The following is a 55,733-nucleotide window of genomic DNA, read 5'->3' on the forward strand; positions in this document are numbered from 1 at the left end:
GACCCGGGGCCGGGTCGCGGGAGTCGGGCACCAGCCACAGCATCAGGCCGATGCCGAGGACCACGATGGGGACGTTCACCAGGAAGACCGAGCCCCACCAGAAGTGCTCGAGCAGCAGTCCGCCGGTGATCGGCCCGACGGCGATGGCGAGGCCGACGCCGCCCGCCCAGATGCCGATGGCCTTGGGCTGCTCGTCCCGCTCGAAGACGTTCATCAGCACCGCGAGGGTGGCCGGCATGACGAACGCGGCACCCAGGCCCATCACCGCGCGGAAGCCGATCAGCTCGGCCGGGGTGCCGGAGAACGCGGCGAGCGCCGAGCCGATGCCGAACACCGCGAGCCCGCCGACCAGCACTTTCTTGCGGCCGAGCCGGTCGCCGAGGAGGCCCGCCGTGAACAGCAGGCCCGCGAAGACCAGGGTGTAGGAGTTGATCGCCCACTCCAGCTCGCTCTGCGTGGCGCCGAGACCGGTGGGGGCGGGCGTCGAGATCGTCTTGATGGCGACGTTCAGGATCGAGTTGTCCAGGACGACGATCAGCAGGCTCAGCATCAGCACACCGAGGATCGCCCAGCGGCGCCGGTGGACGGCTTCCGGGACCCGGCGGGCGGGGGCGGCAGGAGAAGTCATGCGGACCAGCCTAGAGACTTCCGATACGGAACCGTCTCGTATCGGAAAGGCTTTGCCGTAAACATGCCCCGACATTGCACCGCGTTGCGCCGTCCGGAGCAGCGCGCCACGGCGGGGCGGAGCTCACAGGGGGGCCTCTGGCCCTCTTCCGGCGGAGGTGCCACCATGGACGTGGTCCGGGGACGCCGTCAGGGCGCCTCGAGATGACGTGTTGGGAGACGGATCCATGACGCAGCTTTCGGCTGCCCAGACCGGGACGCCCGGTTCCTCCTCCGGCGGCAAGACGCTGTACGGGGGCAAGGGCACACGCCGCATCACTGTCCGCGACATCGCGCTCGCCAAGGAGCGGGGCGAGAAGTGGCCCATGCTCACCGCGTACGACGCGATGACCGCCTCCGTGTTCGACGAGGCCGGCATTCCCGTGATGCTCGTCGGCGACTCCGCGGGCAACTGCCACCTCGGGTACGAGACCACCGTGCCCGTCACCCTCGACGAGATGACGATGCTGGCCGGCGCCGTCGTCCGGGGCACCTCGCGCGCCCTGATCGTCGGCGACCTGCCGTTCGGCTCCTACCAGGAGGGTCCGGTGCAGGCGCTGCGCTCGGCGACCCGGCTGGTGAAGGAGGCCGGGGTGGGCGCCGTGAAGCTGGAGGGCGGCGAGCGCTCGCACCGGCAGATCGAGCTGCTGGTGGAGTCCGGCATCCCCGTGATGGCCCACATCGGGCTGACCCCGCAGTCGGTGAACGCCATGGGCTACCGGGTGCAGGGCCGCGGCGAGGAGGCCGCGCAGCAGCTGCTGCGGGACGCCAAGGCCGTCCAGGACGCGGGCGCCTTCGCGGTGGTGCTGGAGCTGGTGCCGGCCGAGCTGGCCGCCGAGGTCACCCGGACGCTGCACATCCCGACCGTCGGGATCGGCGCGGGACCGGAGACCGACGCCCAGGTGCTGGTGTGGACCGACATGCTCGGGCTGACCGGCGGGCGGGTGCCGAAGTTCGTCAAGCAGTACGCGAACCTGCGGGACGTGATGACCGGGGCGGCCAAGGCGTTCGCCGAGGACGTGGTGGCCGGGTCCTTCCCGCAGGAGGAGCACTCCGTGCACTGACCCCCGTGCCCGGTGCCGTGAGCCACTGCCGTACACCCCTGTGAGCCACTGCGGCACCACCACGACGGCCCGCCGATCTTCCCCCGTCGGCGGGCCGTCGCCTTGCCCGGACACCCCGCCGACACCCCCGCCGACGCGCGCGGACGCCTGTCGGCGGGGTGTCGGCGGTCTGTCGGGGCTTTGTCGACGGCCCCTGGGACCGTCGGGGACATGACGCGATACGACGAACGAACGGGGGGCGCGGGAAGCGCCGTGACCGTCCGGGGGCTGGTCAAGCACTACGGGGAGACCAAGGCTCTCGACGGTGTCGATCTGGACGTGGCCGAGGGAACCGTGATGGGGGTGCTCGGGCCGAACGGGGCCGGCAAGACCACGCTGGTGCGCGTCCTGTCCACGCTGCTCGCACCGACCGCGGGCCACGCCACCGTCGCCGGGTACGACGTGGTCCGCCAGCCCCGGCAGCTGCGCCGGGTGATCGGGCTGACCGGGCAGTACGCCTCGGTGGACGAGAAGCTCTCCGGCTGGGAGAACCTGTATCTGATCGGGCGGCTGCTGGACCTGCCCCGCAAGGAGGCGCGGTCCCGCGCCGACGGGCTGCTGGAGCGGTTCTCGCTCACCGAGGCCGCCCGGCGCCCGGCCGGCACCTACTCCGGCGGGATGCGCCGCCGGCTCGACCTGGCCGCCTCGATGATCGGCCGCCCGGCCGTGCTGTACCTGGACGAGCCCACCACCGGTCTCGACCCGCGCACCCGCAACGAGGTGTGGGACGAGGTCAAGCGGCTGGTCGGCGAGGGGGTGACGGTGCTGCTGACCACCCAGTACATGGAGGAGGCCGAGCAGCTCGCCTCCGAGCTGACCGTGGTGGACCGCGGCAAGGTCATCGCGAGCGGCGGCATCGAGGAACTGAAGGCCAAGGTCGGCGGCCGCACGCTGCGCGTCCGCCCGGCCGACCCGCTCCAGCTGCGCCCGCTCGCGGCCGCACTGGACGGGCTGGGCATCACCGGGCTCGCCGGCACCACCGTGGACGCCGAACGGGGCGCGGTCCTTGTGCCCGTGCTCAGCGACGAACAGCTCACCGCCGTGGTCGGCGCGGTCACCGCCCGCGGGATCACCCTCAACTCCCTCACCACCGAACTGCCCAGCCTGGACGAGGTGTTCCTGTCCCTCACCGGACACCGCGCCAGTTCCCCGCAGGACCCCCTGCCCGCCCCCACGTCCGAGGAGGTCGTCGCCGTATGAGTGCCGCCACCGCCGCTCCCGCCGCCGGCGTCCGCTCGGACGCGCGGATCTCGCCGCGGGCCCATCTGCGCCACACCGGCGCCCTCGTGCGCCGCAACCTGCTGTGGATCCGGCAGGACCCGGAGTCGATGTTCGACGCCGTGCTCTTCCCGGTCGTCTTCACCCTGCTGTTCGTCTACGTCTTCGGCGGCTCGATCGGGCAGTCGCTGGGCGGCGGCCAGGACGCCTACGTGCAGTACATCGTGCCCGGCCTGATGGCCATGATGGGCATGAACATGGCCCAGGGGGTGGGCACCGGGTTCAACCAGGACTTCAACACCGGCGTGATGGACCGCTTCCGGTCGCTGCCCATCGGGCGCGGCTCGGTGCTGTTCGCGAAGATCTCGGTCGAGCTGGTGCGCATGCTGATCGCCACCACGATCCTGCTGGTCGTCGGGGTGCTGGTCGGCTTCGACATCACCCACTGGCCGGGGCTGTTCGCCGCCGTGGGTCTGTCCACGGTGTTCGGGTCCGCCCTGATGTGGATCTTCCTCACACTGGGCGTGGTGATGAAGAACGCCCAGTCGGTGCAGGCGATGGGCTTCCTGGTGCTGATGCCACTGCAGTTCGGCTCGTCGATCTTCGCGCCGACGCAGTCCATGCCGGGCTGGCTGCAGAACTTCACCGAGTACAACCCGCTGTCCGCGCTGGCCGACTCCGCCCGCGGGCTGATGGTGGGCGGGCCGGTCGCCCACGACCTGTGGATGACGCTGGCCTGGTCGGTGGGGATCACGGCGGTGATGGCACCGGTCGCGATCCACAAGTTCCGTACGAAGACCTGATCACGACGGGTCCAGCAGGGCGCCGGCCTCCTCCTCGGAGAGGCCGGCGCCCTCGGCGTACGCGTCCTCGTATCCCGCGTCGCCGAGCGCCGCGCGGGCGCGTTCCTCCGCGCGTTCGCGCACCACCCGCTCCACGAGCCCGGCCCGGTGCCCGGGCGGCAGCCACGCGTCGGCGGCCCCGACGCACCGGGCCGCGTCCCGGGCGTGCCGCCCCCCGTCGAGGCCGGCGAGCGCGACGGCGCCGAGGGTGACGTACGCCGAGTGCATGTGGGGCGCCATGGCGGTGGCCAGCGGATCTCCGGCCCGCCTGACCGCCTCGCGGACGATCTCCAGGCCCCGCTCGTCGTGGCCCGCGGCCACCTCCAGCCAGCCCTCGGCGCCGAGGATGAACGCGTCGAAGACGACGTAGTGCGCGATGCGGAACTCCTCGCGCAGGGCCCGCAGATGCTCGCGGGCCTCCTCGGTGCGCCCGGTGGTGCTGAGCCAGCCGGTCAGGAAGAGCCGGGCGGCGGGCAGCGCCTCGGTGTGCCGGCCCTTCGTGCTGTCGATGACCTCGCGCAGCAGCCGTTCGCCGCGCTCCGCCTCGCCCGCCTCCAGCAGCGCGTTGGCCAGCCGGGCGGTGAGCACATCCGCGTGGGCGCGGGCGTCCAGGCGGTCGGCGTGTCCCCTGGCCGCCTCGAAGTCCGCGGCGGCCTCGTGGAACTCCCCGGCGCGCTCGCGGGCCTCGCCACGGGCGGACAGCGCCTCGGCGATCCCCCAGGTGTCACCCAGCCTCCGGTGGATCTCCAGCGCCTCGTCGGCGTCCCTGCGGGCGTCTCCGGCCCAGTCGCTGCGGTTGGCCAGGAAGTTGGCGCGCAGCTGAAGACCGGCGGCCAGCTCCCACTCGAACCCCGGGTTCTCCCGGCAGGTGCGGATCGCCGCGTCGACCACCTGGCGCAGCCGCTGCATGTCGCCGGTCAGCATCACGGCGAAGACCCAGAGCAGGCCGGGTGGCCGGCAGACCTGCGGCATGCCCGGCTCGTAGGTCGCCGCGATGAGCCGCAGCTTGTGCTGGGCCTGCGGGGTCTGCCAGTCGTCCAGTTCGGTGTCCATCTGGGCCAGGTGGGCCAGGTGCACCCCGCGGCGGGCCTCGGCGAGGAGTTCACCGGTCATCGGGGGCGGGGAGTCGGTGCAGCGCTCCCACAGCGGCGCGGCCGGACGAACCGGTTCGGCGAACGGGTCGGGGGCCAGGGCCATGACCTCGGAGCACCAGTTGCGGGCCTCGATCCGCAGGTCGCGCATCTGCCAGTACCAGACCAGGGACAGGGTGATGCAGAGCGCCTCCTGCTCGTCGCGCAGGGCGACGGCGTGACGCAGGGCCGTGCGGACGTTCTCGTACTCCCGCTCCAGGCGGGCGATGGCGGCCGCCTGGCCCGCCCCGCGCAGCATCGGCTCGGTGGTGCGGGCCAGTTCACGGTAGTACGTCAGGTGCGCCCGCTCGGTGTCGGCGCGCCACCCGGTCTCGTCGAGGCGTTCGGCCGCGTACTCGGCGACGGTCTCCAGGAGCCGGTAGCGCATCCCGCCGTCGCCCGACGGGGCGGCCACCACCAGCGACTTGTCGACGAGGGAGCCGAGCGCGTCCAGGGCGGCCGGTCCGCACACTGCCTCGGCGGCGGTGAGGTCGCAGCCGCCCGCGAAGACCGACAGACGGCACAGCACGTCGCGTTCGCCGGTGTCGAGCAGGTCCCAGGACCAGTCGACGACGGCCCGCAGGGTCTGCTGCCGGGGCAGGGCGGTGCGGCTGCCGGAGGTGAGGAGGCGGAAGCGGTCGTCGAGCCGGTCGGCGATCTGGCGCGGGGTGAGCATCCGCAGCCGGGCGGCGGCGAGTTCGATGGCGAGCGGGAGGCCGTCGAGGCGGTGGCAGATCTCGGCGCACGCCTCGGGGTCGTCGTCGGTACGGAAGCCGGGGCGGGCGGCGGCCCCGCGCTCGGCCAGCAGGCGCAGCGCGACCGGTTCGGGCAGCGGCTCCACCGGGCGCAGCAGCTCGCCCCGGACGTTCAGGGGTTCGCGGCTGGTGGCGAGCACGGTGAGGCCGGGGCAGCGTTCGAGGAGGGTCTCCACGAGCCGGGCGGCGGCCTCGACGACGTGTTCGCAGTTGTCGAGGATCAGCAGCATGCGGCGGGGCCCGCAGTGCTCGGCGAGCCGTTCCACGGGGGCGCTGTGCCGCTCGGTGACGGCCCGCATGCTCTCCGCGCCGGCGCCGTACAGCACGGTCTGGCGGGCGCCGACGGCGGTGAGGACCGCCTCGGGCACCGCGTCGGGGTCGTCCACGGGGGCGAGTTCCGCGAGCCACACGCCGTCGGGGTGGGCGGCCCGTACGGTCTCGCCGGCCTCCTGCGACAGCCGGGTCTTGCCCGCCCCGCCCGGTCCGAGGAGCGTGACCAGGCGGGCGGCCGAGAGGTCGGAGCGGATCGTCTCGATGTCCGCCTCGCGGCCGACGAACGAGGTCAGCCGGGCGCGCAGGTTGCCGAAAGCGCCGCCGCCCGGGCGCGCGGGCGGTCCGGGCGGCTCGGGGGTGAGCAGCTCGGCGTGCAGGGCGCGCAGTTCGGCGCCGGGGTCGGAGCCGAGCCGGTCGGCGAGCAGGCGGCGCACCTCCTCGTAGGCGTGGAGCGCCTCGGCGGTGCGGCCGGTGTCGCGCAGGGCGCGCAGCCGCAGCGCCTGGAGGGGTTCGTCGAGGGGGTGGCTGTCGCACAGGGCGGTCAGTTCGGGCAGGGACTGCTCGGCGTCGCCGAGGGCCAGGGCGGCGGTGTGCCGGGCGCGCAGCACGTCCAGGTGGCGGGTCTCGACGCGGGCCGCCTCGGCGGTGCGGTCGGGCAGTCCGGCCAGCGCGGGGCCGCCCCGCCACAGGGCGAGGGCGTCGTCGAGTACGGTGGCCGCCTTGGCGGGGTCGCCGTCGGACAGGGCGCGCAGGCCCTCGCCGGCCAGCCGTTCGAAACGGTGCAGGTCGACGTCGTCGGGTGCGGCGGTGAGCCGGTAGCCGCCGTCGACGGAGGCGACCGCGCCGGTGCCCAGCACCCGGCGCAGCCGGCCGACCAGGGCCTGCACCGCGCCGGTGGCGTCGGCGGGCGGGTCGCCGTCCCAGACCTCCTCGACCAGCAGGCCGACGGGCACGGTGCGGCCGGGCCGCAGGGCGAGCACGGTCAGCAGGGCACGCAGCCGTGCCCCGCCCACGGGGACGACGGTGCCGTCGGGGCGGACTGCCTGGGTGGTGCCGAGGATGCGGTAGCGCACGGGGTCCATTCTCTCCGGTGCCGTCCGCGGAGGTGAGGCGGCCCGGCGTCAGGGGCGCCCCCACCTTGCACGGAACCGGCTGCCCGTGCGAAACGTTTTCCCGGCGTGCCCGGTACGGTCGGGCAGACGCGCGGGCGCCCCCGCCCGGTCCCGCAAGCCCTGGGAGTTCCATGACCACCGCCGCCACCCGTTCCGGCGACCGCAGGGTCAGCCCCGTCTTCCTGGGCATCGTGGCCGTGGCGGCGGTCACCGGCTGGGCCACCTGGACCGGGTTCTCGGACGTGCCGGGCGTCGCGGTGTTCCTGTTCGTGACGTCCGCGTGGATCGTCTCCCTGTGCCTGCACGAGTACGCGCACGCGCGCACCGCCCTGCACAGCGGCGACGTCTCGGTCGGCGCGAAGGGCTATCTCACGCTGAACCCGATGAAGTACACGCACGCCCTGCTGAGCATCGTGCTCCCCGTGGTCTTCGTGATCATGGGCGGGATCGGTCTGCCGGGCGGCGCGGTGTTCATCGAGCGGGGCCGGATCCGGGGCCGCTGGCGGCACAGCCTGATCTCGGCGGCGGGCCCGCTGACCAACGTGCTGTTCGCGGTGGTGTGCACGGCGCCGTTCTGGCTGAGCGCGCTGGACGGCGTGCCGCCCGCCTTCCGGTACGCGCTGGGCTTCCTCGCGCTGCTCCAGGTGACGGCCGCGATCCTGAACTTCCTGCCGGTGCCGGGGCTGGACGGCTACGGCGTGATCGAGCCGTGGCTGTCGCGGGACGTCCGCCGGCAGGTGGAGCCGTTCGCCCCGTTCGGTCTGCTGTTCGTTTTCGCGCTGCTGTGGGTGCCGTCCGTGAACGGCGTCTTCTTCGACATGGTCGACTCGGTGCTGGGCTTCCTGGGCATCGAGGAGATCGACAGGTACTGCGGCTTCGACCTCTTCCGCTTCTGGCAGGACACGAGCGACGTCTGCGCGGCGTGAGGGGCGGGGGTCTTTGCCGGGGGCTGTTGTGTGCCGGGTGCGGGTCGGTGGGGGCCGGTCGCGCAGTTCCCCCGCGCCCCTGAACCCGCCCGCCTGCGGGCAGTAGTGCAGCGGGCCCTGCGGCCACCGGGGTGCCGGGGGCTGTCGTACGCCGGGTCCGGGCCGGTGGGGGCCGGTCGCGCAGTTCCCCGCGCCCCTGGAGGGGCGCCGCCTCTGGCTCCCCGCGGCCCTGACGGGGCGGGGTCAGTCGGTGGTCGGGGTGCTGGTTCCGGGGGCGCGGCCTCGCTTGACGTAGTACCAGGTCATGTTGGAGGACAGGCCCGCCAGGAGGACCCAGACGATGCCGATGAGCACGCTGCCCTCCACGAAGGAGACGACGGCCGCGGCGACGGCGAGGAGGCACACGACGAGGGCGTAGACGGCGAGGCGGGGCATGGCGGGGGACTTCCTGTCGGGGGACACTGCTACCGCTCCAGTGTCCCCCATCGCCTCATACGTCCGTGACCCGGAGCCCGGCGTGCGCCTTGTAGCGGCGGTTGACCGAGATCAGGTTGGCGACCAGCGACTCGACCTGGTGCGCGTTGCGCAGGCGCCCGGCGAAGATGCCCCGCATGCCGGGGATGCGCCCGGCCAGCGCCTGGACGATCTCCACGTCGGCGCGGACCTCGCCGAGGACCATGACGTCGGTGTCGATCTCGTCGATCTCGGGGTCCTGGAGCAGTACCGCCGACAGGTGGTGGAAGGCGGCGGTGACGCGGGAGTCCGGCAGCAGCGAGGCGGCCTGCTGGGCGGCGCTGCCCTCCTCCGGCTTCAGCGCGTAGGCGCCCTGCTTGTCGAAGCCGAGCGGGTTGACGCAGTCGACGACGAGCTTGCCCGCCAGCTCCTCGCGCAGGGACTCCAGGGTCTTGCCGTGGCCGTCCCACGGCACGGCGACGATCACGACGTCGCTGCGCCGGGCGGTCTCGGCGTTGTCGGCGCCCTCGACACCGTGGCCGAGCTCCTCGGCGGCGGCCTCGGCCCGCTCGGCGGCGCGGGACCCGATGATCACCTTCTGGCCGGCCTTGGCGAGCCGGTAGGCAAGGCCCTTGCCCTGTGGTCCGGTGCCGCCGAGCACGCCGACGACGAGGCCGGAGACGTCGGGCAGGTCCCAGGGGTCCTTGGCGGGGGCCTTCGCGGGCTGCTGTGCACTGTCGGTAGAGGTCATGGCCCGACTCTACGTGCGGACGGCCCTCCCCACCGGCCGGGCCCGGTGCCCGTCACGGCGCCCCGGCCGCGACCGCCCTCCGGTGTCCCCAAGGGGGGCGAATCGGGGCCGAACACCGGGACGCGGGCACGCCGTTGGGGGCAGGATGCGGCGGCATGGATGCCGTACGGGTCGCTCTGCTGAGGGAAGTGCTCGCCGGGACGGAGTGGCTGGGCGCGACCCGGCACTTCGCGGGGACGCTGCGCGGGCAGGTGGTGTCGCACGGCGGTGGGCTGCTGCTCGTGGGCACCCCGGAGTACGAGCCGTGGCATCTGGCGGCGCACCTGGTGGACGAGGCCGCCTGGTCGGGCACCCCGGAGCTGGCGCCGACGCTGGTCCGGCACGACGCGCGCACCACGGACCCGGCCCACCTGGCCGTCGGTCTGGGGCGGCTGGAGGCGGCACGGCGGGGCGAGACGCTGCTGGTGGTCGCGCCCGACGCGCCGTCCGGGGCGCTGCTCGACCGGGTGGCCGACGCGCGGCGGGCCGGGGCGACGCTGCTGTCGCTGGGGCCGGAGGCGGGGGAGCTCCCGGCGATGGCCCACGAGGTGCTGCCCGTCCCGGACGGCTCCGAGCTGGACCTGGACACCGTGCAGCACCTGGTGAGCGCGGCGGCCGGGGAGAACGCCCTGCCCGCCCGCCGGGGCCCGCGCCGTTTCCGGGACCGGCTGTCCCGGCTGGCGGACCTGCTCACCGCGCCGCCGCCGACCCGCTGGTAGCGGGCCGCGGACTCAGTCCTCGTCCCGGCCCTTGGGCGCGTCGTGCCAGGCGGGGTCGTTCTCCCACTGGAGGTTGCGTTCGCGGGCCGTCTCCATCGCGTGCTCGGCCTCCGCGCGGCTCGTGTACGGGCCGAAGCGGTCCTTGGCCGGGCACTCGGGCCCCTCCTCGACTTTCTTGTGCTCCAGGCAGTAGTACCACTCGCCCGGTTTTCCGACCGTGCGCTTCTTGAACAGGGGCATGACCGGCTCCTCTCGCCACGGAAGATGGTCCCCCATCGCCGCTGAATTAGACTCGCCGCATGTCTGGCCAGTCACTCCTCGTACCGGGGACGCTCTCCCCCACCCGCACCGTGCCCGGGAACATCCGCCGTCCCGAGTACGTCGGCAAGCCCGCCCCCACGCCGTACACCGGCCCGGAGGTGCAGACGCCCGAGACGGTCGAGGCGATGCGGACCGCCGGCCGGATCGCGGCCCGCGCGATGGAGGAGGCGGCGAAGCTCATCGCGCCCGGCGTGACGACGGACGAGCTGGACCGGGTGGCGCACGAGTACATGTGCGACCACGGCGCCTACCCGTCGACGCTCGGCTACCGCGGCTTCCCCAAGTCCCTGTGCACGTCGGTCAACGAGGTCATCTGCCACGGCATCCCGGACTCGACGGTGCTGCGCGACGGCGACATCGTCAACCTCGACGTGACCGCGTACATCGGCGGGGTGCACGGCGACAACAACGCCACGTACCTGGTGGGTGACGTGGACGAGGAGAGCCGGCTGCTGGTGGAGCGCACCCGCGAGTCGCTGAACCGCGCGATCAAGGCGGTGCGGCCGGGCCGGCAGATCAACATCATCGGCCGGGTGATCGAGTCCTACGCGAAGCGGTTCGGCTACGGGGTGGTCCGTGACTTCACCGGCCACGGCATCAACACGTCCTTCCACTCGGGCCTGATCGTCCCGCACTACGACAGCCCGCACGCGACCACGGTCATGCAGCCGGGGATGACCTTCACCATCGAGCCGATGCTGACACTCGGCACGCACGAGTACGACATGTGGGACGACGGCTGGACGGTCGTCACGAAGGACCGCAGGCGCACGGCCCAGTTCGAGCACACACTGGTGGTCACGGACACCGGGGCGGACATCCTGACGCTGCCGTGACGCCCGGCGCGCCCGCGCCGCACCGTCGGGGCCCGCTCTCCTCAGGGAGGGCGGGCCTTTCGCGTACCCGGGCCGTTCTGCCCGGGGCGCGGCCGGGGAAAGTTCCCGACAAGGTGTCGGCAAGACATTGACTTAGGTAACCCTAACCATGGAGGATCGGACCATGGACTCCTTCTCGACCCTGATCCGCACCGCGTCGCACGAGCAGCACGTGGAGGCGGAGACCTCGACCTTCATGACCGATCTGCTGGGCGGCCGGCTGGGCGTGGACGCCTACGCGCGCTACACCGAGCAGCTCTGGTTCGTGTACGAGGCCCTGGAGTCCGGTGCGCGGGACCTGGCGTCGGACCCGGTGGCGGGTCCGTTCGTCCGCCCGGAGCTGTTCCGGCTGTCCGCCCTGGAGCGGGACCTGGAGCATCTGCGCGGCCCGGACTGGCGCACCACACTGACCGCCCTGCCGGCCACCCGGGAGTACGCGGGCCGGATCGCCGAGGTCGCCCGTGAGTGGCCCGCGGGATACATCGCCCACCACTACACCCGTTACCTGGGCGACCTCTCCGGCGGTCAGATCATCCGCGACGAGGCGGAGAAGACCTGGGGATTCGACAAGAAGGGCGACGGCGTCCGCTTCTACGTCTTCGAGGGCGTCTCCAACCCGGCCGCGTTCAAGCGTGAGTACCGCGAACTGCTGGACGGGGTCCCGGTGGACGACCTGGAGAAGCAGCGCATCGTGGCGGAGTGCAAGCGGGCGTTCGGCCTCAACTCGGGGATCTTCCGCGCGCTGGGCGAGGAGTTCCCGCTGTCGGCGTGAGGTGAGCGGACCCCTTCCCGTGCGCCGGTGACCGGGCGGCACCCTCGACGGTGCCGCCCGGTCGGCGTGTCAGCGCTCCAGGCGGACCCGGCCGCCGACCTCCGTCCAGCCGTGCGGCTGGGGTGCGGTGAGGATCTGGGAGCCCACGCCCTGGGTGATGTTCAGGGCGCGGCCCAGCCGGTCGGTGAGCAGCAGCGCCGCGGCGCCCGTCGCCTCGTCCTCGTCGATGCCGTCGTCCCGGCCGGGGAAGGCGCGGGCGCGGATCCGTCCGGCCGGCTCGCCCAGCCAGGCCCAGGCGTAGATCCACTCCCCCTTCGGAGGCAGGGTCAGCGCGTCCACCTCGGCGGCGGATGCGTACTGCCGCAGGGTGCGCGGTGGCACCCACTCCGCCCGCGCCTCGATCCAGCAGAACTCCCCGTCCTGCCGGGCGCCCACGACCCCGGCGGGCGTGACGAGTTCGGGCACGTCCAGCAGCCAGGCGGTGCCGACGCAGGGGTGGCCCGCGAAGGGCAGACGGGTGGTGGGGGTGTAGATGTCGATCACCCCGCGCTCGGGGTCGTCGACGAACACGGTCTCGCTGAAGCCGAGTTTGGCGGCGAACTCCTGGCGTTCGTCCCGTCCGGGCATGACCGAGCCCTCCCGGACGACACCGAGCTCGTTGCCGTATCCGCCGCGGGGGCCGCAGAAGACACGCAGCACGTCGTAAGCAGTCACGGGGGCATTCAAGCACCGCGGACGGGCCCCCAGAACCGCCGGCCATGAGTCTCGTTGACGTAACAAAGTGATCAACTTTGCTTGCGCAATGAGCAAATGAATGGCCGGAAAGAGTCGGGACAAATGTCGACCGGCACGACAAAGACCCCATCGGACATGTCCGTGACTTGTACGAATTGAGCAATGTTCCAGGTCACGGGCCCCAGCAGGACGGGGCCGCCGGCAAGCGAGTACCGCCCGAACTGGCTGTTACCGTGCGGCAAGTTTGCGGGCTGAAAGAGCCCGCGTCGTTGTGAACGCACCCGGTTCAGCCATGAGGAGGTGGCGCGTGTGGAGGGACTGGAGACAGCCCGCTTCAGCGCACTCGTGGTCGTGGGTCTGCTGGTCCTGTTCTACGGAGGGACCTTCCTGATCTCGGCCCGCATCGGCAAGAAGGAAGAGAACGCCGACGGTTACATGACCGCCGGCCACAACATCGGCTTCGGCATCTCCGCCGCCAGCATGACGGCGACCTGGATCTGGGCGTCCTCGATGTACGCCTCGGCGACGTCCGGGTACACCTACGGCATCTCCGGCCCGATCCACTACGGGCTGTGGGGTGCGCTGATGATTCTCTTCATCTACCCCTTCGGCAAGCGCATCCGTGCGGTGGCGCCGAAGGCGCATACGCTCGCCGAGGTCATGTACGCCCGGCACGGCCGCTCCAGCCAGCTGCTGCTCGCCGGCTCGAACATCGTCGGCAGCCTGATCAGCCTGATGTCGAACTTCATCGCCGGTGGCGTGCTGATCTCGATGCTGTCGCCGTTCACCTTCACCCAGGGCGTCTTCGCCGTCGCGGCGGGCGTGCTGCTGTACACCCTGTGGTCCGGCTTCCGCGCCTCGGTGCTCACCGACTTCGTGCAGGTCGTCGCGATGCTGGGCGCGGTCGCCGTCATCGTGCCGTTCATCTTCTTCGCGGCGGACTTCCCCGCGGCCTTCGAGACCGGCGCCGGCCGGCTCACCCCGGAGCAGGGCGACTTCTTCTCCAGCACGGCCTTCATGGAGCAGGGCGCCCCGTACATCGCCGCGGTCCTCGCCTACGCCATCGGCAACCAGACCATCGCGCAGCGGCTGTTCGCGGTGAGGGAGAACCTGATCAAGCCGACCTTCGTCACCGCGACCGTGGGCTACGGCGCGATGGTCATCGGCGTCGGCATGCTGGGCGTGCTCGCCCTCTACCTCGGGTACGAGCCGGCCGGCGGCGACATGAACAACATCATCCCCGGCATGGCCGCCGACTACCTGCCGCCCGTGCTGCTCGCGCTGTTCTTCATCATGATCGTCGGCGCGCTCTCGTCCACCGCCGACTCCGACCTGTCCGCCCTCTCCTCGATCATGATGGCCGACGTCTACGGCCAGAACGTGGCCGGCAAGGAGAAGGCGAACCCGCGCACCATGCTGCTGGTCGGCCGGATCACCATGGTGGTGGCGACGGCGGCGGCCGTGGCGTTCGCCAGTCTGCAGCTGAACATCCTCGATCTGCTGGTGTTCGTGGGCGCGTTGTGGGGCGCGCTGGTCTTCCCGGTGCTGGCGAGCTTCTACTGGGACAAGGTGAGCGGCAAGGCGTTCACCACCTCGGTGCTCGCGGCGCTCGCCGTGTTCCTGCCGGTGCGCTTCTCCTGGATCTCCGTGGACGGCGCCTTCGGCATCGTCGTGGACGTGCTGTCGGTGCTCGGCGTCGGCGTCGTGCTCGGCCTGATGGTGTTCGGCTTCTTCGGCGCCCGGGCGGCGAAGGTCGTGGGTGTGGCGGCCGTCGTGGTGTCCGCGCCGTTCGCGGTGGGCTCGCTGCACGAGTACGCCACCCTGTGCGGTTCGCTGGTGGCCTACTCGGTGTCCACCCTGGTCTGCTGGGCGATGAGCGTGCGCCGCCGCGAGGGCTTCGACTTCTCCCTGATCGCCCGGCGTACCGGTGACTTCGACGGCGGTCCGCGGGCCGCGGCGGCTCCGGCCGCCGGGGACGACGGCGGCGTACCGGGGCGGGGGGACGCCGACGGCACCCCGGAACCCGCCGGAACCATCACCCCGTGACCCCCGAGGAGGCACCGTGTCCACCGCAGCGCTCACCGCGTACGTCCTGATGTGGCCCGTACTCGTGGCCGTCGTGCTGTTCGTGATCAGCCGTGGCTTCGTCCGCGAGTGGGCCGAGGCCCGCCGCAAGGGCGAGGACCTGATCTGACGCACCGCTCCGCCGTGCCGTGGGGAGCAGGGGATCGTCCCTTCTTCCCCACGGCACGTCTCGGGGGTGCGGACCCGGGATGTCCCGTAGGGAGCGGGCCGGTGTGTCGGGGACGGCTCAGGGGTGGCCCTCGTCACCGCGTACGATCCCGCCGCCGCCCTTGATCACCAGGATGGTCCCGTCCGCAGCACCCACCGCCGCGATCGGAGCCCCTCCATGACCTCACGCACCACCACCCGCACCCGCGTCACGGCCGCCTCCGCCTTACTCGCCTCCTCCCTGCTGCTCGTCCCCCTCGCCGGGACGGCCGCCGCACAGCCCGCCCCCGCGACCGCAACGACCGTCACGGCCGCGCACACCGCGCCCCGGACCGGCGCGTTCGACCCGACCGCGCTGGAGAAGGCGCTCACCGGCATCCCCGACGGGGACGTCTCCGCCGCCCTGATACGGGTCGGAGGCAAGGGGAGCTGGGCGGGCACCGCGGGTGTCCGGGACCTGCGCACGGGGGCACCCGCACTGCCGCACGCGCGCTTCCGGGCCGGCTCGACCACCAAGGTGGTCACGGCGGCGGTGGTGCTCCAGCTCGTCGCGGAGAAGCGGGTCGACCTCGACGCCCCCGTCACCCGCTATCTGCCCGGCCTGTTCCCGCCGTCGTTCACCAAGCCCCCGACGGTGCGTCATCTGCTGACCTACACCAGCGGGTTGCGTCCCGGCGCGAGCCTCGGGTCGACGACCGAGGAGATGTACGCCCACCGGTTCGAGACCCTCACCCCCCAGCAGGTGGTGGCCGCGTCCGTCGCCCAGGGACCGGCCTACGACCCCGGCGAGCGGCAGGAGTACGGGAACATCCACTACACCGTGCTCGGCCTGCTCATCGAGAAGGTGACCGGCGACCGCTACGCACACCAGGCCGCCGTACGGGTCTTCCGACCGCTCGGCATGCGGCACACCGGGTTCCCCTGCGGGCCCGACCCCCGCGTCCACGGCCCGCACCACCGCGCCTACGCCGACATCGGCGGCCGGACCACCGACGTCACCGAGTGGAACATGTCCGACCGCTTCGCGGCCGGGGACATGATCTCCACCACCGCCGACCTGGAGCGCCTGGTGTCCGGCCTGTTCGGCGGCAAGGTGGTCCCCCGGCCGCTGCTGGACCAGATGCTCACCGTCCCCCGCGTCGACGGCGCCACCTACGGGATGGCGCTCGAGCGGTATGTGATCGGCGGCCGGGAGATCTGGGGCAAGACCGGCTCCCGCCCCGGCTACCACACGGTGCTGGCTGCCACCCGGGACCTGTCCCGCACGGTCGTCTACTCGGTCAACGCCAAGAGCGCCCGCGAGGACGGCTTCCCGCTCGTCCAGCGCTTCGCCCTGCCGGCCTTCGAGAGCTGAGAGGGGGCGGCGGGCGCCTCGGGGCGGGCGGGGTCAGGTCACGGTGTGGCCGCTGTGCCCGGTCCCGGCGTCCGCGCCCGCGGGCGCCCCGGTAGGGTTCGCCTCCGGGAAGGGGAAGGGGAAGGTGAAGGAACCGGATGAGCAGGGATCTCGGCCTTCGTAGGCTCCGGGGACGCGGGCACCGCGGGCCCCGCCGCGTGCTGGTCGCGGCGTCCGTGACCGCTCTGTCGCTGACGGCGGGCGGCTGTGTGGTGGTGCACGGTGAGCGTGAGGTGCTCCCGGCCGCCACCCGCGCCGAAGCGGCCAAGGCGCTCGAGGAGTTCACGGCCGCGTACAACGCGGCCGACAAGGCGTACGACTCCTCCCTGGACGCCGACCGCACCACCGGCGCGCTCGCCGACATCGACGGGGCGCGGCTGAAGGCGGGCAAGGTCAACCACCCCGACGGCAACCCGCGTCACGCGCCGCTGGAGCTGACGGACGCGAAGTTCACCATCCCCGCGAAGGCGGGCTGGCCGCGCTGGTTCCTCGCCGACACGGCCGCCAACAAGGGCGGTGACGTCCGCTGGCTGCTGGTGTTCACCCGCGACGCCCTGGCCGATCCGTGGGAGGTGGCGTTCCTGACGCTGGTCTCCCCGGACGACATACCGAAGTTCAAGACGGACAAGGACGGCCGGGCCGAGGCGGTCCCCGCGAACTCCACCGAAGTGGCCGTCGCGCCCGGCGAGTTGAGCAAGAAGTACGCCACCTATCTGAAGGACGGCGGGGACGGTTTCGCGGACGGTCCGCACACCAGCGTGTGGCGGGACACCCGGCAGAAGCAGTCGGCGCGGCCGGGTCTGGCCACGCAGTACATCGACGAGCCGATGGTGAACGGCGACTACGCGCCGCTGGCGCTGCGCACCGCGGACGGCGGGGCGCTGGTGTTCTTCACCACGCGGCACTTCGAGAAGCAGACGGCGGCGGCGGGGGCGTCGGTGCCGACACCGAACGAGGACGTGCTGGCGCTGACCAGCGGGGAGATACGGCAGTCGCTGACGATGGAGTTCGTCTCCAACGAGGTGGCGCTGGACCCGGCGGACGGTCCGGTGGAAATCCTGGGGCGGATCCAGGGGCTGACGGCCGCGAAGGGCGAGTGACGGCGGGCCCGGTCCGGGAGGTGCGGGGCGCGCGGTCGCCGGGTCAGTGGCGCAGGGGCCAGGCGGCTTCGGCGGGGCCGGTGTGCTCGCCGGCGTACCGGGCGCAGGCGTCCGTGAGGTACTCCAGCAGGCTGAGCGGGTCGGGGAGCGGATGCTCGGGGCCGCGTACCCAGCGGACCGACGGGTCGTCGTCGCCGGGCAGGCGGGCCGGCGGCACCAGGACGTAGGAGCCGCGGCAGTGCCAGCGCAGTCCGGGATGCTCGTCCATGGTCTCCGGATGGCAGTCCAGCTCGCAGGGCCACCACTCGTCCTCGTCCTCGGGGGTGCCGCGGGTGAGGGTGAAGAACAGCATGCGGCCGTCGTCGCTCTCGGCGACCGGGCCGGTCTCGACCCCGGCCTCCAGCAGCCGGCCGAGGGCCTCGCGGCCCGCGTCGAGGGGGACGTCCAGGACGTCGTGCACCATGCCGGTGGCGGTGATGAAGTTGGCCTGCGGCTGGTGGCGGGCCCAGCGCTCGATCTGGCCGCGGTCGGTGGTGGACTGCGTCTGCCAGGCGAACGACACCGGGTGCCGGGCGGGGGTGGGACAGCCCACGCGGTCGCAGGAACAGCGGTATGCGGAAGGATGCGCGGCGGGTGCGAGCGGCAGTCCCGCATCGGCGGCGGCGAGCAGCAGGGCCTCACGGTCACCGTCACCGGCGACCTGCTTCGGGCGGCGTCCTCGCAGCCACTGGGAGAGTTTGCCCTGTCGGCCGCTCCGGCCGCCGAACTCCGCGCTCATCTATCCCCTCGCCTCGCCGTCGTGCGCTCCAGCATGCCCTATGGTCCCACGATCGTGCGCATCGGGGGGCTGGAGCCCACAAACTCCGCAGGTGGGACGAGGGTGACGGGACCGGGCGCAAGCTGACCGGCAGGACGAACGGGACACCCCGTCCGCGGGTGTCATTGCCCGGCCCGCCTTGGTGGGCCCGCCTACCGTGGGCCGCATGATCACGTGGATCGCGTCGTCGGCGCCGGCCGCCCTGGTGTCCGCGGTGGCCCTCGCCGCGCTGACGCTCTCGGGGCACGGCGGCTCTCCCCCGCTGGAGTGGGGCGACGGCCCGCTGACGGTGGACTCGCTGCCCCGGGTGACGTACGTCGCCCACCGGGGCGGGGCGCGGGAGGTGCCGGAGAACAGCATGGCGGGGCTGATGGCGGCGTACCGGCGCGGCACGGCGCAGGTGCTGGACTTCGACACCCGGGTACTGCGGGACGGCACCCCGGTGGTCTTCCACGACGAGACCCTGAACCGTACGACCTTCCTCGGCGGGGAGGTGCGGAAGCTGGACGCGGACGAGTGGAAGGGGGTGCGGCTGCGTCCCCGCGACAGCCTGCCGGGGAGCTGGCGCTCGGAGCGGCCACCGACGGTCGAGGAGGTGCTGGACCGGCTGGGCGGGCGGACCGTGCTGATGCTGGAGCTGAAGGACCCGGGCGGGCTCAGCCGGGTGGCGGGGATGCTCCGGGCACGCGGCCTGACCCGCTCGGTGTTCGTCAACACCAACGACCCGGCGGTCGCGGAGCGGGTGCACCGCGAGGGCCTGCTGACCCAGTTGTGGCGCTCGGCCGAGCAGATGCGCACCGACCGGCCGGGGCGGTGGCGTTCCTTCGTCGACCTGCTGGACGTCGACGTCCACGCACGGGACGCGGACCTGAGGCGCGCGGTGCGGTCGGGGATCCCACGGGTGTGGGCGCACACCGTCGTCACCCCGGCCCAGCGCGACCGGGCCCTGGCCCTCGGCTGCGACGGCGTCCTCACGGACGCGCCGGGACGGCTGGCCCGGTACCGGATGCGGGTGCCGGGACCGGTGAGCGCGGTGACGGGGCGCTGAGGCGGGGCGGCCTCTTCGCGGAGCCGGATCAGCGGGGGGCGAGGCCGTTGAGGGCGTAGTCGACGAGGGTGTCGGTGTAGTCGTGGCTGATCGGGCCGGTGTGCTGCAGCCAGCGCTGGGCGAGCGGGGAGACGAACAGCTCCAGGGCGATGCGCGGGTCGACGTCGAGGCGGACGTCCCCGGCGACCTGTGCGGCGCGCAGCCGGTCGACGTAGAGCTGGAGCTGCGGTTCGAGCAGCTTGGCGACGAAGCGCCGGCCGAGTTCCTCGTTGACGAGGCCCTCGGCGGCCAGGGCGCGGGAGGGTGCCTCGAAGGCGGGGTCGCGCAGCTCGTCGACGGTGGCCCGCAGGACGTTCTTGAGGTCGGCGGCGAGGTCTCCGGTGTCCGGGATGACGTACGGCGCCTGCCCGGCGGCCTCGGCGGCCTGGTTGCCCAGATCCAGGAACGCCTCGAGCAGCACGTCCGCCTTCGACGACCACCAGCGGTAGATCGTCTGCTTGCCGACACCGGCACGGGAGGCGATGCCCTCGATGGTGGTCTTCGGGTATCCCACCTCGGCGACGAGGGCGAGGGCGGCGTCGTAGATGGCACGCCGGGACCGCTCGCTGCGGCGCGCGGTGTCGGGGGCCGGGTGGGTGGCGGACTGTTTCTGGGCCATGGGCCGAATGTAGCAGGCTGACAAGACGGCCCGTCTCGTTGGGCAGTGGTGACCGGAGGTCCTGACAGCCTTCAACCGGTCTTCGTCGGCCCCCGGGACGGAGGCGCGTCCAAGCCGGTCACGGGGCGTCGAAAATGGTCACGGTCAACGCCTTGTCCCACCGGGCGGCGGCCAGGTCGTCGTGGCGGATCATGAATTTCGTGTAGTACTCCGCGTAGACCCCTCCTTCATTGGCGAGCGGTATCCATTCGCTCGCCAGCCGGAGCGCGTCCTCGTCCAGATAGGAGAACCATGCTCCCCCGGCGAGGGTCTTCGCCGTTATGCCGCCGATCGTCGCCTCGTCATCGGCGTATCCGCCGATGACGAGGTGGGCGCCGGACGGCCAGAGACCGTGGGCCAGAGACCGGAGTTCGTCCAGGTGCGGCAGTTCACGCTCCATGTAGCGGGCCAACCGCTGCTGGAAGGGTGACATGTCGTCCCACTCGAGGTCCTCCCAGAACTCGTGCCAGTCCTCGTCCTCGTCGCCCTCCTCGAGCCAAAGGGGCAGATCAGCTCTGAGCTCGGCGCAGACGTCGATCCGCTCGCCGACGCACGCGGGGCCGGGGGGTTCCGCGACCGCGGTTTCGGTGCCGTCCGGTACGTACACGACTCGTGAGTACCGTCCCGGATCGGCCCGCGACTCGCTGAAGTCCTTTTCCTGGTGGACGAAGAAGAGCAGCGTCCCGTCCACCGGCAGGTCGAAGCCGTCGACCCTCGGCAGTTCCCCGCAATCGACGGAGAGGAGCAACGGCAACGGAACGCCCCCGGCGGACGGCCACTCCATACCCACCGGCAGCCGGGGCGACCCACCGATGTGCCCGACCGGAGAACCCTCACCACGCCCCGACAATCCGATCGCCAAACGAAGGTGTTGGCAGAACCTGTTGATCTCGTCATCCGGGATGCCCAACTCAAGCGCTGCCCGGCGGAACTCTCCCTGGTGATCCATGACCGAGAACATAGGCCTTTCACAACTCGGCTGTGCCAGCGGGGTGTTGATGGGCCTGGGGTGTAAGGGGTGGATGCGAGTGGTCGGTCGCCTCGGACTACCCCAGGGCCCCCTCCGACCGACAACCGAAGTCCTGGCGAGGGCGTCGCTTCACGGTCGGACGCTCCCGCAGGTCGGGCGCGCGCTTCAGCGACGAGCCTCAACAGGCCCCGCGAACCGGGGGCCAGGGGTCGCCCCAGTCCGTGTCGCGGGCCGCTCGGTAGAGGTCGCCGTGGCGTTTGGTGACCGTGGTGCGGCGCAGGGACGGGTCCGTCTCGCACAGGTCGAGGAGGACCTGGCCCTTGCGGATCTGCGGCTTGCGGACGACGCGGGAGGGGGCCGGGGCGACCGGGCCCCGGATCGCCGCGACGTAGCTGAACTTCTCGTCCTCGTAGGGGAGGGTGCCGCCCTTGATCTGGCGGTGCAGCGAGGAGCGGCTGACCCGCGCCGAGAAGTGGCACCAGTCGGTGCCGGGCACGATGGGGCAGGCGGCGCTGTGCGGGCAGGGCGCGGCCACGTGGAATCCGGCGGCGACCAGGCGGTCGCGGGCCTCGATCATCCGGGCGTAGCCGTCGGGGGTGCCGGGCTCCACGATCACCACGGCCCGCGCGGCGGCGGCGGCGTCGACCAGGGCGGCGCGGTCGGGCGCGGTGAGCTCGTTGAGCACGTAGGAGACGGTCACGAGGTCGGTCGGCCCGAGGGTGAGGCCGGGTCCGATCCGGGCGCGCTCCCAGCGGGCGCCGCGCAGGGTGCGGTGTCCCGCGGCCAGTTCACGGCCGAGGTCGAGCGCGGGCCCGGCCCAGTCGAGCACGGTCACGGGGCGCTCCCCGTCCCAGGTCGCGCCGACCGCCCAGGCCGCCGCGCCGGTGCCCCCGCCGATGTCGACGTGGTCCCCGGGCGTCCACCCGGGCACGGCGTCGGCGAACGCGCGCAGGGCCGACCGCACCGCCTCGAAGGTGGCGGGCATGCGGTAGGCGGCGTACGCGGCCACGTCGGCGCGGTCGCGCAGGATGGGGGTGTCGGTGGGGGTGGCGCCCCGGTAGTGGGCGATCAGCCGCTCGACGGCCTGCGCGGCCTGCCGCGCCGGAATCCCGTCCAGCAGCCCGGCGAGGGCGGCACGCAGGGAGTCGGCGGTGTGCGGGGGTGCGGGGGCGTTCACCCGGCGATTCTACGAGGCCGGGCGGGGGCGGAACACCTCGCTCCGCCACGAGCACCCGGCACCCGGCACCCGCCGCCCCCGCGACCGTCCGGCGCCCCTACTCCGCCGCGTGCCTGTCCAGGGCGAGGAGCACGTGGCCCACGTCGTGCGGCATCACGGCGATCTCGACGGCGCCCACGGAGGATTCGCACACCACGATCGTGGCCCGGGGGTTCACGCGCAGCACCCCTTCGCGCCACGTCGGCTTCCGCGTACCGACCTGCCGCAGCGCGGTCGGCGGGTCCAGCTTCGCGCCGGCCCGCGTGCGCGGCGTCCACGCGAACGTGGACGGGCCGACCGCCATCCGCCCCCGCAGCCACCGCCCCTCACGGGCGGGATGCCGCAGCATGCACGGCACCTCGATCACCTCGCCCCCGGCGGCGCCTTCGTCGCGGCGCCGTACCGTCCTGCGCACCAGCCAGGCCGTCAGCCCACCGGCCACCAGGACACACACGAATCCGATCACCGGGGCATTCAACCAGCACATGGCCGGGGCGCCCAGTCCCCGGCCGCCCCCTCACCTCCCCCGCAGCGCCCGCGCCACGCGGGTTGCCGCGGCTGCGCGGGGGGTGCTGTCGGGCGGGGTCGGGCGGCGGGGGTGGACCGTGTTGGCGAGGAGGACCACGAAGGTGTCCGTGGCGCGGTCCAGGACCAGGGACGTGCCGGTGAAGCCGGAGTGCCCCGCCGCGCCGCGTCCCGCGAGGGCGCCCATGAACCAGGGCTGGTCCACGGCGAAGCCGAGGCCGGGGGCCCGCAGCATCAGGTCCACGTGGTCGGTGCCGAGGATCCGGGCGGGCCCGTACGCCCCGCCCGCCAGCAGGGTGCGGCAGAAGACCGCCAGGTCGCCCGCGGTGGAGAAGAGTCCCGCGTGACCGGCGACCCCGCCCAGCGCCCAGGCGTTCTCGTCGTGCACCTCGCCCCGCAGCATCCCCCGGTCCGCCTTGGCCCAGGGCCGCCGCTGGTCCTCGGTCGCCGCCGCGGACGGGCACGGGCCGAAGCCGGTCGCGTCCATGCCGAGGGGCCGGGTGATGCCGTCGCGCACCAGGACGTCGAGGGTGCGGCCGGTGATGCGTTCCAGGACGTGCTGGAGCAGCAGCATGTTGAGGTCGGAGTAGAGGTACGTGCCGGGCACGCCGACCGGCCGTTCCGCGCGCAGCAGCGCCAGGCGTTCCGCGTCGTCGGCGCAGTCGTACAGGGGGAGTTCGGGGCGCAGCCCGGAGGTGTGGGTGAGCAGCTGGCGCACGGTGATGCCGTGCCGTGCCGCCGCCGTGAAGTCCGGCAGGTACGTGCCGACGCGGGCGTCCAGGCCCAGCGTCCCCCGCTCGATCTGCTGCACGGCGACCACCGAGGTGAACAGCTTGGTGACGGAGGCCAGGTCGAACGGGGTGTCCACGGTCATCGCCACCCGCTGCTCCGGCGGCAGCTCGACGGGCGCGCCCGCCCTCCCGTCGTAGCCGGCGTGGCGCACCGCCCAGCCGGCCGCCTCCTCGACGGCGATCACCGGGCCGCGTCCGACGACCACCACCGCGCCCGCCGCCCAGGGCCGCGCGCCGTCGGTGCGGGCGCGGACCTCCTGGACCAGACGCCGCAGCTCCCCGGCGTCGAGCCCGGCCCGCTGCGGGGTGCCCCGGCGCAGTCGCGGCGCGCTCAGACGCCCCCGCCCTTCAGGCTCGTCCCGCTCTTCCACGGACGGCACATTCCCAGGAAGCAGGCCGTCGCCACCAGGGCGGAGGCCAGCTGGACGACGGCCATCGGGACGGCGGTGTCCTCGCCGGCGATCCCGACCAGCGGGGAGGCCATCGCGCCGATGAGGAAGGACGTCGTGCCGAGAAGGGCGGACGCGGAGCCGGCCGCCCGCCGGGCCCGCATCAGCGGGAGCGTCTGGGTGTTGGGCATGACGATGCCCATGGACGACATCAGCACGAACAGCGCGGCGGCGACCGGCACCAGGCCCACCTCGCCGAACACGCCCAGCGACATCAGCAGCAGGGCGGTGGCGGCGGCGACCACGACGGCGAGCCCGATGCCGAGCACCTTGTCCAGCCGGACCCGGCCGACCAGGATCTTCCCGTTGACCTGGCCCATGATCATCAGGCCGACCGAGTTGAGCCCGAACAGCAGGCTGAAGGTCTGCGGGGAGGCGCCGTAGATCTCCTGCATGACGAACGGGGAGGCGGCGACGTACGCGAAGAGGGACGCGAAGGCGAAGCCGCCGGCGAGCATGTAGCCGGTGAAGGCCCGGTCGGCGAGGAGCCGGCGCATCGCGCCGAGGGTCTCACCCAAACCTCCGCCGTGCCGGTCGGAGGGAGCCAGCGTCTCGGGCAGCCTGGTCCAGACGAGAACCGTCAGGAGCAGCCCCGCGACGGTGAGGACGACGAAGACTCCCCGCCAGTCCGTGAACCGCAGGACCTGCCCCCCGATGAGCGGCGCCAAGATCGGGGCCATCCCGGAGATCAGCATCAGGGTGGAGAAGAAGCGGGCCAGGGCCACTCCGTCGTACAGGTCACGGGCGACCGCCCGCGCGATGACGATGCCGGCCGCTCCCGCGAGCCCCTGCGCCAGCCGGCAGGCGACGAGGAGTTCGACGGTCGGCGCGAAGGCGCACAGCGCGGTGGCCACGACGTAGATCGCGAGCCCGACGAGCAGGGGCCGGCGGCGGCCCCAGCGGTCGCTCATCGGCCCGACCACGAGCTGCCCGAGCGCCATGCCGGCCAGACAGGCGGTGAGGGTGAGCTGGACGGTCGCGGCGGGTGCGTGCAGGGACCGGGTGACCTCCGGCAGCGCGGGGAGGTACATGTCCATCGCCAACGGCGTCACGGCGGTCAGGCCGCCGAGGATGAACGTGACCAGCAGGCCGGTACGCGGCACCACGGCCGGGGTGCGCCGTTCCGGCGTGGCCGCCGCCGTGCCGTGGGCGGCGGCCTCCGTCACCGGGCCCCCCGATACCCCGCTTTCGGTCGATGTGAATATGGACGCCCCACCCTCGGGCATGTGACCCCTCCCTTTCCATGCCATCGGCTCCCTATGCTCTCAGCTCGTACGCAGTGCTCGGCGTCGACGACGATGCCATGGGAGCGCTTCCACGCCACAGCCCCAGGGCGAAGCGTTGAGGGAACACACGAACAGGTGGGACGAATGACAGAGCAGAAGGTGCGCTGGGGGATCCTGGCGACCGGCGGCATGGCCGCGACGTTCGCGGCGGACCTGGTGGACATGCCCGACGCCGAGGTCGCGGCGGTGGCGTCCCGCTCGACGGAGTCGGCCAAGGCGTTCGCCGAGCGGTTCGGCATACCGCGCGCGTACGGCGACTGGGACACGCTCGCGGCTGACGACGAGCTCGACGTCGTGTACGTCGCCACGCCCCACTCCGCGCACCGTGCGGCGGCCGGGCTGATGCTGGAGGCCGGACATCACGTGCTGTGCGAGAAGCCGTTCACGCTGAACGCCGAGGAGGCCGCCGAGCTGGTCGCGCTGGCGCGGGACGGCGGGCGCTTCCTGATGGAGGCCATGTGGATGTACTGCCACCCCATGGTGCGGCGCCTCAAGGCGCTGGTCGACGACGGCGCGATCGGCGAAGTGCGCCATGTCCAGGCGGACTTCGGCCTGGCGGGCCCCTTCCCGGCCACCCACCGGCTGCGTGACCCCGCGCTCGGCGGCGGCGCGCTGCTGGACCTCGGGGTGTACCCGGTGTCGTTCGCCCATCTGCTGCTCGGGGAGCCGTCGGACCTCACGGCGCGCGCGATGCTCTCGGAGGAGGGGGTGGACCTCCAGACGGGGGCGCTGCTCTCCTGGGAGAACGGCGCCCTCGCCTCCGTGCACTGCTCCATCGTGGGCGGTACGGCCACCTCCGCGTCGATCACCGGGTCGAAGGGGCGGATCGACATCCCGGACGGCTTCTTCTTCCCTGAGCGGTTCGTGCTGCACCGGGAGGGACAGGACGCCGAGGAGTTCACGGCCGACCCGCTCCACGGCCCCCGCGCCAGCCTCAAGCACGAGGCCGCGGAGGTGATGCGGGCGCTGCGGGCCGGCGAGACGGAGTCGCCGGTGGTCCCGCTGGACGGCACCCTCGCCGTGATGCGGACGCTCGACGCGATCCGGGACCGCGTCGGCGTCCGCTACCCGGGCGAGGGGACCGACGGCACGGTGCCCGACGGAGTGGCGGCCGACGGCGCGGCGGTCACGCCGGCTTGAGCCCCGGCTCCCCCGCCTCCGTGACGAAGGAGGCGGCGGTGGTGAGCGGCGCGCCCTGCGTGGTGACGTGGGAGACCGTCTTGAAGTCGGCGCGCGCCCGCTCCCGGCCGAGGGTGACGGTCGTGTAGCCGCGCAGGCCGTTGTAGAAGCGCATGTGCGGGTTGGCGGCCGTCATGGTCTCCCAGTTGGCGGGCTTCGCCGAACCGTTGCCGCCGCTGGTGACCGAGGAGGTGACGATCTCGGTGCCCACGGTCTTGGAGCCGGGGTCGGCGAAGTCCCGCTTGATGTCGAAGCCGTAGTGGACGTGCACGTCGCCGGTGAGGACCATCAGGTTCTCGACGCCGGCGGCCCGCGCGCCGGCCAGGACGCGCTCGCGGGAGGCCGGGTAGCCGTCCCAGGAGTCCATGGAGACCTTGGCCGGCGGGGTGGGTGTGTCGAGCCGCTGGGCGAAGGTGACCTGCTGCGGTACGACGTTCCACACCGCGTCGGACCTGCGCCAGCCGTCGATCAGCCAGCGCTCCTGGGCGGCGCCGGTCAGGGTGCGCGAGGGGTCCTCGGACTCGGGGCCGGGGAACTGCCAGCCGTCGCCGTACGCCTGGTTGGAGCGGTACTGGCGGGTGTCGAGCACGTCGAACTGGGCGAGCCGGCCCCAGTGCAGCCGGCGGTACAGCTTCAGGTCGGGGCCGTCGGGGAGCTGGGGCCGGCGCAGCGGCATGTTCTCCCAGTAGGCGCGGTAGGCGGCGGCCCGGCGCAGCAGGAACTCCTCCGGCGGGACGCTGTTCTCGGGGGTGTCGTCGGCGTAGTTGTTCTCGGTCTCGTGGTCGTCCCAGGTGACGACGAAGGGGTGCGCGGCGTGCGCGGCCCTGAGGTCGGGGTCGGACTTGTAGAGGGCGTACCGCAGCCGGTAGTCCTCCAGCGTGACGGTCTCCCGGTTGAACAGGCCGGAGGGCAGGGTGCCGGCCGGGTAGGCGCGGGAGCCGCCGGCGTCGTTCACGGCGTATTCGTAGAGGTAGTCGCCGAGATGGAAGACGACGTCGACGTCCTCCTGGGCGAGGTGCCGGTAGGCGGTGTAGTAGCCCTGGTCGTAGCGCTGGCAGGAGACGATGCCGAAGGTGAGCCCGGCGGCGCGGCTGCGGGGGGCGGGCGCGGTGCGGGTGCGGCCGGCGGGGCTGACGAAGCGGCCCGCGCGGAAGCGGTAGTGGTAGACGCGGCCCGGGGCGAGCCCGCCGGCCTCGACGTGCACGGTGTGGTGGAACTCGGGGTGGGCGGTGGCCGTCCCCCGTCTGACGACGCTGCGGAACCGCGCGTCGAGGGCGATCTCCCACTCGACGGTGACGCGGCGCGCGGGCAGCCCGCCGTCCGCCTGGTACGGCGCGGGCGCGAGGCGGGTCCACAGCAGCACCGAGTCGGGGTGCGGGTCGCCGGAGGCGACGCCGAGCGTGAAGGGGTCGTCGGTGATCCGTGCGGTGTCCAGTTCGGCGGCGGCCGCGGTGCCCGCGCCGGGCACGCCGACGGCGAAGGCGAGCGCGGCGGCGGCGCCGGTGGCGGTCAGGAAGCGGCGGCGGCCGATGTGGCGTGCGGCGGCGCGGAGTTCGGGCGCGTGGGACGGGCGGGCCTCGGGTGCCGTCGGTCCTTGTGTCATCGGTTCCTGCGTCATCGGTTCCTCCCCTGGCGGGCATGTGGGTGCGGAAGGAATTGCAGTGGCCGGGGACGACGCGGCGTTGACGCGTACACAGCATCCGGATGACGGTCGTATGAGGTCCGTATGGCGAACCCTCGCCTACGCTGCGGTGCCATGAACGCCAAGGAAACGGACGGACGGGCCGGACGGGCCGGGGTCGCGGTGGTCACCGGGGCCGGCTCCGGCATCGGGTGCGCGGTGACGCGGGAACTGCTGGACGCGGGCTGGTCGGTGGCGCTGGCGGGGCGTCGCGCGGAGGCCTTGGAGGAGACGGCGGGGGCGTCGGGCCGGGAGGGCGGGCGGGCTCTGGTGATTCCGACGGACGTGTCCCGCCCCGGGGACGTGGAGGCGCTGTTCGCCGCCACGGTGGACCGGTTCGGCCGGGTGGACCTGCTGTTCAACAACGCCGGGACGTTCGGCCCGGGCGGGGTGCCGGTGGAGGACCTGCCGTACGAGGCGTGGCGGCACGTGGTGGACACCAACCTCAACGGGGCGTTCCTGTGCGCGCAGGCGGCGTACCGGCAGATGAAGGAGCAGGAGCCGCAGGGCGGCCGGATCATCAACAACGGTTCGGTCTCGGCGCACGTCCCGCGCCCGCGGTCGGTCGCCTACACGGCCACCAAGCACGCGCTGACCGGTCTGACCAAGTCCCTCTCCCTGGACGGGCGTCCGTACCGGATCGCGGTGGGCCAGATCGACATCGGCAACGCGGCGACGGACATGACGGAGCGCATGGAGACGGGTGCCTTGCAGGCGAACGGGGAGGTCGCGCCGGAGCCCGTGATGGATGTGGCGGACGTGGCGCGGACGGTGCGGCACATGGCGGAGCTGCCACTGGAGGCGAACGTGCAGTTCGCGACGGTGCTGGCGACGGCGATGCCGTACGTGGGGCGGGGGTGAGCCGCTCCGCGCCGCCGGCGTGCGCTGATCCCCACAACCGGAGTTAACGCATCCGCCCCATTGCGGCCGGTGGAGAGCCTATGCTCAACTTCTCTGCACCAAAGCTTCACAGTTGAGGCAGCGGTCTTCCGTCAGGCCATATCCAGGGGGGAGGCGGCAGCCGTTCCACACCGCCGGCTGGGGGTGGACCCGCGCGGGACCGCGGGTGCGCACCGGCGGGTGGACGGCTGCCGCACGATTTCCATGGCCTATCGCTGGAGGACGCGCTCCACCTCCGCCAACTCCGCGGCGGTCAGCGGACCTTTTTCCAACGCGCCCGCGTTCTCCTCCGCCTGGGCGACCGACCGGAAGCCGGGGATCGGTACGGTGCGCGGGCTGCGCGCCCACAGCCAGGCCAGCGCGCCCTGGGTGAGCGTGCGCCCGCCGCCGGTGAGGACGTCCCGCAGCGCGTCGACGCGCGCCAGCCACGCGGGGTCCGCGCCGGTGCCGTCACCGAAGCCCGGCAGCCAGGCGGGCGGCCGGCTGCGGATGTCCCCGCTCTCCAGCGACCGCCCGCCGGCGTGCTTGCCGGTCAGCAGACCCATGGCGAGGGGGCTGCGGTTGACGGACGCGAGGTTCGCCTGCTCGCAGAGCAGCAGCATCTCGGGGGCGTCCTGCAGCACGTTGAGCGCGTGCTGGACGGCGGCGCAGTGCGGCCCCTCGGCGAAGACGGCGGCGCGGGCGGGGTCGTCGGTGCTCCAGGCGTACGCCCGGATCAGCCCCTCCCCCACCAACTCCTCGCACGCGTCGCGCAGTCGGGCGGCGCGCTCGGGGTCGGCGTCGGCGATGTGCAGCTGGTAGAGGTCGACGTGGTCGGTGCCGAGCCGGCGCAGGGAGGCGGTCAGGGCACGGCGGAGGTGTTCCGGGGAGTCGTCGGTGCCGGAGGTGGTGCGGGTGTCCGGGTCGAAGACGTTGCCCCACTTGGTGGCGACGACGACCTCGTCCCGTCGCGAGCCGAGCGCCCTGCCGAGGATCCGTTCGCTGTGCCCGGTGCCGTAGACGTCGGCGGTGTCGAAGAAGGTGACACCGAGATCAAGGGCCCGGCGGATCGCCCGCACCGACTCCTCGTCGTCGACCTTGCCCCACCCGAGCGGCTGCCCGGCGCCGTCCTGCCACTCCCCGCCGATGGCCCAGCACCCGAAGCCGAGCGCGCTGACCTGGATACCACTGCGTCCCAGTGTGCGTGTGAACTCCATGCGGAGGACGGTAAGAGCTGGAGCGCACACGAAGGCAAGGGGGGCGGAGGGCCGATGACGTGGCGGGGCCCGGGAGTCGTATCCAGCTCCCGGGCCCCTGGGGATGCCACCCAATTGCGCACGCCGGCGCGTTCAAGAGGACGGATCAGTCATCATGCCGTCGTGTTCTTCCTTTGAACTACCGCGCCAGGGAAAGAGGCGCAGGCGAGAGTCGAACTCGCATCCGACGGCGTTCGTCCGTCCCCGTTCGGTCCGGCGATCGGCGGCGATGCTGAGACTGGAGCGAGAGTCTGAGATTGACCGCGGCCGCCTCTGCGACGGACCGCTTCTTCAGGCTGAACTTCAGTTTCAGCTTGCGCTCCTGGCGCGAACCGGTCCTCACCCGGCCCGCGCCCCGTAGCGCACCCCCGCGCTCGCACGCGGGGGCGATCATGGCGGCCATCCGTGGCCGCGCCGCACGTCAGCCGAACAGGTAGCCGAACACCGCCTCGCCGACCCGCTTGTCAGTGACCTCGGTGCCGTTGGCCTCCTCACGGGCGAACTTCACGGCCTGCTGGAGCTTCTCGACCCGGTCCAGCAGCTCGTTCACCCGGCGAGCCGGAAGCGCGCCGGAGAACTTCACCGTGGTCCAGTAACCGATCGGCACGTCCTCGTAGTACACCTCGACCTGCGCCGGGTGCTTCTCCGTGGCCTCCGCCTTGACATGGTTGCGCGGCACCTTCTTCGTACGGATGGTGCGGACGGCGTCCGTCTTCCACCAGTCCGTGGACGGGTCGAGCGACCAGGACTCGGCGGCGTCGAGGGTGGGCAGCTTCTTGACGAAGCCGTGCAGTTCGGCGAGCTGCTTCTCCAGGAAGAGCAGGTAGCTGACGGGGACGTCGGCGACGATCGTGCGCCCGTCGACCGTGACGTCCGCAGGGGCCAGGCAGTTCGCCCAGTCCTTCGTCGCGGTGACGTCGAACAGCCGCGTCAGCGTGGCGGACACCTCGCGCAGCACGTCCTCGGCCTGCACCTGCACCCGCGTGGACTCGGGCGGCAGCTGCTCGCCTTCCTCGTCCTTCGGCTGGTACGTACGCGAGATACCGGCCAGCAGCGCCGGCTTCTGCACCTTGGCGTGCGCGGCGTTGATGTCCTGGAGCGACTTGCTCTTGACACCCTTCTCGACCGCGATGATCTGGTTCAGCTTGGTCACGGGCTCCCCCTTCGAACAGTGAGGAGCCTGTCAGAGAGGCGTTGACCGGCGCACGCCATTTTCGCGTGCACGGGTCGGAGCCCGTCGGCCCGAGCGCACCGCACCGCGTGTCATCGCCCGCGCGGCCCCGGACGGAGCGGAACTCGGGGTCCGGTCTTCAGACACATGGGCGGATCATGATGCGCGTATGACGACGACGCGCGTGCCAGTGACCGTGAGCCGCCGGGCGGACCCGGCAGTGGCGGACGGTGAGTGTCGTCAGGGGCGATTTTCGGACGGTTCAGGGTTCAAACAGATCCGGTCATCGGGCGGTCTGTCGTTACTGACGGATGATCAATAACCTTGTGCAGTACACGAAATACGATCGCAGGGAGCCCCATGTCCACCGCCCAGCAGGTGCCCGACATCCTCTCGCCCGAGTTCGCTGCCGACCCCTACCCCGCCTACCGCGCGATGCGGGAGACCGCCCCCCTCCTCTGGCACGAGGCGACCAAGAGCTACATCGTCTCGCGCTACGAGGACGTCGAGCGGGTCTTCAAGGACAAGGCCGGTGAGTTCACCACCGACAACTACGCCTGGCAGCTCGAGCCCGTCCACGGCAAGACGATCCTGCAGCTCAGCGGCCGTGAGCACGCCGTGCGCCGGGCACTGGTCGCGCCGGCCTTCCGGGGCAGCGACCTGGAGCGGAAGTTCCTGCCGGTCATCGAGCGCAACTCCCGTGAGCTGATCGACGCCTTCCGGCGCACCGGCTCCGCCGACCTGGTCGACGACTACGCCACCCGTTTCCCGGTGAACGTCATCGCCGACATGCTGGGCCTGGACAAGGCCGACCACCCCCGCTTCCACCGCTGGTACACCGCCGTCATCGCCTTCCTCGGCAACCTCTCGGGCGACGCCGAGGTCACGGCGGCCGGCGAGCGCACCCGGGTGGAGTTCGCCGAGTACATGCTGCCGATCATCCGTGAGCGCCGGGAGAAGCCCGGCGACGACCTGTTGTCCGTGCTGTGCAGCGCCGAGGTCGACGGCGTGCGGATGAGCGACGAGGACATCAAGGCGTTCTGCAGCCTGCTGCTCGCCGCCGGCGGCGAGACCACCGACAAGGCCATCGCCGGCATCTTCGCGAACCTGCTCGCCCACCCCGACCAGCTCGCCGCCGTCCGCGCCGACCACTCGCTGATACCGCGCGCCTTCGCCGAGACCCTGCGGTTCACCCCGCCCGTGCACATGATCATGCGGCAGTCCGCGACGGAGGTGACGCTCAGCGGCGGCACCGTGCCCGCCGGCGCCACCGTCACCTGCTTGATAGGCGCGGCCAACCGCGACGAGCGCCGGTACGCCGACCCCGACCGGTTCGACATCTTCCGCGACGACCTGACCACCACCAAGGCGTTCTCGGCCGCCGCCGACCACCTCGCCTTCGCGCTCGGCCGGCACTTCTGCGTCGGCGCGCTGCTGGCGAAGGCGGAGGTGGAGATCGGTGTCGGCCAACTCCTCGACGCCATGCCGGACGTACGGCTCGCCGAGGGGTTCCAGCCGGCCGAGCAAGGTGTGTTCACCCGCGGGCCGCAGAGCCTGCCGGTCCGGTTCACGCCGGTGGCAGGCTGACCGGTACCGGTCGCGTCGTCACTCCCGTACGCGCCGCCCCGCCCCGGCCGGATCGCGCACCGGCCGGATCGCGCACCGGCCGAATCCGGCCGCAAGGGGCCGTCCCGGCCGAGCTCCGCCGCACCAGGCCGTCCCGGCCGGGCCCCGTACCGGATGCGTCGGCCCCCGACCGGATCTCGTACCGTCCGTGTCCACCCGGCCAGATCCCGTACCGACCGGGTCCGCCCCGGCCGAATCCCGCCCCACCGGGCGCCCGCGAGGAGGCAGCGCCCCACCGGTCCGCCCACGGGGGCGGGGGAGCACCCCCGACCGTGAGAACCGCCCGTCGGCGGAGCCCTACTGCACCACCGGGGTGAACCGCACCGGCAGGTCCAGCAGTCCTCGCATCCAGATCGACGGCCGCCACACCAGTTCCTCCGGCTCGACGGCCAGGACCAGGTCCGGCAGGCGTTCCAGCAGCGTCTCGACCGCCGTGCGCGCCATGACGTCCGCGAGCAGCGGGGCCGGGTACGGGCAGCGGTGTTCGCCGTTGCTGAAGGACAGGTGCGCCGCGTTCTCCGCGCCCACGTGTCCCTCGGGCCAGATCTGCGGGTCGGTGTTGGCCGCCGCGAGCCCCAGCACCAGGCAGTCGCCGGCCCTTATCTGCCGGCCTCCGAGCTGAACGTCCCGTACCGCCCAGCGCCCGATGAAGTTCTGCGTCGGGGTGTCCAGCCACAGCACCTCGTTGAGCGCCTCGCCGACGCTGAGCCGGCCGCCCGAGACGTTCACCGCGAAGCGTTCGTCCGTCAGCAGCAGACGCAGGGTGTTGCAGATCCAGTTGGCCGTCGGCTGCTGGGCCGCCGCGATCACGGAGATCAGGTCCTGGACGACCTCCTCGTCCGTCAGCCCCGCCGGGTGCGTCAGCATCCGCGAGGTGACGTCGGGGCCGGGAACGGCCCGCTTCTCCTTCACCAGCTGCCGCAGCCGTTCACCCACGCGCGCGTACGCCGCGACCGGGTCGTCCCCCTCCCCCGCGTCCAGGGAGATCCGCAGGTCGTCGACGAGCCGGCGGGTGTCCTCACCGGTGGCCGGCATCCCGCACATCTGCACGACGGTGCGCATCGGCAGGGCGTGCACGTAGTCGGCCATCAGCTCCGCCTGGCCGCTGCCCGCGAACCGGGCGATGAGGTCGTCGGCGATCATCAGGCACTCGTGGGACAGCTCGAACTGGTCGATCCCCTCCAGCGCCTCGGTGATCACTCCGGCCCGCCGCCGGTGCTCCTCGCCCTCGGTGAACAGCACCGACGGCTGATAGCCGACGAAGGGCAGCAGCGGCCAGTCCTGCGGGATGTCCGCCCACTGGTTCCAGCGCCGCGAGTCCCGGGCGAACAGCTCGTCGTGGCTGGTCACATAGGTGACCTCGGTGTAGCCCAGCACCAGCCAGGCCGGGATGCCACCGTCGAGCAGCACCGGTGCGACGGGCCCGTGTTCCCGGCGCAGGGCGCGGTACAGCTCGGACGGCGTCTGCTGGTACTCCAGCCCCGTCAGCGGCACCGCGCCGGCGTGCGCGGGGCACCCCGGCGGCGGCTCCTCACCGGGGCGGGCCGGGTGCGCGAAGGGATCGGCCTGATCGGTCACAGTGTCGCCTCCTTGGCGGTGGCCAGGTCGTGGAGGTGGTTCACGAGGGTGATCAGCACGTCCTTGCCGGAGGCCCGGACCCGGGCGTCGCAGTCGACCATCGGCACGTGCGCGGGGAGGGCGAGCGCCTGGCGTATCTCGTCCAGGGAGTACCGGGCGTCGTCGTCGAACCGGTTGACGGCCACCACGAACGGCGTGCCGTGGTGCTCCAGCCGGTCGATGGCGTACCAGGAGTCGTCCATCCGGCGCGTGTCCACGAGGACCACGGCGCCCAGGGTGCCGGAGAACAGCCGGTCCCACAGGAACCAGAAGCGTTCCTGCCCGGGCGCGCCGAACAGGTACAGCACCATGCGGTCGTTGAGGCTGATCCGCCCGAAGTCGAAGGCGACCGTGGTGGTGGTCTTCGCGGCCACCCCGTCGGTCTCGTCGACGCCCACGCCGGCCTGCGTCATCACCTCCTCGGTGTTGAGCGGCCGGATCTCGCTCACCGAGCGGACCAGGGTCGTCTTGCCCACGCCGAACCCGCCCACGACGACGATCTTCAGGCCCGTCTCCGCCGTGTCTCTCAGCGGTGTGCGGTGGGTGGGCAGCTCAGAGGTTGCGGAGTCCATGGAGAACCTCTTGGAGTAGGGCGGAATCGGGCAGGGAGGCGACGGACGCCGCCGCGCGCGGGTGACGGGCGGTGATGCGCCCGGTGTCCAGCAGGTCGCCGAGCAGGATGCGTACGACCGTGACCGGCAGCCCGACTTCCGCGGCGATCTCGACGACGGCGACCGGGTGGGCGCACAGCTCCAGGATCCGGGCGTGCTCGGACTGCATCCCCGGAGTCGGCGCGCTCTCGCTGACGATCAGGGTGACCAGGTCGAAGGACTCGTCGGCGCGGCTGCGTCCCCCGGTGACGGTGTAGAGCCGGTCCGGGTCGCCCGTGTCGACGGGTTTGCGTGGGGTCACGAGGTGCCGCTCCCCGCGGATTCGGATCGCGGTTCGGCGCGCAGGTGCTCGCCGATCTGCTCGACCAGTTCCGTCATCTGGTGGCCGACCACGCCGGGGTCGGCGTCCTCCCCGGCGACGACGGCGAGGTGCGCCCCCTCGCCGGCCTCCACGATGAACAGCAGGCCGCCGTGGAACTCCGTCATCGACTGCCGTACGCCGCCGGTGCCGTCGCCGAACTCCATGGAGGCGCCCTGGGCGAGGGCCTGGATGCCGGAGCAGATCGCCGAGAGGTGGTCGGCGAGGTCGAGGGTCAGGTGCTCGCTCCAGCAGAGCTTGAGGCCGTCCCGGGACAGGACCAGGGCGTGGCGTGCGCCGGGGGTCCGCTCCAGGAGACCCTGCAGGAGCCAGTTGAGGCTGTTGTCGGTGGTCGTGGTCTGCATGGTGGGTGTTGGGACGGTGGTGTCCGGATGACCGGTCACCGGCCCGTTCCTCCTATCTCACGTGCTCGAGCGGGAAGGGGCGCCGTCGCCCCGGACGCCGTACGGGGCGGGGCGCCGTACGGGAGGGGGTGGACTAGGGGGCCGTGGGCGGGCGGGACCCGGGCCGGGGGTCGGTGCCGGGGGTGCCGGTCGTCCCGGGGGCGCCGTCTCCGGGCGAGCCGGCGGTCCCGTCGGCGGACGCGCCGGTGATGCCCTTGCCGGACGTACCGGTGATCCCGATGCCGGACGTACCGGTGATCCCGTTGCCGGACGTGTCGGTGATCCCGTTGCCGGACTGCCGTGCGCGGTGGAAGGCGCCGAACCGGGTGCCCGCGTCGCGTGCCCCGCGCCGCACCGACGCCGTGTCACCGGCCTGGGCGGTCGCCGACTGCCGCTGCTCGCGTTCGCGTTCGGCCTCGGCCATGGTGCGGCCGGGGGCGCGGACCGGGAGGCCGTTCGGCGTGGTGCCCTCGGGCTGCCGGTGCCGTCCCTGGCCGGGGACCGCGGACAGGTCGGACCGCTCGGTGCGGGCGGCGGGGCGCTCCGGGGAGGCGGGCGGCGTGGCGGCCGCCGGACGGACGTCGGCATCGTTGTCGGCACGGGAGGTGCCGCCGGTTCGGGAGGTGCCGGCGGTGGCACCCGTGCCGCCGGTTCGGGAGGTGCCGGCGGGCAGCGCGGCCGGGGCGGACGCGTCGGACGCCGCCACGGCGCGGGGGGCCGGGACGGGCACGCCGCGGGCGGTGACACCCCGGGCGGGGGTCGCCTCGGTGCGGCCGGCCGTCTCGTGCGGGGCCGGTTCGCGCTGCTGGGCGAGCAGGTGCAGGGGCAGCAGGGCGACGACGCCGGTGCCGCCTCGGGAGGACGGCCGGTAGTTGACGCTGATGCCGTACTTGGAGGCCAGCCGGCCCACCACCGCGAGGCCGAGCCGGGTGCCCTGCAGCGAGGCGAGGTCGGTGACGCGGCCGGTCACGGCCTCCTCGGCGCGGCGCATGGCCGCGTCGGCCATCTTCAGGCCGCTGTCCTCGATGGTGACGACGATGCCGGCGCTGCGGTCCTCGACGTAGACGTGCACCTCGTCGATGGGGGGCGAGAAGTTCGCGGCGTTGTCCATCAGTTCGGCGAGCAGGTGCATGACGCCCTCGGCCGCGAAACCGGCGACCGCGGTGCGGGTGGAGCAGTGCAGGCGCACTCGCTGGTAGGCCGCGATGCGGCCGGCGGCGCCGCGCAGGATGCTCTCCATCACGATCGGCTTGTTCCAGGCGCGGCTGGACCGGCCGCCCATCAGCAGCGCGAGGCGGTCGGTCATCAGGCCGAGCTGGGAGGTGCCGTGGTCCAGCTTCAGCAGGTCGCCGAAGACCTCCTCGCCGTGCCGTTCCTGCATCTCGCGCAGGTCGGCGAGCATCTGTACGGCCTTGGCCTGGACGCGGCTGAGCGCCTTGGCGGACGCGGCCTGGGCTGCGGCGGCGCGGCGCTCGCTGTGCGCGAGTTCACGGATGAACGATTCCGCCGGGACGCGCAGGGCGGGGTGCTGCGGCAGGTCGGTCTCGGCCAGCACGGTCTGGGCGGAGCGGCCCTCGCGGAGCCGGGCGATCGCGGCGGGCATCGTCTCCCGGGTGAACCGGTCGTGCTCGGCCGCGGCCCGGTCGAGTTCGCCGCGGATGGCGCGGTACTCGTCCTCCAGGGTGACCACCCGCCGTACGTCCTCCTCGACGGTGGCGGCGAAGGCGTGGGTGACGCGGGCGAGTTGCGGGTCGGACGGCGGGGGCACGCTGCCCAGTACGTCGGCGGCGCTCGCGCCGTCCCGCAGCCGCTCGGCCACGGCGGGCAGCGTCACCCCGGCCAGGTGGGAGATCTCCGCCGAGCGCCGGGCGGCCTCGGCCCTGAGGCGGCTGTTCTCCGAATCCCGCTCGGCGGCGGTGCCGCGGGCGCGCAGGACGAGGCGGTGGTCGACGAGGAGGGTGGCGGCCACGCACACCCAGCCGGTCGCCACGACGGCGAGGGCCCACGTGGTGGCGCCGGACGGCGCCAGGGCGACGGCCGTACCGCCGGCGGCGGCGCTCGCCACCAGCACGGCCACCCGTGCGGCGAACGAGGTGCGCGGCGCCCCCGCCGGTGGGTGCTGGCTGGGAGAAGCAGGCACTGGCATGGAGCGGTCCCTCGGTCGGTGAGAGCAGGGGAAGGGGCGGCCGCACGACGGCGGCCGCGGGTCGGGAAAGGGATCAGCCAACAGGAGGGCGATCTTCCGACCACGTACGGCTCATGCTAATCACCCTGATGCGCGCGGGAGCCCCGCTTACTGAACAGTGCGTCAGCAAAATGAGTTCGTCGTGAACCCATCGCTCGTACATTCCGCTGTGCTAGTCGGGACGAGGCCGGACGACCCCAGCCGGAGTGCGACAACGCACCCGCCACCCAACCTGACGGATCGTCATATTCGCCCCGCAGCACGTCACCCAGCGCTCCCGTCACTCACGCGAGGCAGCTATTTTCGGCCAACTGTGCGTATCCCAGATGCTCTTGACCCTCAGCCGTCGTAATGACGGGGACATGAGAGTGAAGGAATGCCGCCACTCGTGAAGCTCCGGTGACGACGGCCCGCGCCGGCTTGCGTGAGCGAGCGAACACGGGGCTCCGACGCAGGGCGACGGCGGCTCTTCCGGAGAGGAAGGGAGCGGCAGACGAGTCGGGCTGTACGCCGGGTTCTGTTCCGGCGGGTCCTCGCGGTCCCGCCGGCGACGGCCATCCATCTAGGGCCGGTGTTGCCACCGGCCTCGTGCGGTCTACCCGCGGACTCGGGCGGGCAGCCCTCGGTCGTCCGCGCAGAAGCACCGAGGCGCTTCCTCTTGACCTTGCTCCGGGTGGGGTTTACCTAGCCGCCTGAGTCACCCCAGGCGCTGGTGGTCTCTTACACCACCGTTTCACCCTTACCCGGCGCCGAAGCGCCGGGCGGTCTGTTCTCTGTGGCACTGTCCCGCGGGTCACCCCGGGTGGCCGTTGGCCACCACCCTGCCCTGTGGAGCCCGGACGTTCCTCGGGAAGCCCCCTAAGGGGACTCCACGCGGCCGCCCGCCCGGCTCGTCTGCCGTGTCGACCATGGTACCCGCCGGCCGGCGGGCTTCCGCTCCCCCGCGTTGGCCAGCACCGATCCGGTGAGGATCAGGACGAAGGCGGCCAGCACCGTCGCGGTCAGGGCCTCGTCCAGGAACAGCGCGCCGGCCGCCACCGCGATCGCCGGATTGACGTACGTGATCACCGAGGCGCGGATCGGGCCGGCCTCCCTGATCAGCTCCATGAAGGCGACGAACGCCACCGCCGTGCACACCACCCCGAGGGCGGCCAGCGCGGCGAGGGTCTCCGGGGTGGGGAGGGCCGCGGGGCGGCTCGCGATCGCCGCGGGGGCGTAGATCAGGGCGGCCAGGGCCAGGCAGGGCGTGATCAGGTGCAGCGTCGGCACGCCCCTGAGGTGGCGGTCGGCGATCAGCGGGGCCGTCGCGTAGCCGACGACCGTGACCAGGACCTCCGCCAGGGAGAGGGCGTTGCCGCCGGTCAGGTGGGGCACGGTGAGGACGCCCACGCCGCCGAGGCCGAGCGCGAGACCCGTGATCCTGCGGGCCCCCAGCGACTCCGCCCGGCCGAAGGAGCGGGACAGCAGCACGCCGACGATCGGCACGCCCGCGATGAGCAGCCCCGCCGTGGAGCTGGAGAGGTGGCGTTCGGCGTCGGTCAGCGTGTACCAGGGGCCGACGATCTCGATCACCGCGAACGCCAGCATCGGCTTCCAGTGCGTCCGCAGGTTCCGGACGAGGCCGGCCTGGCGCAGGGCGAAGGGGAGCAGCAGCAGCGCGCCGACGGCGCAGCGGGCGAACACCACGCCGGAGGGGGACACCTCGTCCACCGCCACTTTGATCATCAGGTAGGGAATGCCCCAGACCACTCCCATCAGGGAGAACAGGAACCAGCCGCGTGCAGTCATGCGAGGAGTGTCCGCCGGGTCAGCACCGCGCGTCTTGAACGCTGTTGCGGTACGCCGCCGGGGTCACCCCGAGCACCCGGCGGAACCACCGGGTGAGGTGCGCCTGGTCCGCGAAGCCGACGAGCGCGGCCGTCTCCGCGGGCCGCAGCCCGGCGTCCAGCAGGGCGCGGGCCCGGGCCACCCGGTACTGCGCGAGCCACGCGTACGGCGGCACGCCCATCGTCGTACGGAACGCCCGGAGCAGCTGGTAGCGGGACAGGCCCAGATCGGCGGCGAGGTCGGCGAGGGAGGGCGGGGCGAGGAGCTCGTCGGCGAGGCGGTCGCGGACGCTGAGGGCGACGGACCGGGCGCCGGGGACGGTGCCGTCGGCGGCGCGTGAGGTGGAGTGGCGGCGGGCGAGCGCGGCGAGCAGCCAGGGCAGGCGGGACTCGGCCTCCAGCGGGTCGGGGTGCGCGCTGAGGTCGGTGTGGGTGCGGCGCAGGGCGGCGGCCAGGTCCGGGTCGTGGAGAACCGGTTCGGGGAAGTACGGGCGGCCGGTGCCGACGGTGCTGTCGCCGAGGAGGGCGGGCGCGGCGTAGAGGGCGCGGTACGCGTAGCCCTCGGGGGCGGCAGGGCCTCCGGTGTGCATCTCGCCGGGTTCCAGGACGACGATCGAGCCGGGGCCGGACACGATGCGCCCGCCGCGGTAGGCGATCACCTCGAGGCCGCCGACGGTGACGCCGACCGTGTACTCCTCGTGCGTGTGGGGGGCGTACTCGTGCCGGTCGAAGCGGGCGGTGAGCAGATCCAGCGCGGGCCCGCACCGCCCCAGCCGCGCCCTGGTCCAGCGAGCCTGTTCCCGTTCGCTCCGCGCCACGTCGCACCCCCCGGTCACCAGGGGATCAGAGGAAGTCGGCGGTGTCCAGGTCGAAGGCGAAGGGTTCGGGGAGAGTGAGGGGCTTGCCGAGGGGACGGGTGCGGCGGTCCCGGTACTCGTCGTCCTCCGGGTCGCCGAACAGAGTGATCGAGGAGGTCTCACGGTCGACCAGGAGGTACAGGGGGATGCCGTCCCGCGCGTAGCACCGGCGCTTGGCCTCGCGGTCCGCCTCCGGCTTCGAGGAGGTCACCTCCACGACCATGGCCACGCCCTCGCACGGCATCCACGGGTCCGCGCCGCGGTAGAGGCGCAGCTCCGTGGGCGCGAAGGTGCCGTCCGGAATGACGTGGTTCTTCGGGCAGGCACCGCCGCTCCTCAGCTTCAGCCCTTTGTTCCCGGAGAACTGCATGTCGGTACGGGATCGTCTGATCACCGGCGTCACGATCAGCCCGATGTAGTCCTCGTGGTCCCCGTCCGGTGGCGGCGTCACGACGATCTCCCCCTCGATCAGCTCCGCCCGGAAACCCTCCGGGGTGTCCAGGGCGAGGAACCCCTCCAGCAGGACGTCCGCCTGCGTGAGCGGTTCATGGGCCATGGCCGTCATGTCACGCCCCTCCTTCGGTCGCTCGCCAGACTGGGGCATCGGCTGATCACCTGTCGTGGGATGGGGAACCGTTCCCTCGATCGTGGCACAGGAGCACGGCCCCCGCCGGGAGCCGCGGTGTTCGCTTGACCCTGCCGCGACGTCAACGTTTCTACTGAGGGCATGCGGATCGGAGAGCTCGCCACGGCCGTCGGGGTCACCACCCGGGCGGTGCGGCACTACCACCATCTGGGGCTGCTGCCCGAGCCCGGGCGGCTCGGCAACGGCTACCGGGACTACACCGTGCGGCACGCCGTCGTGCTCGCCCGGATCAGGCGGCTGACCGAGCTGGGGCTGGGGCTCGCCGAGGTGCGGGACGTGCTCGCGGACGAGGCCGGCAAGGACCTCGCCGAGGTGCTGGCCGAGCTGGACGAGGACCTGGCGCGGCAGGAGGCGGCGATCCGGGAGCGGCGGGAGCGGCTGCGGTCGTTGCGGGAGTCGGAGGGCGGGACGGCCGCCGAGGGTCCGGTCTCCCCGGAGCTGGCCGCGCTGTTCCGGAGCACCGCCTGGCTGTCCGACTCCCCCACGGCCGCCAAGGACCGCGAGATCCTCGCGCTGATCGAGACGTCCGCCCCGCCGGAGGAGCGGAAGCGGCTGATGGGGCTGATGAGCGGGGCGGTCGGGGCGCCGGGCGGGCGCGAGCGGGCCGCGACCGTGTACCGCCTGCTCGACGAGCTCGCCGACGCCGGCCCGGACGATCCGCGGGTCGAGGAGGCCGCCCGCGCGCTCGCGGAGTGCGTGCCCGCGGAACTGCTGCCCGAGGACGTGGTCCTGGACGAGAGCAACAGCTTCCTGGCCGCCCTCTACGCGGACTTCGCGCCCGCCCAGGCGGAGGCGTTCCGGCGGGCGCTGCGGATCGTGACGGAGGGGCGGGGATGAGCCGGCGGACGGAGGGAGAGGGCGCGGTGGGAGCTGCGGTGCGCGTCGGGTGGGCGCTGGTGCGGCACGAGGCGCGGCTGATGGCGAGCCTGGTGCTGTGGCTGGCGCGGCGGACGCACGGGGCGGGCGCAGGCACGGCGTTCGGGTACGCCCGCGGCGAGGCGGCCATGATGTTCGGGTTCGCGTTCGTGTGCGTGGTGGAGACGGTCGCGATGTCCGCGCTGCTGAGCGGCCGGCCGACGCTGCACGCGGTGGTGCTGTTCCTGGACGTGTACACGGTCGTCTTCGTCGTCGCCCTGTACGCCGCCTCCGCCGTGCGCCCGCACGTCGTCGGGCCCGACGGGCTGCGGGTGCGCCGGGCCGTCCACGTCGACCTGCGGATACCGCGTGAGCGGATCGCCTCCGTGCGGCGCGAGCTGCGGATGACGCACGAGCCGGCGGACGGCGAGCTGAATCTCGCCGTCGGCTCGCAGACGACCGTGACGGTGGAGCTCGCGGAACCGGTCCCGCACCGGTCGTTCTTCGGGCGCACCCGTGACGTCCGCGTGGTCCGCTTCCACGCCGACGACGCCGACGGCCTGGTACGGGCGCTCACCGCCGCCGCTCCGGGGCCCGCGGACCACGCCGTACCCTGACAGGCGAGCTCGATCGAAGGAGTACGTGTGCTTGTCCTGCTGCCGCCGTCCGAAGGCAAGGCCGCTTCCGGTCGCGGTGCCCCGCTGCGGACGGAGTCCCTGTCGCTGCCGGGACTGACCGCGGCGCGGGAGGAGGTCCTCACCGAGCTGGTCGACCTCTGCTCCGGCGACGAGGACAAGGCACGCGAGGTGCTCGGGCTGAGCGAGGGGCTGCGCGGCGAGGTCGCGAAGAACCGTGAGCTGCGCACCGCCGGGACCCGTCCCGCCGGGGAGATCTACACCGGGGTGCTGTACGACGCCCTGGACCTGGCCTCGCTCGACGCGGCGGCGAAGCGGCGGGCGGCGACGTCCCTGCTGGTCTTCTCGGGGCTGTGGGGCGCGGTCCGCGTCACGGACCGTATCCCCTCCTACCGTTGCTCGATGGGGGTCAAGCTGCCCGGGCTCGGCGCGCTGGGCGCGCACTGGCGGGCGGCGATGGCCGAGGTGCTGCCGGAGGCGGCGGGGCAGGGGCTGGTCCTCGACCTGCGCTCGGCGGCGTACGCGACGGCGTGGAAGCCCAAGGGCGAGGTGGCCGGGCGGACGGCGACGGTCCGCGTGCTGCACGCGCCGACCCGCAAGGTGGTCAGCCACTTCAACAAGGCCACCAAGGGCCGGATCGTGCGGAGCCTGTTGACGGCCGGGGCGGCGCCGAAGGACCCGGCGGAGCTGGTGGAGGCGCTGCGCGACCTCGGCTACGTGGTGGAAGGCTCCGCCCCGGCCCGGGCGGGGACGGCGTGGGCGCTGGACGTGCTGGTGGACGAGGTCCACTGAGCCCTCCCCGGACGGGACCTCCCGGACGGGACCCGGACAGGACCTCCCCGTACGGGTCCTCTCGGACGGATTGCAACATACGCAACGACCTTTGCGCAGGGTGCGCGCCGACGGCAGGATGACCGGCATGAACGCCTCCCTGCCGTCGCCCGCCGCGCCCGAACCAGCCGCCGCCCCTTCCGCCTCGGTGCTCGGGCTGGCGCCCGTGGTGCCGGTGGTCGTGATCGAGGACGCCGCCGACGCCGTACCGCTGGCGCGTGCGCTGGTGGCGGGCGGGCTGCCCGCGATCGAGGTGACGTTGCGGACCCCGGCCGCGCCGGACGCGATCCGGGCGATCGTCGGCGAGGTGCCGGGGGCCGTGGTCGGGGCCGGGACGGTGATCACGCCGGAGCAGGTGACCGGGGCGGTGGCGGCCGGGGCGCGGTTCCTGGTCAGCCCGGGGTGGACGGACGCGCTGCTGGCGGCCATGCGGGCGTCCGGGGTGCCGTTCCTGCCGGGGGTGTCCACGGCGTCGGAGGTGATGGCGCTGCTGGAGCGCGGGGTGCGGGAGATGAAGTTCTTCCCGGCGCGGGCGGCCGGCGGGACGGCGTTCCTGAAGTCGCTGGCGGGGCCGCTTCCGCAGGCACGCTTCTGCCCCACCGGGGGGATCGGCCCGGACAGCGCCCCGGAGTATCTCGCCCTGCCCAACGTGGGTTGTGTGGGCGGCAGTTGGATGCTGCCCGGGGACGCGGTGGCCGCGCGGGACTGGGACCGCGTCGAACGCCTGGCCCGCGAGGCGGCGGCGCTGCGGTGAGGTGGCGGCGCCGCAGTGAGGCGGGCGGGCCCCGCCGGGTCTACCGCAGGTGTGACGTGTCGTTGAACAGGCGGACGCTGGCGTTGCCGTCGGCGTAGTACGCGACGGCGGACAGCGAGGCCGCGGACAGTTCCATGCGGTAGAGCGCCTCGGGCGGGGCGCCGAGCGCGAGCCGGATCAGGGTCTTGATCGGGGTCACGTGCGTGACCAGCAGGACCGTACGGCCCCGGTACGCCGCGAGCAGCTTGTCGCGGGCCTGGGCGACCCGGGCGGCGGTGGCCGCGAAGCTCTCCCCGCCGCCGGTGGGTTCGACGTCCGGCGAGGCCAGCCAGGCGTTCAGGTCCTCGGGGTGGCGTTCGCGCACCTCGCCGAAGGTGAGTCCCTCCCAGGCGCCGAAGTCGGTCTCGCGCAGCCCTTCCTCCACGGCCACGTCCAGACCGAGGCGGGCGGCGACGATCCCGGCCGTCTCGCGGGTCCGGGCGAGGGGGGAGGCGACGACCGCCTGGACGGTGCCGCGCCGGGCGAGCGAGGCGGCGACCTTCGCGGCCTGCTCACGGCCGATGTCCGAGAGGGAGGGGTCGCTGCCGCCGCTGCCCGAGAAACGCTTCTGCGGGGTGAGGGGGGTCTCGCCGTGCCGCAGCAGCACGAAGGTGGCGGGCGCGCCCATGTCGGCGGGCGCCCACCCGGAGGAGGGCGTCGCCACGGCCTGCGCGGCCCGCCGATCGGCATCGGCACCCGTGCCCGTCACGGGGATGCCCCGCGCCGGTGCCGGCTTCCCGGATGCGGGGGTGTCCGTCGCCGGACGGTGCGCGGCGGACGGGTCCGGGCCGTCGGTCCGGGCCCCGGCTGCGGCTCCGGCCGCGGGGCGCTCGGCGGAGGTGCCCGCGTCACGGCCCTCCGTGGCCCGACCTGTCGACGCCGTGGCGTCGGCATCTTCCGTCCACGCCGGACCGCCGCCATCACCACCACCCGGGGCGGGACGCCCGTCGGCGGCCCCAGGCGTACGGGGCTCCGCCGTACGGTCCTTCGTCGTCGGCGTCATCGCCGCGCGGACGCGGGCCGCTCCCGCCGTCGCGTCACCGGGTGGGCCCTCGGGGGCCGGTACGGCCGAGGGTGTGTCGAGGTCGGCACGGCTCTCGGCGGGCGACCACTGCTCGCCCCGCTTCCCCGCGTCCATCGCCTCGTTGGCCAGACGGTCCGCGTGGGTGTTGCGTTCGCGCGGGATCCACTCGTAGGTGACCTGCCCCGGCGGGAAGACCGCCGCCGCCTGAGCCGCGAGCGGCTTCATCGCCGGGTGCTTGATCTTCCAGCGGCCCGACATCTGCTCGATGACGAGCTTGGAGTCCATCCGGACGTGGACCCTGGCCTCCGGGTCCAGGTCGCGGGCGGCGCGCAGGCCGGCCAGCAGCCCCCGGTACTCGGCGACGTTGTTCGTGGCGACGCCGATGTACTCGGCCGCCTCGGCCAGCGTCTCCCCCGTCGCCGCGTCGCTCACCACGGCGCCGTACCCGGCGGGCCCGGGGTTGCCCCGTGACCCGCCGTCCGCCTCGACGACGAACTCCCGCATCGAACTCGATTCCCCTGGAGAAGTCCCGGCAGGTCCTCTTACAGTCCCGACTCCGCCGTGCGGACCAGGATGCGGCGGCAGTTCTCGCAGCGCACCACGGTGTCCGGGGCGGCGGCCCGGATCTCGTTCATCTCGGTGATGGCGAGCTCCTGCCGGCATCCCTGGCAGGTGCGCGCGGACAGCTTGGCCGCGCCGACGCCGCCCTGCTGCTCTCGCAGCTTGTCGTACAGGCTGAGCAGCGGGGCCGGTACGGAGGTGGCGACGACCTCGCGCTCCTTGGTGGCGGAGGCGGTCTCGCCGTCGATCTCCTCGAGGGCGGCGTCCCGGCGGGCGGTGGCGTCGTCGATCTTGCCCTGGACGGAGCCGACCCGCTCGGTCAGTTCGGCGACCCGCTCCTGGGCGGACTCACGGCGCTCCATGACCTCGAGGACGACGTCCTCCAGGTCGCCCTGCCGCTTGGCGAGGGAGGCGATCTCGCGCTGGAGGTTCTCCAGGTCCTTGGGCGAGGAGACGGCACCGGAGTCGAGGCGCTTCTGGTCCCGGGAGGCACGCTGGCGCACCTGGTCCACGTCCTGCTCGGCCTTGGTCTGCTCGCGGGCGCAGTCGCTCTCCTCGGTCTGCGCGGCGACGAGCAGGTCGCGCAGCTGGGCGAGGTCGCGGTTCAGCGACTCGATCTCGTCGTGCTCGGGGAGCGACCTCCGCCGGTGCGCGAGCTGCTGGAGGCGGACGTCGAGGTCCTGGACGTCGAGAAGTCGGATCTGGTCGGCGGGCTCGGCGTTCAGTTGGGGGCTCCAGATGTGTCAGTGATGGCGCTGGACGACGCCGCGTGGGCGGTCCAGGGGTCGGTGACCGTGCGCGACACGTGGACCCTCAGGTCCCAGCCGTGCCGGTCGGAGATCTCGTCGAGCTGGGCGGCGGCCAGCTCGCACCAGGGCCACTCGGTGGCCCAGTGCGCCGCGTCGAGCAGCGCGAGAGGGCTGGGGGCGCTCACCGCGGTGAACTCGGACACCGGGTGGTGGCGCAGGTCCGCGGTGAGGAAGGCGTCCACGCCGGCGGCCCGGACGTGGTCGAAGAGGCTGTCGCCGGAGCCGCCGCTGACGGCGACGGTCCGTACGGGCGCGTCCGGGTCGCCGGCGACGCGGATGCCCTGCGCGGTGGCGGGCAGCCGCTCCGCGGCGCGGGCGGCGAACTCACGCACGGTGACCGGGTGGTCGAGCTCGCAGACGCGGCCCAGTCCCCGGCGGCCCTCGGGGTCGGAGGGGTCCGGCACCAAGGGGCGTACGACCCTGAGGTCCAGCGCGCCGGCGAGGGCGTCGGAGACTCCCGGGTCGGCGGTGTCGGCGTTGGTGTGGGCGACGTGCAGCGCGATGTCGTTCTTGATGAGCGTGTGCACCACGCGGCCCTTGAACGTGGAGGCCGCGACCGTGGTCGTCCCGCGCAGGTAGAGCGGGTGGTGGGTGACCAGCAGGTCGGCGTCGAGCTTCACCGCCTCGTCGACGACGTCCTGGACCGGGTCGACGGCGAACAGGACCCGCCGGACCTCCTGGCCGGGCTCGCCCACGACGGTGCCGACCGCGTCCCAGGACTCGGCCCGCTCGGCGGGCCACAGGTTCTCCAGCGCGGCGATGACTTCTGACAGACGGGGCACGCCGCCAAGGCTACCTGGCCCTTTCGCATGGCAGTACCGGCTCCGTTCGTACGGCGGCGACCGCTCCGCTCCCGCGGCGGCACGGGATCCGTCCCCGCCGGAGAACCGGCTCCGTTCCCGCGGCGGCACGGCATCCGTTCCCGTGGGTACCGGCTCCGTGGAGCACACTCCCTCGCCCTTCCTCGGCAGAATCGTTCCTGGAGCACCCTTACGTGTGAAGCGGGGCCCGCCGCTCCGCCACCTCCGCCCGCGAAAACTACGTTCGTCACCGGAGGTGACCGACACATGACGGTCTGTGCCATCGAACCTACGGCGGGACACGGGACGGGAGTGGGACGAGCGGGCTGCACCATCACCGCGGACGGCGGGTACGCCGCACGCCTGGCCCTCGCCGGCGACTCCCTGTTCCCGGAGCGCTGGACCCTGGACGGCCCGGAGCCGTACGCGGTGCCGCTGCCCGGCAACCAGCCCGAGGAGCCCGGCACCGAGGTGCAGCCCCTGAGCGACGGCCGGGTCCTCATCCGCCGCCTGGTGGACGGGCGGCACGCCTTCTCCCTGCTGTACCCGACCGGCCCCGGCACCGGCGAACTGCCGCTGGGCGCCGTCGAGTGCCCGGACGAGGAGACCCGGCTGCGACTGCTGCCGCCGGCCCCCGACGGACGCCGGGCCTACGCCCTCGCGGCGGGCCGGCACTCGGCGGTGGTGTGGCTGGTGGCGGGCGGCGCGAACGGCCCGGAGCGGGTCGCGGAGGTCCCGGGCGGCTGCTCGGGCGGGGTGTGGCTGGACCGCGCGGGCCGGATGCTGGCCCTGGACCGGGAGACGGGCGGGCGCACCAAGTCGGTCGTGGTGGACCTGGAACGCGGCGGCGAGATGTCCCCGCTGCTGCAGATCACCCCCGACAGCGACGACCGGGTCCTGCTCGCCGACCCGGACAGCGGCCTGCTGCTGATCCGCTCGGACGCGCCCTCGCCCGGCCGGGAGCGGCTGGGCTGGGGGGTGCTGGGCAGCACCCTGCCGGTGCGGTTCCCCGAGTGTCTGCGGCTGCCGGACCGCACGGTGACACCGTTCGCCATCCAGCCGGGGCAGATGCTGACCCCGGAGGCCTGCGCGGTGGCGCTGCGCGTCGACGGCGCGAGCGGCAGCTGGGTCGGCCTGTGGCGGCCGGCGGAACGGCAGGTGCACCACCTCGCGGCCCCCTCGGGGTGGCTGACCGGCACGGGCCGGTGGACGGCGGACGGCGTGCTGCGGCTCCCCTGTTCGACCCGCGCCGTCCCGTGCGGGATCGCCACGCTGACGATGCCGGGGGATGAACGTCGTGCGCCTGAACGGGTGTGGGAAGAAGATCCCGCAGAACGGGACGAGCGGCGGACAACGCACGGCGAGCTACCACCACTCGACGAGACGGGGTACTCCCAGCAACTAGCTCTTGTAGACACCTATATGACGGACAGTCACTCGCAACTCCCGCCGGTCTACGCGTCCGAGACCCCGTCGGCCCCCCGTCCCGTGCCCCTGCAACAGGCGCCTTTGGGGCGGCTTGTAACGAACTAGTGGCGGTTGGCGTGGCCGCCTGGATTCGGGGTGTGGTGTGCCGGTTAGACTCGCTCGGCTGTAGGAAAGATCATGTTTACGGGGTGAATTCCTTCCGATGAGCGACGTCATCACGCACGAGCCGCAGCCCGTCGAGTACGGGCAGGTTGCCGGGGGTCACGGCAAGCACCGGGGACCGGTTTCCACGCAGGAGACCGAGACGTCCCCGCGTGGCCGTCACCGCAGGCCCACGCAGGAGCACGAACACGCGGAGTCGGCCGCCTGACGCACGTCAGACGGCCGTTCACCTTCCGCGGGTGGAGCGAAGCACGGCCCCGATCGTCGTCCGACGGTCGGGGCCGTTCCCGTGTCCGGCGCGGCCCGCCGTCAGCCTTCCGTCACGTGCACCGTCGCGTCCGTGAGTACAGGGGTGTCCCCGCGTTCCACCGCGCTCACGCCCACCCGCACCGTGCCGTCCCCGCGCCACATCCGGACGCGCAGCGTCTCGCCCGGGTACACCACGTCGGTGAACCGGGCCGTGAAGGAGCGGACGCGGGTGACGTCACCGTCGAGCAGGGTGTCGACGACCGCCTTCAGGGTCATGCCGTAGGTGCACAGGCCGTGCAGCACGGGGCGGTCGTAGCCGGCGCGGCGTGCGAACTCCGGGTCGGCGTGCAGGGGGTTGAGGTCGCCGGTGAGGCGGTGGAGCAGCGCCTGGTCCTCCCGTACGGGGCGCTCGACGACACGGTCCGGGGCGCCCGGCTCCGCCCGCCCGCCCGCCGACGGCCCCCGATCGCCTCCCCAGCCGCCCTCGCCGCGTACGTACACCCGTGCCTCGGTCGTCCACAGCGGGCCGTCGGCGTCGGCGGCCTCGCTGCGCAGCACCAGGAGGGCCGCCCTGCCCTTGTCGTACACGGCGGTGATCCGGTCGGTGCGGGTGGCGGTGGCGCGGACGGGCAGGGGGCGGTGCACGGTGAGCGACTGGCCGCCGTGCAGGACGCGGGCGAGGTCGACGTCGACGCCGGGCATGGACAGGGCCGCGATCACCCCGGGCGGTCCGCCGCCGGCGACGGTGGCGAAGCTGGGCAGGACGTGCAGCCGGGACTCCAGCGTGTAGCGCAGTTCGCGGGGGTCGGTGGCGGGCACGCCCGCACCGATGGCGAGGTGGTAGAGCTGGACGTCCCCGGGGGCCCAGGAGATCTCGGTGGTGCGGGGCGCGGCGGTGAGCGCCCGGGCCGCGTCGACGGGCATGTGACTCCTGATCGCCGGGGTGTGGTCCGGGACCCTGTATAGCCCAGCGCCCGGCGCCCGTCAGCCGTGGCGACCCCTGGACATTCGTACCGGTGCGGACCGTACGGACGGCTCTGGGCGGGTGCCCCGGGCCGGCCCTACCGTCGACAGGGACCGCACCCGGCCGGGTGCGGCGGACCGGACACACCGCGAAACCGGGGGAAGAGACATGTCGACAACTTGTGAGGCGTACACGGAGGCCCGCGGCCGACGCGGTCCGGGGCTCGGCCATCCGCGGCTGCTGCCCTGGCTGCTGGTCGCGATGGGCGCGTTCTCCCACCTCCTCCAGGGCACCACCTCCGACCCGTGGGTCGGCGGCGCCGGGCTGCTGGCGTTCAACTCCCTGTACGTCTACCTGGCGTTCACCACGCATCCGTGCGGCAATCGGGACACCGTCGCGCGGCGCGTGGCGCTCGGTCTGCTGGCGGCGGTGACCTGCGTGCTCGCCGTCGGCTACGGCGGCGACTGGCTGCTGTACTTCCCGCTGCTCGGGCTGGCGACGGGCGTGGTGCTGCGCGGACGGCGACTGCTGGCCGTCGCTGCCGCGGTGACGGCGGTCGCGGGCACGGTCTCCTGGTACCACGACGGCTGGGGCAGCCTCGACATCCTCTACGCGACGGCCGTCTCGGCGCTGGTGACCGCCACGATCGTGCGGCTGGCGGACACGGTGTACGAGCTGCGGGAGGCCCGCCGAGAGCTGGCCCGGCGGGCGGTGGAGGAGGAGAGGCTGCGGTTCTCGCGCGACCTGCACGATCTGCTGGGGCACACGATGTCGGTGATCGTGGTCAAGTCGGAGGCGGCGCGGCGGCTGGTGCCGCGTGACCCGCAGGCCGCGCTGGCGCAGGTCACGGACATCGAGGCGGTCGGCCGGCAGGCCCTCACGGAGATCCGCGAGGCGGTGACGGGCTACCGGGAGGGCAGCCTGGACACCGAACTGGACCGGGCCCGCTCCGCGCTCACGGCAGCGGGCGTCGTCCCCGTCGTGCACCGCTCCGGGCCGGCCCCGGGACCGCGTACGGAGGTGCTGCTGGGCTGGGTGGTCCGCGAGGCCGTCACCAACGTCGTACGGCACAGCGCGGCGGGGCGCTGCGAGATCACGATCGTGACGACGGAGGAGGCGGCCCGGCTGACCGTCACCGACGACGGCACCGGGGCGGAGGCGGACCCCGCCGCGGACGCCGCCACGGGCTCCGGCGCGACGCCCGCGGGCGGGACGGGTCTGCGTGGGCTGGCCGAGCGGCTCGCGGTGGCGGGCGGCACGTTGCGGGCGGGTGAGGGCGCGGGCGGCGGTTTCGATGTCACCGTGGACCTGCCGGTGCACGCGGGGGCGGGAGCGGGGTCGGATGCGTCCGGCGCCGCACGGGAGCCGTCGGCGTCGGCGGTGTGAGCGGCCGTGACGTCACCGCTCGGCTGCGATCCGCCCACCGCGCCCTACGCTGCTGCCGTGAACGAGATGCCGCGTGAGCACCGGCCCGGCGGTTCCGTCCGGGTGCTGCTCGCTGAGGACCAGGGGATGATGCGCGGCGCGCTCGCGCTGCTGCTCGGGATGGAGCCCGACATCGAGGTGGTGGCGCAGGTGGGCACCGGGGACGCGATCGTGGACGCCGTCCTCACCCGGCGTCCCCACGTCGCCCTCCTCGACATCGAACTGCCCGGCATGAACGGGCTGGACGCCGCGGCGGAGCTGCGCGAGCGGGCGCCGGGCTGCCGGGTGCTGATCCTGACGACCTTCGGCCGGCCCGGCTATCTGCGGCGGGCGATGGACGCGGGAGCGGCGGGGTTCCTCGTCAAGGACGGACCGGTGGAGGAGCTGGCCTCGGCGATCCGCCGGGTGCTCGCCGGGGAGACGGTGGTCGACCCCGGGCTGGCCGCGGCGGCGCTCAGTGCCGGGCCCAGCCCGCTCACCGCCCGCGAGCGTGACGTGCTGCGGGAGTCGGCGGGCGGGGCGACCGTCGCGGACGTGGCCGCCCGGCTGCACCTGTCCGCGTCCACGGTCCGCAACCACCTCTCGGCGGCCATCGGCAAGACCGGCACCCGCAACCGCACGGAGGCGCTCCACGAGGCCCGCCACCGGGGTTGGCTGTGACGCGGACCCCCGGTCGGCCCGCACGCGCCGCGCGACGACCGCGCCGCCGTCAGGCCGACGGCTTCGCCGTCGTGCGGGGCAGCCAGGCCCACATCAGGACCGCGCCGACCGCCAGGACCGCCGTCCCCGTGGTGAAGACCAGGGCGTAGCCCTCCGTGAGGGCCTCGGGGGTGTCGCGGCCGTCCGTGCGGGCCGCCGCGAGGGTGGCCATGACCGCGAGGCCCAGGGACCCGCCAATCGTGCGCGAGGTGTTGACCAGGCCGGAGACCAGACCGGCCTCCTCGGGAGCCGCGCCGGACGTGGCGAGGGAGGCCAGCGGGGTGCCGGCGAGGCCCGCGCCCAGCATCATCAGGACGCCGGGGATCAGGATCGCGGTGAGGTAGTCGCCGTCCGCCGTCATCGTCGACTGCCAGGCGAACCCGGCCAGGGCGATCAGCGTGCCGAGCACGGCCACGGCGCGTGGTCCCGTCACCCGCATCAGGCGCGGGGCGGCCTTGGAGCCCAGGATCACGGCGACGGAGCTGGGCACCAGGGCGAGTCCGGCCTCCAGCGGGGTGTAGCCGAGGACGTTCTGCGCGTACAGGGTCATGAAGAACCACATGCAGAACATCGCCGAGCCGCTGAGGAACATGGCGACGTTGGCGGAGGCCACCGACCGCAGCCTCAGCAGACCGAGCGGCATCAGCGGGGCCTTGGCGCGGGCCTCGACGAGCAGGAACAGGGCGACGAGGGCGAGCCCGGCGGCCAGCGGCACCAGGGTGGCCGGGGCCGTCCAGCCCTCGGCCTCGGTCTGGGAGACGCCGTAGGCCAGGGTGGCGAGGCCCGCCGTGACCAGGACGGCTCCGGGCAGGTCGAGGCGCCGGCCGTCCCCGGCGCGGCTCTCCGTGATCCAGCGGGCGGCGGCGACCAGCACGACCGCTCCGACGGGCACGTTGATCAGCAGCACCCAGCGCCACGACAGCGCCTCGACGAGCACCCCGCCGACGAAGCCGCCGGCCGCGCCGCCGCCCGCCCCGACGGCGGTCCAGGTGGCGATGGCGCGGGCGCGGGCCGCGCCCTCCGGCACCGCCGAGGTGACGAGGGTGAGTGTGGACGGCGCCAGCACGGCCGCCCCGAGCCCCTGCACGGCTCGCGCCACCAGCAGCTGCCAGCCCTCCTGGGCCAGCCCGCCGGCCAGCGACGCCAGGGTGAACAGCCCGAGCCCGACCAGGAACATCCGCTTGCGGCCGTAGAGGTCGCCGGCCCGGCCGCCGAGCAGCATGAAGCCGGCGAAGGCGATGGAGTAGGCGTTGACCACCCACTGCAGGCCCTGTTCGTCCAGCGCGAGGCCGGTGCGCAGGGACGGCAGCGCGACGTTGACCACGGAGATGTCGAGGACGACGAGGAACTGGCCGGCGCAGGCGAGCGCCACCACCAGCCACACGGGGGGTGCGGTGCGGGCGGGGGCGCGGGTGGTGTCGGGGGCTTCGAGCATGAGGGTCATGCTCTCAACCGTCGCGAGCGGCCCGCATCGGCATTTCGCCCGACCCCCGTCTCCGCCCTCCGGCCGAGCGCGGTCGCACCCGCGCGTACGACCGGTGGGCGGAACGCTCAAGTCCGGGCGTACGACGGGTGGACGGGCACACGAGTCCGGGCGGAGGACCGGTGCGCGGACGCCCAAGGAACGGTCAAGAAATCGTTAGCGGGCCGAAACAACGGAATAGTTGCCTGGGCAGACAGGGTTCAGCATCCACGTAACAGCCGTTCGGTCGCCTGGAGGCACCCTTCATGACACAGACGACGTCCGTCCGTCCCCCCGGCAGAGCGGGCGGCGCGGTGGTCCCCGTCCTCGCCTTCGCGGGCATCGTCGTCGCGGTGATGCAGACCCTGCTGGTCCCGGTGATCAAGGATCTGCCGCAACTGCTGCACACGGCTCCGGCGGACGCCACCTGGGTCCTGACCTCGACCCTGCTGTCCGGCGCCGTCGCCACCCCGATCATGGGCCGCCTCGGCGACCTCTTCGGCAAGCGCCGCATGCTGGTCGTCAGCCTCGCGGTGATGGTGGTGGGCGCGCTGGTCAGCGCGTTCACCAACGATCTGCTGGTGATGATCGCCGGCCGCACCTTGCAGGGCTTCGCGATGGGCGCGATACCCCTCGGCATCGGCCTGATGCGGGACATGCTGCCGCGCGAACGGCTGGGCTCCGCGATGGCGCTGATGAGCTCCTCCATCGGCGTCGGCGGCGGCCTGGCGCTGCCCGCCGCCGCCCTGGTCGCCCAGCACGCCGACTGGCACGCCCTCTACCTCGGCGCCGCCGCGCTCGGTGTGCTCGCCATCGGCCTGACGCTGGCCGTCGTGCCCGAGTCGCCGGTGCGCGCCAAGGGCACCTTCGACCTGCCGGGCGCGCTGGGCCTGACCGCCGGGCTGGTGCTGTTCCTGCTGCCGGTGTCCAAGGGCAGCGACTGGGGCTGGACCTCCGGCACGACGCTGGGCCTGTTCGGCGCGGCGGCGGTGGTGCTGCTGCTGTGGGGGCTGATGGAACTGCGGGTGAGCGCGCCGCTGGTGGACCTGCGCACCACGGCCCGCCGCGAGGTGCTGCTGACCAACCTGGCCTCCATCATGGTCGGCGTCTCCTTCTTCGTCGTCTCCCTGGTCCTCCCGCAGCTGCTCCAGCTGCCCACCGCGTCGGACGGGCTCGGGCAGTCGATGGTGGTCGCGGGCCTGTGCGTGGCCCCGCTGGGCCTGACGATGATGTTCACCGCGCCGGTGTACGCCCGGGTCTCCGCCCGGTACGGACCCAAGGTCACCCTGATCGTCGGCCTGCTGATCATCGCGGCCGGTTACGGCGGCGGCCTCGGGCTGATGAGCGCCGCCTGGCAGACCGTGCTCACCTCGGTGGTCCTCGGCGCGGGCATCGGCCTCGCCTACTCCTCGCTGCCCGCGCTGATCATCGGCGCGGTCCCTGCCTCGGAGACCGGCGCGGCGAACGGTCTGAACACGCTGATGCGCTCCATCGGTACGTCGGTGTCCAGCGCCGTGATCGGCATG

Annotated in this window: 52 protein-coding genes, 1 tRNA gene, 1 other RNA gene and 2 pseudogenes (2 of these 56 only partly in view); 25 read left to right on the top strand and 31 right to left on the bottom strand. The window is 73.1% G+C overall.

Annotated elements, in window-relative coordinates; genetic code table 11:
• Positions 1-628 carry the beginning of an MFS transporter gene (locus B100_RS0101505; RefSeq protein WP_024882710.1) on the bottom strand. It extends 974 nt beyond the left edge of the window, so the window shows 628 of its 1,602 coding nt (coding positions 1-628); the start codon lies at positions 626-628; its stop codon lies beyond the left edge, outside the window.
• Positions 629-854: 226 nt separating this feature from the next.
• On the opposite strand from B100_RS0101505, the gene panB reads away from it, so the two are divergent.
• From panB to B100_RS0101520, 3 genes are all read left to right on the top strand, one after another.
• Positions 855-1,730: a 3-methyl-2-oxobutanoate hydroxymethyltransferase gene (panB, locus tag B100_RS0101510; RefSeq protein WP_024882711.1), complete on the top strand. Its 876-nt coding sequence runs from the start codon at positions 855-857 to the stop codon at positions 1,728-1,730.
• 210 nt (positions 1,731-1,940) lie between these two features.
• Positions 1,941-2,969: an ATP-binding cassette domain-containing protein gene (locus B100_RS0101515; protein WP_024882712.1), complete on the top strand. Its 1,029-nt coding sequence runs from the start codon at positions 1,941-1,943 to the stop codon at positions 2,967-2,969.
• The gene (locus B100_RS0101520; RefSeq protein WP_024882713.1) at positions 2,966-3,790 is read left to right on the top strand and encodes an ABC transporter permease; all 825 of its coding nucleotides are present in this window, start codon (positions 2,966-2,968) and stop codon (positions 3,788-3,790) included. The genes B100_RS0101515 and B100_RS0101520 overlap by 4 nt, the downstream gene beginning before the upstream one ends.
• Here B100_RS0101520 and B100_RS0101525 read toward each other — a convergent pair whose 3' ends face one another.
• On the bottom strand, positions 3,791-7,069 hold the full coding sequence (locus tag B100_RS0101525) for a BTAD domain-containing putative transcriptional regulator (protein WP_024882714.1): 3,279 nt from the start codon (positions 7,067-7,069) through the stop codon (positions 3,791-3,793).
• Between the two features lie 161 nt (positions 7,070-7,230).
• Here B100_RS0101525 and B100_RS0101530 point away from each other — a divergent pair, with 161 nt between their 5' ends.
• Positions 7,231-8,025 carry a site-2 protease family protein gene (locus B100_RS0101530; protein ID WP_024882715.1) on the top strand — a complete coding sequence of 265 codons (795 nt, stop codon included), beginning with the start codon at positions 7,231-7,233 and terminating at the stop codon, positions 8,023-8,025.
• A gap of 243 nt (positions 8,026-8,268) precedes the next feature.
• On the opposite strand, the gene B100_RS0101535 is transcribed toward B100_RS0101530, so the two are convergent.
• A complete protein-coding gene (locus B100_RS0101535) occupies positions 8,269-8,460 on the bottom strand; it encodes a hypothetical protein (RefSeq protein WP_024882716.1) in 192 nt (63 codons plus the stop codon).
• Between the two features lie 55 nt (positions 8,461-8,515).
• On the bottom strand, positions 8,516-9,229 hold the full coding sequence (npdG, locus tag B100_RS0101540; protein ID WP_024882717.1) for an NADPH-dependent F420 reductase: 714 nt from the start codon (positions 9,227-9,229) through the stop codon (positions 8,516-8,518).
• 155 nt (positions 9,230-9,384) lie between these two features.
• On the opposite strand from npdG, the gene B100_RS0101545 reads away from it, so the two are divergent.
• Positions 9,385-9,987: a hypothetical protein gene (locus tag B100_RS0101545; RefSeq protein WP_024882718.1), complete on the top strand. Its 603-nt coding sequence runs from the start codon at positions 9,385-9,387 to the stop codon at positions 9,985-9,987.
• A gap of 12 nt (positions 9,988-9,999) precedes the next feature.
• On the opposite strand, the gene B100_RS0101550 is transcribed toward B100_RS0101545, so the two are convergent.
• Entirely contained in the window at positions 10,000-10,227 is a 228-nt protein-coding gene (locus tag B100_RS0101550) for a hypothetical protein (RefSeq protein WP_024882719.1), read from the bottom strand.
• 59 nt (positions 10,228-10,286) lie between these two features.
• On the opposite strand from B100_RS0101550, the gene map reads away from it, so the two are divergent.
• Positions 10,287-11,144 carry a type I methionyl aminopeptidase gene (gene map / locus B100_RS0101555; protein ID WP_024882720.1) on the top strand — a complete coding sequence of 286 codons (858 nt, stop codon included), beginning with the start codon at positions 10,287-10,289 and terminating at the stop codon, positions 11,142-11,144.
• A 163-nt stretch (positions 11,145-11,307) separates the two neighbouring features.
• Entirely contained in the window at positions 11,308-11,955 is a 648-nt protein-coding gene (locus B100_RS0101560) for a biliverdin-producing heme oxygenase (RefSeq protein WP_024882721.1), read from the top strand.
• Positions 11,956-12,024: 69 nt separating this feature from the next.
• Here B100_RS0101560 and B100_RS0101565 read toward each other — a convergent pair whose 3' ends face one another.
• Positions 12,025-12,669: a PhzF family phenazine biosynthesis protein gene (locus tag B100_RS0101565; protein WP_024882722.1), complete on the bottom strand. Its 645-nt coding sequence runs from the start codon at positions 12,667-12,669 to the stop codon at positions 12,025-12,027.
• Between the two features lie 330 nt (positions 12,670-12,999).
• Between B100_RS0101565 and B100_RS0101570 the strand changes: the two genes are divergently transcribed.
• The 5 genes and pseudogenes from B100_RS0101570 (at position 13,000) to B100_RS0101585 (ending at position 17,415) form a co-directional block, all read left to right on the top strand.
• Entirely contained in the window at positions 13,000-14,736 is a 1,737-nt protein-coding gene (locus B100_RS0101570; RefSeq protein ID WP_024882723.1) for a sodium:solute symporter family protein, read from the top strand.
• A 16-nt stretch (positions 14,737-14,752) separates the two neighbouring features.
• Entirely contained in the window at positions 14,753-14,884 is a 132-nt protein-coding gene (locus B100_RS37420; RefSeq protein ID WP_024882724.1) for a putative transporter small subunit, read from the top strand.
• Between the two features lie 216 nt (positions 14,885-15,100).
• Entirely contained in the window at positions 15,101-16,276 is a 1,176-nt protein-coding gene (locus B100_RS0101580) for a serine hydrolase domain-containing protein (RefSeq protein WP_024882725.1), read from the top strand.
• 34 nt (positions 16,277-16,310) lie between these two features.
• Positions 16,311-16,439 (top strand): annotated as a pseudogene (locus B100_RS37425) (iron transporter); the annotation flags it as partial.
• Entirely contained in the window at positions 16,414-17,415 is a 1,002-nt protein-coding gene (locus tag B100_RS0101585) for an SCO2278 family lipoprotein (RefSeq protein ID WP_024882726.1), read from the top strand. The pseudogene B100_RS37425 and the gene B100_RS0101585, both read left to right, overlap by 26 nt.
• 43 nt (positions 17,416-17,458) lie before the next feature.
• Here B100_RS0101585 and B100_RS0101590 read toward each other — a convergent pair whose 3' ends face one another.
• Entirely contained in the window at positions 17,459-18,193 is a 735-nt protein-coding gene (locus B100_RS0101590; RefSeq protein WP_024882727.1) for a bifunctional DNA primase/polymerase, read from the bottom strand.
• Positions 18,194-18,398: 205 nt separating this feature from the next.
• On the opposite strand from B100_RS0101590, the gene B100_RS0101595 reads away from it, so the two are divergent.
• Positions 18,399-19,280: a glycerophosphodiester phosphodiesterase gene (locus B100_RS0101595; protein ID WP_024882728.1), complete on the top strand. Its 882-nt coding sequence runs from the start codon at positions 18,399-18,401 to the stop codon at positions 19,278-19,280.
• 28 nt (positions 19,281-19,308) lie between these two features.
• Here the strand turns inward: B100_RS0101595 and B100_RS0101600 are convergent, their stop codons facing one another.
• From B100_RS0101600 to B100_RS0101625, 6 genes are all read right to left on the bottom strand, one after another.
• The gene (locus tag B100_RS0101600; RefSeq protein ID WP_024882729.1) at positions 19,309-19,938 is read right to left on the bottom strand and encodes a TetR/AcrR family transcriptional regulator; all 630 of its coding nucleotides are present in this window, start codon (positions 19,936-19,938) and stop codon (positions 19,309-19,311) included.
• A 118-nt stretch (positions 19,939-20,056) separates the two neighbouring features.
• Positions 20,057-20,926, bottom strand: coding sequence for a DUF1963 domain-containing protein (locus B100_RS0101605; RefSeq protein ID WP_024882730.1), 870 nt, complete (start codon positions 20,924-20,926; stop codon positions 20,057-20,059).
• 199 nt (positions 20,927-21,125) lie between these two features.
• Complete coding sequence (locus B100_RS0101610; protein WP_024882731.1) at positions 21,126-22,124, bottom strand: small ribosomal subunit Rsm22 family protein; 999 nt, start codon at positions 22,122-22,124, stop codon at positions 21,126-21,128.
• Between the two features lie 97 nt (positions 22,125-22,221).
• Positions 22,222-22,629 (bottom strand): hypothetical protein, encoded by a 408-nt coding sequence (locus B100_RS0101615; RefSeq protein ID WP_486585576.1) that lies wholly within the window; start codon positions 22,627-22,629, stop codon positions 22,222-22,224.
• Between the two features lie 51 nt (positions 22,630-22,680).
• Complete coding sequence (locus tag B100_RS0101620; protein ID WP_037722364.1) at positions 22,681-23,850, bottom strand: serine hydrolase domain-containing protein; 1,170 nt, start codon at positions 23,848-23,850, stop codon at positions 22,681-22,683.
• Positions 23,811-25,154 carry a multidrug effflux MFS transporter gene (locus tag B100_RS0101625; protein ID WP_024882734.1) on the bottom strand — a complete coding sequence of 448 codons (1,344 nt, stop codon included), beginning with the start codon at positions 25,152-25,154 and terminating at the stop codon, positions 23,811-23,813. The genes B100_RS0101620 and B100_RS0101625 overlap by 40 nt, the downstream gene beginning before the upstream one ends.
• Before the next feature lie 144 nt (positions 25,155-25,298).
• Here B100_RS0101625 and B100_RS0101630 point away from each other — a divergent pair, with 144 nt between their 5' ends.
• Complete coding sequence (locus B100_RS0101630; RefSeq protein WP_024882735.1) at positions 25,299-26,354, top strand: Gfo/Idh/MocA family protein; 1,056 nt, start codon at positions 25,299-25,301, stop codon at positions 26,352-26,354.
• Here B100_RS0101630 and B100_RS0101635 read toward each other — a convergent pair.
• Positions 26,341-28,011, bottom strand: a complete 1,671-nt coding sequence (locus B100_RS0101635; RefSeq protein WP_078540665.1) for an alkaline phosphatase D family protein — start codon at positions 28,009-28,011, stop codon at positions 26,341-26,343. The two genes, B100_RS0101630 and B100_RS0101635, sit on opposite strands and share 14 nt — an antisense overlap.
• A gap of 138 nt (positions 28,012-28,149) precedes the next feature.
• Here B100_RS0101635 and B100_RS0101640 point away from each other — a divergent pair, with 138 nt between their 5' ends.
• Positions 28,150-28,935, top strand: coding sequence for an SDR family oxidoreductase (locus B100_RS0101640; protein WP_024882737.1), 786 nt, complete (start codon positions 28,150-28,152; stop codon positions 28,933-28,935).
• Positions 28,936-29,183: 248 nt separating this feature from the next.
• Here the strand turns inward: B100_RS0101640 and B100_RS0101645 are convergent, their stop codons facing one another.
• The 3 genes from B100_RS0101645 to B100_RS0101650 form a co-directional block, all read right to left on the bottom strand.
• A complete protein-coding gene (locus B100_RS0101645; RefSeq protein WP_024882738.1) occupies positions 29,184-30,170 on the bottom strand; it encodes an aldo/keto reductase in 987 nt (328 codons plus the stop codon).
• Positions 30,171-30,366: 196 nt separating this feature from the next.
• Positions 30,367-30,489: transfer RNA gene (locus B100_RS36855), tRNA-OTHER, on the bottom strand.
• 141 nt (positions 30,490-30,630) lie between these two features.
• Complete coding sequence (locus B100_RS0101650; protein WP_024882739.1) at positions 30,631-31,362, bottom strand: DUF7873 family protein; 732 nt, start codon at positions 31,360-31,362, stop codon at positions 30,631-30,633.
• A 378-nt stretch (positions 31,363-31,740) separates the two neighbouring features.
• Between B100_RS0101650 and B100_RS0101655 the strand changes: the two genes are divergently transcribed.
• Positions 31,741-32,967 carry a cytochrome P450 gene (locus B100_RS0101655; RefSeq protein ID WP_024882740.1) on the top strand — a complete coding sequence of 409 codons (1,227 nt, stop codon included), beginning with the start codon at positions 31,741-31,743 and terminating at the stop codon, positions 32,965-32,967.
• A 336-nt stretch (positions 32,968-33,303) separates the two neighbouring features.
• Here the strand turns inward: B100_RS0101655 and B100_RS0101660 are convergent, their stop codons facing one another.
• The 9 genes and pseudogenes from B100_RS0101660 to B100_RS0101695 all read right to left on the bottom strand — a co-directional run bounded on the left by B100_RS0101660 (position 33,304) and on the right by B100_RS0101695 (position 41,429).
• Positions 33,304-34,584, bottom strand: a complete 1,281-nt coding sequence (locus B100_RS0101660; RefSeq protein ID WP_024882741.1) for a cytochrome P450 — start codon at positions 34,582-34,584, stop codon at positions 33,304-33,306.
• The gene (locus B100_RS0101665; protein WP_024882742.1) at positions 34,581-35,195 is read right to left on the bottom strand and encodes a GTP-binding protein; all 615 of its coding nucleotides are present in this window, start codon (positions 35,193-35,195) and stop codon (positions 34,581-34,583) included. Before B100_RS0101665 ends, B100_RS0101660 begins: the two co-directional genes overlap by 4 nt.
• Positions 35,176-35,535 (bottom strand): DUF742 domain-containing protein, encoded by a 360-nt coding sequence (locus B100_RS0101670; protein ID WP_024882743.1) that lies wholly within the window; start codon positions 35,533-35,535, stop codon positions 35,176-35,178. Before B100_RS0101670 ends, B100_RS0101665 begins: the two co-directional genes overlap by 20 nt.
• The gene (locus B100_RS0101675; protein WP_199785197.1) at positions 35,532-35,957 is read right to left on the bottom strand and encodes a roadblock/LC7 domain-containing protein; all 426 of its coding nucleotides are present in this window, start codon (positions 35,955-35,957) and stop codon (positions 35,532-35,534) included. The genes B100_RS0101670 and B100_RS0101675 overlap by 4 nt, the downstream gene beginning before the upstream one ends.
• Before the next feature lie 133 nt (positions 35,958-36,090).
• A complete protein-coding gene (locus B100_RS0101680) occupies positions 36,091-38,142 on the bottom strand; it encodes a sensor histidine kinase (RefSeq protein WP_024882745.1) in 2,052 nt (683 codons plus the stop codon).
• Between the two features lie 529 nt (positions 38,143-38,671).
• Positions 38,672-39,074: RNase P RNA component class A (gene rnpB, locus B100_RS34755), an RNA gene on the bottom strand.
• 112 nt (positions 39,075-39,186) lie between these two features.
• Positions 39,187-39,969: pseudogene (locus tag B100_RS35135) on the bottom strand (DMT family transporter); the annotation flags it as partial.
• A gap of 19 nt (positions 39,970-39,988) precedes the next feature.
• The gene (locus tag B100_RS0101690) at positions 39,989-40,825 is read right to left on the bottom strand and encodes an AraC family transcriptional regulator (RefSeq protein WP_024882747.1); all 837 of its coding nucleotides are present in this window, start codon (positions 40,823-40,825) and stop codon (positions 39,989-39,991) included.
• A gap of 25 nt (positions 40,826-40,850) precedes the next feature.
• Positions 40,851-41,429, bottom strand: coding sequence for a Uma2 family endonuclease (locus tag B100_RS0101695; protein WP_024882748.1), 579 nt, complete (start codon positions 41,427-41,429; stop codon positions 40,851-40,853).
• A 162-nt stretch (positions 41,430-41,591) separates the two neighbouring features.
• Here B100_RS0101695 and B100_RS0101700 point away from each other — a divergent pair, with 162 nt between their 5' ends.
• The 4 genes from B100_RS0101700 (at position 41,592) to B100_RS0101715 (ending at position 44,585) form a co-directional block, all read left to right on the top strand.
• Positions 41,592-42,347, top strand: coding sequence for a MerR family transcriptional regulator (locus tag B100_RS0101700; protein ID WP_024882749.1), 756 nt, complete (start codon positions 41,592-41,594; stop codon positions 42,345-42,347).
• Complete coding sequence (locus tag B100_RS0101705) at positions 42,344-42,982, top strand: hypothetical protein (protein WP_199785198.1); 639 nt, start codon at positions 42,344-42,346, stop codon at positions 42,980-42,982. Before B100_RS0101700 ends, B100_RS0101705 begins: the two co-directional genes overlap by 4 nt.
• A gap of 27 nt (positions 42,983-43,009) precedes the next feature.
• Positions 43,010-43,792: a peroxide stress protein YaaA gene (yaaA, locus tag B100_RS0101710; RefSeq protein ID WP_024882751.1), complete on the top strand. Its 783-nt coding sequence runs from the start codon at positions 43,010-43,012 to the stop codon at positions 43,790-43,792.
• A 127-nt stretch (positions 43,793-43,919) separates the two neighbouring features.
• Positions 43,920-44,585, top strand: coding sequence for a bifunctional 4-hydroxy-2-oxoglutarate aldolase/2-dehydro-3-deoxy-phosphogluconate aldolase (locus B100_RS0101715; protein ID WP_024882752.1), 666 nt, complete (start codon positions 43,920-43,922; stop codon positions 44,583-44,585).
• Between the two features lie 40 nt (positions 44,586-44,625).
• Here the strand turns inward: B100_RS0101715 and B100_RS0101720 are convergent, their stop codons facing one another.
• Genes B100_RS0101720 through B100_RS0101730 form a run of 3 tightly spaced genes read right to left on the bottom strand, consistent with a single transcriptional unit; the run spans position 44,626 to position 47,800 of the window.
• Positions 44,626-46,152, bottom strand: a complete 1,527-nt coding sequence (locus tag B100_RS0101720; RefSeq protein WP_024882753.1) for a bifunctional RNase H/acid phosphatase — start codon at positions 46,150-46,152, stop codon at positions 44,626-44,628.
• 38 nt (positions 46,153-46,190) lie between these two features.
• A complete protein-coding gene (locus B100_RS33560; protein WP_024882754.1) occupies positions 46,191-46,934 on the bottom strand; it encodes a CT398-like coiled coil hairpin domain-containing protein in 744 nt (247 codons plus the stop codon).
• Entirely contained in the window at positions 46,931-47,800 is an 870-nt protein-coding gene (locus B100_RS0101730) for a Nif3-like dinuclear metal center hexameric protein (protein ID WP_024882755.1), read from the bottom strand. The genes B100_RS33560 and B100_RS0101730 overlap by 4 nt, the downstream gene beginning before the upstream one ends.
• A gap of 285 nt (positions 47,801-48,085) precedes the next feature.
• On the opposite strand from B100_RS0101730, the gene B100_RS0101735 reads away from it, so the two are divergent.
• Together B100_RS0101735 and B100_RS37155 are read left to right on the top strand one after the other, a co-directional pair.
• A complete protein-coding gene (locus B100_RS0101735) occupies positions 48,086-49,351 on the top strand; it encodes a hypothetical protein (RefSeq protein WP_024882756.1) in 1,266 nt (421 codons plus the stop codon).
• Positions 49,352-49,448: 97 nt separating this feature from the next.
• A complete protein-coding gene (locus B100_RS37155; protein ID WP_199785199.1) occupies positions 49,449-49,616 on the top strand; it encodes a hypothetical protein in 168 nt (55 codons plus the stop codon).
• Between the two features lie 101 nt (positions 49,617-49,717).
• Here B100_RS37155 and B100_RS0101745 read toward each other — a convergent pair whose 3' ends face one another.
• Positions 49,718-50,581 carry a MaoC/PaaZ C-terminal domain-containing protein gene (locus B100_RS0101745; RefSeq protein WP_024882757.1) on the bottom strand — a complete coding sequence of 288 codons (864 nt, stop codon included), beginning with the start codon at positions 50,579-50,581 and terminating at the stop codon, positions 49,718-49,720.
• A gap of 208 nt (positions 50,582-50,789) precedes the next feature.
• Between B100_RS0101745 and B100_RS0101750 the strand changes: the two genes are divergently transcribed.
• Positions 50,790-52,007, top strand: coding sequence for a histidine kinase (locus tag B100_RS0101750; RefSeq protein ID WP_024882758.1), 1,218 nt, complete (start codon positions 50,790-50,792; stop codon positions 52,005-52,007).
• Positions 52,008-52,073: 66 nt separating this feature from the next.
• Positions 52,074-52,706: a response regulator transcription factor gene (locus B100_RS0101755; protein ID WP_037722366.1), complete on the top strand. Its 633-nt coding sequence runs from the start codon at positions 52,074-52,076 to the stop codon at positions 52,704-52,706.
• A gap of 49 nt (positions 52,707-52,755) precedes the next feature.
• On the opposite strand, the gene B100_RS0101760 is transcribed toward B100_RS0101755, so the two are convergent.
• Positions 52,756-54,189 carry an MFS transporter gene (locus B100_RS0101760; RefSeq protein ID WP_024882760.1) on the bottom strand — a complete coding sequence of 478 codons (1,434 nt, stop codon included), beginning with the start codon at positions 54,187-54,189 and terminating at the stop codon, positions 52,756-52,758.
• Positions 54,190-54,473: 284 nt separating this feature from the next.
• Between B100_RS0101760 and B100_RS0101765 the strand changes: the two genes are divergently transcribed.
• Positions 54,474-55,733, top strand: the 5' portion of a protein-coding gene (locus B100_RS0101765) for an MFS transporter (protein WP_024882761.1). Its footprint extends 477 nt past the window's final position; the window shows 1,260 of its 1,737 coding nt (coding positions 1-1,260); its start codon is at positions 54,474-54,476; its stop codon lies off the right edge, out of view.

The sequence above is a fragment of the Streptomyces sp. CNH189 genome, assembly GCF_000527195.1.

Excerpts from the sequence above, each read along its gene's own strand:
- panB (WP_024882711.1), top strand. The coding sequence starts at position 855 with ATGACGCAGCTTTCGGCTGCCCAGACCGGGACGCCCGGTTCCTCCTCC.
- B100_RS0101515 (WP_024882712.1), top strand. The coding sequence starts at position 1,941 with ATGACGCGATACGACGAACGAACGGGGGGCGCGGGAAGCGCCGTGACC.
- B100_RS0101520 (WP_024882713.1), top strand. The coding sequence starts at position 2,966 with ATGAGTGCCGCCACCGCCGCTCCCGCCGCCGGCGTCCGCTCGGACGCG.
- B100_RS0101525 (WP_024882714.1), bottom strand. The coding sequence starts at position 7,069 with ATGGACCCCGTGCGCTACCGCATCCTCGGCACCACCCAGGCAGTCCGC.
- B100_RS0101530 (WP_024882715.1), top strand. The coding sequence starts at position 7,231 with ATGACCACCGCCGCCACCCGTTCCGGCGACCGCAGGGTCAGCCCCGTC.
- B100_RS0101535 (WP_024882716.1), bottom strand. The coding sequence starts at position 8,460 with ATGCCCCGCCTCGCCGTCTACGCCCTCGTCGTGTGCCTCCTCGCCGTC.
- npdG (WP_024882717.1), bottom strand. The coding sequence starts at position 9,229 with ATGACCTCTACCGACAGTGCACAGCAGCCCGCGAAGGCCCCCGCCAAG.
- B100_RS0101545 (WP_024882718.1), top strand. The coding sequence starts at position 9,385 with ATGGATGCCGTACGGGTCGCTCTGCTGAGGGAAGTGCTCGCCGGGACG.
- B100_RS0101550 (WP_024882719.1), bottom strand. The coding sequence starts at position 10,227 with ATGCCCCTGTTCAAGAAGCGCACGGTCGGAAAACCGGGCGAGTGGTAC.
- map (WP_024882720.1), top strand. The coding sequence starts at position 10,287 with ATGTCTGGCCAGTCACTCCTCGTACCGGGGACGCTCTCCCCCACCCGC.
- B100_RS0101560 (WP_024882721.1), top strand. The coding sequence starts at position 11,308 with ATGGACTCCTTCTCGACCCTGATCCGCACCGCGTCGCACGAGCAGCAC.
- B100_RS0101580 (WP_024882725.1), top strand. The coding sequence starts at position 15,101 with ATGACCTCACGCACCACCACCCGCACCCGCGTCACGGCCGCCTCCGCC.
- B100_RS0101585 (WP_024882726.1), top strand. The coding sequence starts at position 16,414 with ATGAGCAGGGATCTCGGCCTTCGTAGGCTCCGGGGACGCGGGCACCGC.
- B100_RS0101590 (WP_024882727.1), bottom strand. The coding sequence starts at position 18,193 with ATGAGCGCGGAGTTCGGCGGCCGGAGCGGCCGACAGGGCAAACTCTCC.
- B100_RS0101595 (WP_024882728.1), top strand. The coding sequence starts at position 18,399 with ATGATCACGTGGATCGCGTCGTCGGCGCCGGCCGCCCTGGTGTCCGCG.
- B100_RS0101600 (WP_024882729.1), bottom strand. The coding sequence starts at position 19,938 with ATGGCCCAGAAACAGTCCGCCACCCACCCGGCCCCCGACACCGCGCGC.
- B100_RS0101605 (WP_024882730.1), bottom strand. The coding sequence starts at position 20,926 with ATGGATCACCAGGGAGAGTTCCGCCGGGCAGCGCTTGAGTTGGGCATC.
- B100_RS0101625 (WP_024882734.1), bottom strand. The coding sequence starts at position 25,154 with ATGCCCGAGGGTGGGGCGTCCATATTCACATCGACCGAAAGCGGGGTA.
- B100_RS0101630 (WP_024882735.1), top strand. The coding sequence starts at position 25,299 with ATGACAGAGCAGAAGGTGCGCTGGGGGATCCTGGCGACCGGCGGCATG.
- B100_RS0101635 (WP_078540665.1), bottom strand. The coding sequence starts at position 28,011 with ATGACGCAGGAACCGATGACACAAGGACCGACGGCACCCGAGGCCCGC.
- B100_RS0101640 (WP_024882737.1), top strand. The coding sequence starts at position 28,150 with ATGAACGCCAAGGAAACGGACGGACGGGCCGGACGGGCCGGGGTCGCG.
- B100_RS0101645 (WP_024882738.1), bottom strand. The coding sequence starts at position 30,170 with ATGGAGTTCACACGCACACTGGGACGCAGTGGTATCCAGGTCAGCGCG.
- B100_RS0101655 (WP_024882740.1), top strand. The coding sequence starts at position 31,741 with ATGTCCACCGCCCAGCAGGTGCCCGACATCCTCTCGCCCGAGTTCGCT.
- B100_RS0101665 (WP_024882742.1), bottom strand. The coding sequence starts at position 35,195 with ATGGACTCCGCAACCTCTGAGCTGCCCACCCACCGCACACCGCTGAGA.
- B100_RS0101675 (WP_199785197.1), bottom strand. The coding sequence starts at position 35,957 with ATGCAGACCACGACCACCGACAACAGCCTCAACTGGCTCCTGCAGGGT.
- B100_RS0101680 (WP_024882745.1), bottom strand. The coding sequence starts at position 38,142 with ATGCCAGTGCCTGCTTCTCCCAGCCAGCACCCACCGGCGGGGGCGCCG.
- B100_RS0101695 (WP_024882748.1), bottom strand. The coding sequence starts at position 41,429 with ATGACGGCCATGGCCCATGAACCGCTCACGCAGGCGGACGTCCTGCTG.
- B100_RS0101700 (WP_024882749.1), top strand. The coding sequence starts at position 41,592 with ATGCGGATCGGAGAGCTCGCCACGGCCGTCGGGGTCACCACCCGGGCG.
- B100_RS0101705 (WP_199785198.1), top strand. The coding sequence starts at position 42,344 with ATGAGCCGGCGGACGGAGGGAGAGGGCGCGGTGGGAGCTGCGGTGCGC.
- B100_RS0101715 (WP_024882752.1), top strand. The coding sequence starts at position 43,920 with ATGAACGCCTCCCTGCCGTCGCCCGCCGCGCCCGAACCAGCCGCCGCC.
- B100_RS0101720 (WP_024882753.1), bottom strand. The coding sequence starts at position 46,152 with ATGCGGGAGTTCGTCGTCGAGGCGGACGGCGGGTCACGGGGCAACCCC.
- B100_RS0101735 (WP_024882756.1), top strand. The coding sequence starts at position 48,086 with ATGACGGTCTGTGCCATCGAACCTACGGCGGGACACGGGACGGGAGTG.
- B100_RS37155 (WP_199785199.1), top strand. The coding sequence starts at position 49,449 with ATGAGCGACGTCATCACGCACGAGCCGCAGCCCGTCGAGTACGGGCAG.
- B100_RS0101745 (WP_024882757.1), bottom strand. The coding sequence starts at position 50,581 with ATGCCCGTCGACGCGGCCCGGGCGCTCACCGCCGCGCCCCGCACCACC.
- B100_RS0101750 (WP_024882758.1), top strand. The coding sequence starts at position 50,790 with ATGTCGACAACTTGTGAGGCGTACACGGAGGCCCGCGGCCGACGCGGT.
- B100_RS0101755 (WP_037722366.1), top strand. The coding sequence starts at position 52,074 with ATGCCGCGTGAGCACCGGCCCGGCGGTTCCGTCCGGGTGCTGCTCGCT.
- B100_RS0101760 (WP_024882760.1), bottom strand. The coding sequence starts at position 54,189 with ATGACCCTCATGCTCGAAGCCCCCGACACCACCCGCGCCCCCGCCCGC.